The organism is Nisaea sp. (assembly GCF_039990255.1).
Classification (GTDB): Bacteria; Pseudomonadota; Alphaproteobacteria; order Thalassobaculales; family Thalassobaculaceae; genus Nisaea.
Genome location: NZ_JBDXGG010000007.1, coordinates 574,792 through 618,045, shown reverse-complemented (window position 1 = coordinate 618,045; position 43,254 = coordinate 574,792). Strand labels below are relative to the sequence as shown.

At 58.2% G+C, this 43,254-nt stretch carries 47 protein-coding genes, 2 tRNA genes and 1 riboswitch (1 of these 50 only partly in view); of the genes, 20 read left to right on the top strand and 29 right to left on the bottom strand.

Annotated elements, in window-relative coordinates:
- The 3 genes from ABJ076_RS07610 to ABJ076_RS07600 form a co-directional block, all read right to left on the bottom strand.
- A partial coding sequence (locus ABJ076_RS07610) for a GTP-binding protein (RefSeq protein WP_348187836.1) occupies positions 1–139 on the bottom strand: 139 nt, incomplete at its 3' end.
- A gap of 100 nt (positions 140–239) precedes the next feature.
- Positions 240–313: transfer RNA gene (locus ABJ076_RS07605), tRNA-Gly, on the bottom strand.
- Positions 314–421: 108 nt separating this feature from the next.
- Positions 422–506 (bottom strand) — tRNA-Tyr (locus ABJ076_RS07600).
- A 199-nt stretch (positions 507–705) separates the two neighbouring features.
- Between ABJ076_RS07600 and rlmB the strand changes: the two genes are divergently transcribed.
- Positions 706–1,515, top strand: a complete 810-nt coding sequence (gene rlmB / locus ABJ076_RS07595; RefSeq protein WP_348194724.1) for a 23S rRNA (guanosine(2251)-2'-O)-methyltransferase RlmB — start codon at positions 706–708, stop codon at positions 1,513–1,515.
- 150 nt (positions 1,516–1,665) lie between these two features.
- Positions 1,666–3,135, top strand: coding sequence for a hypothetical protein (locus tag ABJ076_RS07590; protein WP_348194722.1), 1,470 nt, complete (start codon positions 1,666–1,668; stop codon positions 3,133–3,135).
- Positions 3,136–3,150: 15 nt separating this feature from the next.
- On the opposite strand, the gene ABJ076_RS07585 is transcribed toward ABJ076_RS07590, so the two are convergent.
- Positions 3,151–3,801: a c-type cytochrome gene (locus ABJ076_RS07585; RefSeq protein ID WP_348194720.1), complete on the bottom strand. Its 651-nt coding sequence runs from the start codon at positions 3,799–3,801 to the stop codon at positions 3,151–3,153.
- A gap of 145 nt (positions 3,802–3,946) precedes the next feature.
- The gene (locus ABJ076_RS07580; RefSeq protein WP_348194718.1) at positions 3,947–5,083 is read right to left on the bottom strand and encodes a zinc-dependent alcohol dehydrogenase family protein; all 1,137 of its coding nucleotides are present in this window, start codon (positions 5,081–5,083) and stop codon (positions 3,947–3,949) included.
- A gap of 244 nt (positions 5,084–5,327) precedes the next feature.
- Between ABJ076_RS07580 and ABJ076_RS07575 the strand changes: the two genes are divergently transcribed.
- Positions 5,328–5,783, top strand: a complete 456-nt coding sequence (locus tag ABJ076_RS07575) for a GNAT family N-acetyltransferase (RefSeq protein ID WP_348194716.1) — start codon at positions 5,328–5,330, stop codon at positions 5,781–5,783.
- A 146-nt stretch (positions 5,784–5,929) separates the two neighbouring features.
- Positions 5,930–6,138: riboswitch (cobalamin riboswitch) on the top strand.
- A gap of 57 nt (positions 6,139–6,195) precedes the next feature.
- Positions 6,196–6,876, top strand: coding sequence for an energy-coupling factor ABC transporter permease (locus ABJ076_RS07570; protein ID WP_348194714.1), 681 nt, complete (start codon positions 6,196–6,198; stop codon positions 6,874–6,876).
- 67 nt (positions 6,877–6,943) lie between these two features.
- Here ABJ076_RS07570 and ABJ076_RS07565 read toward each other — a convergent pair whose 3' ends face one another.
- Both ABJ076_RS07565 and ABJ076_RS07560 read right to left on the bottom strand, forming a co-directional pair.
- The gene (locus ABJ076_RS07565) at positions 6,944–7,711 is read right to left on the bottom strand and encodes a short-chain dehydrogenase/reductase (protein WP_348194712.1); all 768 of its coding nucleotides are present in this window, start codon (positions 7,709–7,711) and stop codon (positions 6,944–6,946) included.
- 61 nt (positions 7,712–7,772) lie between these two features.
- Positions 7,773–9,296: an ankyrin repeat domain-containing protein gene (locus ABJ076_RS07560; RefSeq protein ID WP_348194710.1), complete on the bottom strand. Its 1,524-nt coding sequence runs from the start codon at positions 9,294–9,296 to the stop codon at positions 7,773–7,775.
- 543 nt (positions 9,297–9,839) lie between these two features.
- Between ABJ076_RS07560 and ABJ076_RS07555 the strand changes: the two genes are divergently transcribed.
- Positions 9,840–10,427: a 3'-5' exonuclease gene (locus tag ABJ076_RS07555; RefSeq protein ID WP_348194708.1), complete on the top strand. Its 588-nt coding sequence runs from the start codon at positions 9,840–9,842 to the stop codon at positions 10,425–10,427.
- Between the two features lie 10 nt (positions 10,428–10,437).
- Here the strand turns inward: ABJ076_RS07555 and ABJ076_RS07550 are convergent, their stop codons facing one another.
- From ABJ076_RS07550 to ABJ076_RS07520, 7 genes are all read right to left on the bottom strand, one after another.
- Positions 10,438–10,923: a gamma-glutamylcyclotransferase family protein gene (locus ABJ076_RS07550; protein ID WP_348194706.1), complete on the bottom strand. Its 486-nt coding sequence runs from the start codon at positions 10,921–10,923 to the stop codon at positions 10,438–10,440.
- A gap of 487 nt (positions 10,924–11,410) precedes the next feature.
- Positions 11,411–12,367 carry an acetamidase/formamidase family protein gene (locus ABJ076_RS07545; RefSeq protein WP_348194704.1) on the bottom strand — a complete coding sequence of 319 codons (957 nt, stop codon included), beginning with the start codon at positions 12,365–12,367 and terminating at the stop codon, positions 11,411–11,413.
- Positions 12,368–12,389: 22 nt separating this feature from the next.
- Complete coding sequence (locus ABJ076_RS07540) at positions 12,390–12,992, bottom strand: DUF2062 domain-containing protein (RefSeq protein ID WP_348194702.1); 603 nt, start codon at positions 12,990–12,992, stop codon at positions 12,390–12,392.
- 155 nt (positions 12,993–13,147) lie between these two features.
- The gene (phnX, locus tag ABJ076_RS07535) at positions 13,148–13,963 is read right to left on the bottom strand and encodes a phosphonoacetaldehyde hydrolase (RefSeq protein ID WP_348194700.1); all 816 of its coding nucleotides are present in this window, start codon (positions 13,961–13,963) and stop codon (positions 13,148–13,150) included.
- A gap of 17 nt (positions 13,964–13,980) precedes the next feature.
- Positions 13,981–15,117: a TIGR03364 family FAD-dependent oxidoreductase gene (locus ABJ076_RS07530; RefSeq protein WP_348194698.1), complete on the bottom strand. Its 1,137-nt coding sequence runs from the start codon at positions 15,115–15,117 to the stop codon at positions 13,981–13,983.
- A gap of 77 nt (positions 15,118–15,194) precedes the next feature.
- Positions 15,195–15,743 (bottom strand): PAS domain-containing protein, encoded by a 549-nt coding sequence (locus tag ABJ076_RS07525; protein ID WP_348194696.1) that lies wholly within the window; start codon positions 15,741–15,743, stop codon positions 15,195–15,197.
- A gap of 212 nt (positions 15,744–15,955) precedes the next feature.
- Positions 15,956–16,396 (bottom strand): TIGR01244 family sulfur transferase, encoded by a 441-nt coding sequence (locus ABJ076_RS07520; RefSeq protein WP_348194694.1) that lies wholly within the window; start codon positions 16,394–16,396, stop codon positions 15,956–15,958.
- Between the two features lie 234 nt (positions 16,397–16,630).
- Between ABJ076_RS07520 and ABJ076_RS07515 the strand changes: the two genes are divergently transcribed.
- Positions 16,631–17,836, top strand: a complete 1,206-nt coding sequence (locus ABJ076_RS07515; protein WP_348194692.1) for a pentapeptide repeat-containing protein — start codon at positions 16,631–16,633, stop codon at positions 17,834–17,836.
- An 18-nt stretch (positions 17,837–17,854) separates the two neighbouring features.
- Here ABJ076_RS07515 and ABJ076_RS07510 read toward each other — a convergent pair whose 3' ends face one another.
- Positions 17,855–18,970 (bottom strand): hypothetical protein, encoded by a 1,116-nt coding sequence (locus ABJ076_RS07510; protein ID WP_348194690.1) that lies wholly within the window; start codon positions 18,968–18,970, stop codon positions 17,855–17,857.
- Between the two features lie 189 nt (positions 18,971–19,159).
- Between ABJ076_RS07510 and ABJ076_RS07505 the strand changes: the two genes are divergently transcribed.
- The 7 genes from ABJ076_RS07505 (at position 19,160) to ABJ076_RS07475 (ending at position 26,606) form a co-directional block, all read left to right on the top strand.
- Entirely contained in the window at positions 19,160–20,401 is a 1,242-nt protein-coding gene (locus ABJ076_RS07505) for a pentapeptide repeat-containing protein (protein WP_348194688.1), read from the top strand.
- A 10-nt stretch (positions 20,402–20,411) separates the two neighbouring features.
- Entirely contained in the window at positions 20,412–20,789 is a 378-nt protein-coding gene (locus ABJ076_RS07500) for a hypothetical protein (RefSeq protein WP_348194686.1), read from the top strand.
- 194 nt (positions 20,790–20,983) lie between these two features.
- Positions 20,984–22,252 (top strand): imelysin family protein, encoded by a 1,269-nt coding sequence (locus ABJ076_RS07495; RefSeq protein WP_348194684.1) that lies wholly within the window; start codon positions 20,984–20,986, stop codon positions 22,250–22,252.
- 111 nt (positions 22,253–22,363) lie between these two features.
- On the top strand, positions 22,364–23,863 hold the full coding sequence (locus ABJ076_RS07490; protein WP_348194682.1) for a di-heme oxidoredictase family protein: 1,500 nt from the start codon (positions 22,364–22,366) through the stop codon (positions 23,861–23,863).
- 10 nt (positions 23,864–23,873) lie between these two features.
- Entirely contained in the window at positions 23,874–24,968 is a 1,095-nt protein-coding gene (locus ABJ076_RS07485; RefSeq protein WP_348194680.1) for an imelysin family protein, read from the top strand.
- 5 nt (positions 24,969–24,973) lie between these two features.
- Entirely contained in the window at positions 24,974–26,116 is a 1,143-nt protein-coding gene (locus ABJ076_RS07480) for a DUF1513 domain-containing protein (RefSeq protein WP_348194678.1), read from the top strand.
- A gap of 106 nt (positions 26,117–26,222) precedes the next feature.
- Positions 26,223–26,606, top strand: a complete 384-nt coding sequence (locus ABJ076_RS07475; RefSeq protein WP_348194676.1) for a cytochrome c family protein — start codon at positions 26,223–26,225, stop codon at positions 26,604–26,606.
- Positions 26,607–26,653: 47 nt separating this feature from the next.
- On the opposite strand, the gene ABJ076_RS07470 is transcribed toward ABJ076_RS07475, so the two are convergent.
- The 4 genes from ABJ076_RS07470 to ABJ076_RS07455 all read right to left on the bottom strand — a co-directional run bounded on the left by ABJ076_RS07470 (position 26,654) and on the right by ABJ076_RS07455 (position 29,712).
- Positions 26,654–27,628: a ChaN family lipoprotein gene (locus tag ABJ076_RS07470; RefSeq protein WP_348194674.1), complete on the bottom strand. Its 975-nt coding sequence runs from the start codon at positions 27,626–27,628 to the stop codon at positions 26,654–26,656.
- Entirely contained in the window at positions 27,628–28,152 is a 525-nt protein-coding gene (locus tag ABJ076_RS07465; protein ID WP_348194672.1) for a hypothetical protein, read from the bottom strand. Before ABJ076_RS07465 ends, ABJ076_RS07470 begins: the two co-directional genes overlap by 1 nt.
- 244 nt (positions 28,153–28,396) lie before the next feature.
- Positions 28,397–29,281, bottom strand: a complete 885-nt coding sequence (gene sigJ, locus ABJ076_RS07460) for an RNA polymerase sigma factor SigJ (protein WP_348194670.1) — start codon at positions 29,279–29,281, stop codon at positions 28,397–28,399.
- Positions 29,281–29,712 carry a carboxymuconolactone decarboxylase family protein gene (locus ABJ076_RS07455; protein WP_348194668.1) on the bottom strand — a complete coding sequence of 144 codons (432 nt, stop codon included), beginning with the start codon at positions 29,710–29,712 and terminating at the stop codon, positions 29,281–29,283. Before ABJ076_RS07455 ends, sigJ begins: the two co-directional genes overlap by 1 nt.
- Positions 29,713–29,860: 148 nt before the next feature.
- Between ABJ076_RS07455 and ABJ076_RS07450 the strand changes: the two genes are divergently transcribed.
- From ABJ076_RS07450 to ABJ076_RS07430, 5 genes are read left to right on the top strand one after another with little or no spacing between them, the layout of a single operon-like run.
- The gene (locus ABJ076_RS07450) at positions 29,861–30,595 is read left to right on the top strand and encodes a DUF1538 domain-containing protein (protein ID WP_348194666.1); all 735 of its coding nucleotides are present in this window, start codon (positions 29,861–29,863) and stop codon (positions 30,593–30,595) included.
- A gap of 2 nt (positions 30,596–30,597) precedes the next feature.
- Positions 30,598–31,428 (top strand): DUF1538 domain-containing protein, encoded by an 831-nt coding sequence (locus ABJ076_RS07445; protein WP_348194664.1) that lies wholly within the window; start codon positions 30,598–30,600, stop codon positions 31,426–31,428.
- Positions 31,425–31,775 (top strand): P-II family nitrogen regulator, encoded by a 351-nt coding sequence (locus ABJ076_RS07440; RefSeq protein ID WP_348194663.1) that lies wholly within the window; start codon positions 31,425–31,427, stop codon positions 31,773–31,775. The genes ABJ076_RS07445 and ABJ076_RS07440 overlap by 4 nt, the downstream gene beginning before the upstream one ends.
- Entirely contained in the window at positions 31,772–32,173 is a 402-nt protein-coding gene (locus ABJ076_RS07435) for a CBS domain-containing protein (protein ID WP_348194661.1), read from the top strand. The genes ABJ076_RS07440 and ABJ076_RS07435 overlap by 4 nt, the downstream gene beginning before the upstream one ends.
- Positions 32,174–32,194: 21 nt before the next feature.
- Positions 32,195–33,562 (top strand): MFS transporter, encoded by a 1,368-nt coding sequence (locus tag ABJ076_RS07430; protein WP_348194659.1) that lies wholly within the window; start codon positions 32,195–32,197, stop codon positions 33,560–33,562.
- 58 nt (positions 33,563–33,620) lie between these two features.
- Here ABJ076_RS07430 and gloA read toward each other — a convergent pair whose 3' ends face one another.
- The 8 genes from gloA to ABJ076_RS07390 form a co-directional block, all read right to left on the bottom strand.
- Positions 33,621–34,064, bottom strand: coding sequence for a lactoylglutathione lyase (gene gloA, locus ABJ076_RS07425; RefSeq protein WP_348194657.1), 444 nt, complete (start codon positions 34,062–34,064; stop codon positions 33,621–33,623).
- Positions 34,065–34,195: 131 nt separating this feature from the next.
- Complete coding sequence (locus ABJ076_RS07420) at positions 34,196–34,828, bottom strand: 2-dehydro-3-deoxy-6-phosphogalactonate aldolase (protein WP_348194655.1); 633 nt, start codon at positions 34,826–34,828, stop codon at positions 34,196–34,198.
- Between the two features lie 39 nt (positions 34,829–34,867).
- Positions 34,868–35,866 (bottom strand): zinc ABC transporter substrate-binding protein, encoded by a 999-nt coding sequence (locus ABJ076_RS07415; RefSeq protein WP_348194653.1) that lies wholly within the window; start codon positions 35,864–35,866, stop codon positions 34,868–34,870.
- An 80-nt stretch (positions 35,867–35,946) separates the two neighbouring features.
- Positions 35,947–36,750 carry a metal ABC transporter permease gene (locus ABJ076_RS07410; protein ID WP_348194651.1) on the bottom strand — a complete coding sequence of 268 codons (804 nt, stop codon included), beginning with the start codon at positions 36,748–36,750 and terminating at the stop codon, positions 35,947–35,949.
- A gap of 27 nt (positions 36,751–36,777) precedes the next feature.
- Positions 36,778–37,161 (bottom strand): Rid family hydrolase, encoded by a 384-nt coding sequence (locus tag ABJ076_RS07405; protein WP_348194649.1) that lies wholly within the window; start codon positions 37,159–37,161, stop codon positions 36,778–36,780.
- A gap of 114 nt (positions 37,162–37,275) precedes the next feature.
- Positions 37,276–38,217, bottom strand: a complete 942-nt coding sequence (locus ABJ076_RS07400) for a diguanylate cyclase (protein WP_348194647.1) — start codon at positions 38,215–38,217, stop codon at positions 37,276–37,278.
- Positions 38,218–38,369: 152 nt separating this feature from the next.
- Positions 38,370–38,798 carry a thioesterase family protein gene (locus ABJ076_RS07395; RefSeq protein ID WP_348194645.1) on the bottom strand — a complete coding sequence of 143 codons (429 nt, stop codon included), beginning with the start codon at positions 38,796–38,798 and terminating at the stop codon, positions 38,370–38,372.
- A 27-nt stretch (positions 38,799–38,825) separates the two neighbouring features.
- Positions 38,826–39,635: an alpha/beta hydrolase gene (locus ABJ076_RS07390; RefSeq protein WP_348194644.1), complete on the bottom strand. Its 810-nt coding sequence runs from the start codon at positions 39,633–39,635 to the stop codon at positions 38,826–38,828.
- A 131-nt stretch (positions 39,636–39,766) separates the two neighbouring features.
- Here ABJ076_RS07390 and ABJ076_RS07385 point away from each other — a divergent pair, with 131 nt between their 5' ends.
- On the top strand, positions 39,767–40,243 hold the full coding sequence (locus ABJ076_RS07385) for a MarR family transcriptional regulator (RefSeq protein ID WP_348194642.1): 477 nt from the start codon (positions 39,767–39,769) through the stop codon (positions 40,241–40,243).
- Between the two features lie 24 nt (positions 40,244–40,267).
- On the opposite strand, the gene ABJ076_RS07380 is transcribed toward ABJ076_RS07385, so the two are convergent.
- Positions 40,268–40,936 carry a UTRA domain-containing protein gene (locus ABJ076_RS07380; protein WP_348194730.1) on the bottom strand — a complete coding sequence of 223 codons (669 nt, stop codon included), beginning with the start codon at positions 40,934–40,936 and terminating at the stop codon, positions 40,268–40,270.
- A gap of 29 nt (positions 40,937–40,965) precedes the next feature.
- The gene (locus ABJ076_RS07375) at positions 40,966–42,342 is read right to left on the bottom strand and encodes a formimidoylglutamate deiminase (RefSeq protein ID WP_348194640.1); all 1,377 of its coding nucleotides are present in this window, start codon (positions 42,340–42,342) and stop codon (positions 40,966–40,968) included.
- A 91-nt stretch (positions 42,343–42,433) separates the two neighbouring features.
- Between ABJ076_RS07375 and hutI the strand changes: the two genes are divergently transcribed.
- Positions 42,434–43,254 carry the 5' portion of an imidazolonepropionase gene (gene hutI, locus ABJ076_RS07370; RefSeq protein ID WP_348194638.1) on the top strand. It continues 379 nt past the right edge of the window, so the window shows 821 of its 1,200 coding nt (coding positions 1–821); its start codon is at positions 42,434–42,436; its stop codon lies beyond the right edge, outside the window.

Below are 43,254 nucleotides of genomic sequence, written 5' to 3'. Positions count from 1 at the left end.
AAGCCGTGAAGCTCGCGCCACCAGCCTCAGCAAGCACCTTCGTGATCGCTGCCGTCAAAGACGTCTTGCCGTGATCAACGTGGCCAATTGTGCCAATGTTGCAGTGCGGCTTATTCCGCTCAAACTTTTCCTTCGCCATCGCGCACGTGTTCCTGCTTGATTAGGCGGTCACGCCGACATTATGCCGGGCATGACCAGAATTGATCCCTGTGCTTGGCCTGTCCGTGGCGTCCGCGCGATGGAGCGGGTGATGGGAATCGAACCCACGTATTCAGCTTGGAAGGCTGCTGCTCTACCATTGAGCTACACCCGCCCAGCACATCGCACACCACGGCGGTGCCCGCGACTTTCATCCCGAACACCAACCAACCTCTATATCTCTACCCTGCCCCAGCACCGGAAACCGACACCGAAAGCAGGATGGTGGTGGGGGTTGGATTCGAACCAACGTAGGCATAGCCAACGGGTTTACAGCCCGTCCCCTTTAGCCACTCGGGCACCCCACCAGGTTCCCCAAACGCCGTTTCCTGAAGACACCGAAATGGCTAAACAGGCTTCCGCGTTGGAAGGGAGTGCGAAATATGAGAAATAGACTCTGTTTGTCAACGTGAAAAACGTGGCAAAAGCGGCAACGAGGGCAATTGGTCGATCCCCCTCGTTTCCTCCCGCAACTTTCCGGAGCAATCCGGGCATCAGGTAATCACCATGGCAAAACCTCAGTCGCGCAAGCCCAGCAACGCCAGACGGCATGGCAAGCCTGCGCCAAAACCCAAGGGACGCGATATATTATGGGGCTGGCATGCCGTTGCCATGGCTCTGCTGAATGACAAGCGCCGGATTACCGGACTGCTATGTACGTCCCGAAACATGGAGGAACTCGGCCAGCGCCTGGACAGTTTGACCGACTCGCGCCGCGAGGAAATCCCCGAGCCGAAGATTGTGGAGAAGGATACACTCGATTCACTTGCCGGACCGGACGCCGTACATCAGGGAATAGCAGCAGAAGTTCTGCCGCTACCCGACGTCGCGATCGAGGACATTCTTGAGAATGTGGGCGAGCGGTGCCTCCTGGTTTTGCTCGATCAGGTTACAGATCCGCATAATGTAGGAGCGATACTGCGCTCAGCGTCCGCCTTCGGGGCCCGCGCTGTGATCGCTCCGGATCGCAATGCCGCACCGACAACCGGTGTTCTTGCAAAATCGGCTTCCGGTGCGCTGGACGCGATTGATCTGGTGCACGTTACGAATCTGAGCCGCACCATGGAGCAGCTGCGAGATGCCGGGTTCTGGTGCATCGGGCTCGACGGCGAGACGGACGGCACACTGGATAAAGCGGACCTGAAGGGCCGGATAGCCATCGTCATGGGTGCGGAGGGTAGCGGGCTGAGGCGTCTCACCCGCGAAAACTGCGATCTGCTCGCGCGCCTGCCGACCTCGGGTCCCGTAGCGACTCTGAACGTATCGGCCGCGACTGCCGTCGCTCTATACGAGTACGCCCGACAAAACCGGGATTGAAACGAGTTATGGCTGTGAGTGAACTATGTCACATGCATATCCTGTTGCGCGTTATAGAACACACCCGCTATTCATGTTTTAATTCCATGGTTAACTGCAACAAAATCAATGGAATTACGCGTTTTTTTATAAAAGCATGCTGAAAGACTGATGGACCCGCAAAAAGCAGAAGCGCAAAGTTTCAAAGATGCCGTCTGTGAAGACGTGTCCGACTTCTATTCGCGGAAGTCACGTGATGCTATCGGCCGGGCTGCCGGTCGGTATCTTCAATCCGTGCGCCTTACCCCAACGGAACTATTGCATTCAAGCCGGCATCAGCGCGCTTTCAGCGATGCTGGGACCACGCTCATGCAGGCGGTTCAGAAGGCTGCAATCGCGCAGGTCAAGGGAACCCAAATCCCGGTCAGTGAACGGGTACGCCGCCTGTACGAGATTACGGACAAGCTGCATAAAGACGCATTGGAAAGCCTCGAAAAAGAGCCGCCGGAGAAGCTTGAGAAAAGCATGATTCCGGATCTCATCATATTGCGCGGCGCTGAGAGCCCGGACGAGCAGGCCTTTCGGATTCGCGCAACGCTTACGGCCACGCTTGACGGCATCAATGACTGGGTTAAGAAATTCGAGACACTCTATGAACTCGGCCATGATATTGCCGGGCTCGAAGCATTCGGGCATTTCGATGCCTTCATCGCCGAGATCCTGCGTGCGCCGAATATCTGCAAGGAGATTTTCGGTGAGTTGCCAACGGCAGGCGAAGAAATAGAGCGGCTTCTCGCTCTCTACGAAGGCGACATCGAGCCGTCCCACGCCCCCAGCAAACCGGCGAATGCGAAGAACTTCTATGCCATCGCGAAGACCGGCTACATCCCTGAAACGCGAGATGTCCTGCTGCGAATGCTGACCCTGGCACTGAACTCGGGCGGTAAGCTAACGCGCGGGGATCTTCGCACGGAGCTGGAACGGATACGTGCGATCTACAAACGCCTGTCCACGCCGAACGGCTTCCTTGGCGGCGAGGATTGCGAGATTGGCCTGCAGAAACGCGAAGCGTCCCTGCTAAGCGACGAAACAATCGATCTTCTGCTCGGAGGCCGCATTGATGTCAGCCAGAAGGTTCTTCTGGCTCTCCAGATACGCCAGAAAGCGATCAGCGAGAAAGGTTCCGACTATCTTTCCAAATACGTCACCTCAATCGTCGGCCAACCGGATTTCTCGCGCGCCGTAGCAAGCAAAGACGGACCGCTGGAGGAAAAGCTCAGCTTTCTTGCCTCGGTTCACAAGGAAACCAAAGCCAATGATCTTCCCCCTCGGATCGAAGAGCGGATCTGCCGGACTTTGGAAGAGCTTCAGGCTGAGATACTGGAGACCAACAATTACTTCAAGAAGCTGGAAACACGCACGGGATCAACAGCTACAAAAGCCCTTATTGTGATTGACCTGATCGGCGAAGGCACTCTGGTCGGAGCAGAAACCCTGAAAAAGGCACGCAAATCGGCGCACGATTTCATGAAGAAGGCCGATTTTCTGGAGAGCTACCTCGCGGACAGCGATGCCGCCCAGAGCAAGAGAGCCCGCATGCAGGACCTGGAACGCCGCCTGAAGTCAGCCGGGCTCGCCTAACCTCACCCCGTTAACCTATCCGCCGCTGGCGCGTTCCCGTTCAAGCTCTGCCTGCCGCTGCCTGATATCCTCAGGCCAGCGGCTCTTAAGAAACGCCACGAGGGCCCATATCCCCGGGTCGGCGAGCTGAATTTCGAATCCCGGCATGTTGTTCTTGTAGCTGCGCGGCGAAAATGGCTGACCGCCATATTTAACCACATCGAAAATATCATCATCGCTGAGGCGCCATATCGGCGCGCTTCCATCCAGCGGTAATGCCGGGCGGTTGCCGGAGGGAAAATCGCCATCCCAGCCTGCCTGTCCTTCGAGACTATCGCCGTGGCAGAACGCGCAATTATCCCGGTAAAGCAGATGACCTTGCGCGACCAGTGTCTCGTCCTGCCAATCCGCGTGGACCGCCGTATCAACCATCCTGCGCTCATAATAAATAGAGGCGGCCGTCATAAGCGCGCCGATCAGAGTTGCCGCCGCAAGAAACCGTCCCTTCGGGCCGAGTTTCCGCGAAACCCGGTCGGCCAGCCCCATTCCGATCGCGGCCTCGTCCTCCTCCGCGGCATCGACCATCTGTCGGAGCAGTCTGTCGCTGCGCCTTTCTCCGCCGGCAAACGCCTTGGCACGTATCCGTGCCTGGCGGCGCGCACGGCGTTCGTTATCGATACGGCTCACGATCCATCTCCGGTGCGGTCGGACAAGACACCAAGGAGAAGATCATACGCGAATGTATAAATGGCTGTCATCTCAAGCCCTGAAGCCCGTCTTCTTTGACCTGTTCTTCCAGCGTCCCACCGGAGCAAAGGCAGATCGCCCTCACTCAGGCCGCGTGCGGCGTCAGGATCTGACGAATCGCCGAGCCGTCGGCAAGACGGTCAAAGCCCTCGTTGATATCCTCGAAGCCGACCGAGCGACTGATCAGCGCATCGATCGGCAAACGGCCCTGCTGGTAAAGGTCGATATAACGTGGGATATCCCGAACCGGCACGCACCCACCCATGTAACTGCCGCGGATCGCTTTCTCGTCGCTCACCAGAGCCGGCGGCGTGAAGGAGAAGGTACTATCGGCCGGCGCCAGCCCCGCAACCACCAGCTCCCCCCCGGGACGGAGCAGCCCATAACCAGTTTCCATGGCCTTTACCGCCCCGGCAAAGTCGAATGCGAAATCGACCCCCCCTCCTGTGAGGTCCAGAACCTGTTCAGCCAGATTTGGGTCGGCGGCGTTGAACGTGTTTGTCGCGCCAAGCTGACGGGCGAGACCTAGACGATCATCATTCAGATCGATGGCAATGATAGTGCCCGCACCGGCAACCTTAGCGCCCAGCAATCCATTAAGCCCGACGCCGCCGAGACCGATCACAGCAACGCTGTCCCCCGGCCGAATACGGGCCGTGTTCAGCACTGCACCGACGCCGGTCATCACCGCGCAGCCGAAGATCGCTGCTTTCTCCAGTGGAATGCTGTCGTCGACCTTGACGCAACTGCCCCGGTCGATCACCGCGTACTCGGCAAAACAGGAAACACCGGAATGGTGCGCGAGGGATTCGCCCGAGGGAGATTTCAGGCGGCGCCCTCCCCCCATCAGATCGCCCTTTGCCCGAGCCACAGCATTGACTTCACAAATCTGCGGGCGGCCTTCAAGGCACCGGCGGCAACGACCGCAATTGGCACTGAACTGGAAGACCACTGGATCGCCGGCTTTCAGATCGCGTATGCCGGCGCCAACCTCGACCACCTCGCCTGCGCCTTCATGGCCGAGGACCAGAGGCACCGGGCGCGGCCGGTTACCGTTGATCACGGAAAGGTCGGAGTGGCACAATCCGGCGCCGATAACCCGGACAAGAAGCTCGCCCGCTTCCGGTTTCGAGAGCTCAACATCTTCGACGGAAATCGGCCGCGACTCTTCAAAAGGCGCCGAGGCCCCAGACTGCCGCAATACGGCCGCGCGCATCTTCATGACTGTTTCCCATCCCCGCTTTTTGCTTTTTTTGCCACCGGTCGGCGGCGCGTCCCGGCATTGATCGCACCGGTCCTTAAAGGATTTACAGCAACAGTTTACGCCGCCCTAGCCGTTGCGACAATTATATGGATTGGCGGGCCGTTTTGGAGAGCAAAACAACCGTTGGCACAGAGTTTAAAACTCGCACCCCGCATGACCGGGGGGTATAGAAAACGCACCTAGGACCAACCGGACCAACTCCATGCCCCTCATCTTCCGACGCGCCATAGAGGCCGATCTTCCCGCCATCATCGCCATGCTTGCCGACGACGAACTGGGACGTCAGCGCGAGGATACCAGCGTTTCCGTCGCCGATTGCTATCGGGACGCTTTCAAAGTCATCTCAGCGGACAAGAACCAGTACCTCGCGGTCGCGGAACAAGAGGAAACGGTGATCGGCACACTGCAACTCACATTCCTGCCCGGCCTCTCGCACCAAGGCCAGTGGCGCGGCCAGATCGAATCCGTGAGGATTTCCTCAGCAGCACGTGGCGGGGGGATCGGACGACAATTCCTGGGGTGGGCCATCGCTACCTGCAAGGAGCACGGCTGCTCGATAATCCAGCTGAACAGCGATAAAAGCCGCTCAGATGCCATTCGGTTCTATGAGAGCCTCGGCTTCGCGGCGAGTCATGAGGGTTTCAAGCTGAAGGTATGAGTACAATGGGGCACTTCTTGACCCAATCATGAGGCAGCCTCAGACGACCGCCTTGTTCCCATCACACATCTGTATCAGAGCCAACGGCCGTTCCGAGAGATCCTGCGGCAACAAAAAATCTGTTGCTCAAGCCGCACGCTTTCTAGATTTTCGATGGCGATACTGGTTCCGTATCAGGCAAAGCCTGTGGACTAAGAGGGAACACGGAAGGGACGACCCAAGAGGGGCCCGCGCCGTGACTGCCCCCGCAACTGTAAGCGTGAGCTCTTCCAAGATGCCACTGGCCAACGGCCGGGAAGGCGGAAGCCGGCGAAGAACGCAAGTCAGGAGACCTGCCCGTATCGCGAACGTAACCTGGCCGGCATTTGCCCGGCAAAACCCGCACGGTGGGTGCGGTAAATGGAGTACTGACATGCATATCGAACCCGGCGTCGTGAACGGCGCGAAACTTCTGCTCAGCTATGGCACTGCTGCCGGTTGCCTCGGCTTTGCCGCCAAGGTGGCTTACTCATCTGCCCGCAAACACGGCGTTGCCCCGCTCGCGCTGCGTACGGTTCTGACAACCACGCTGGTCTTCTTCTTTTTTGAGGTCCTGCCGCACTATCCGGTGGGCGTCTCCGAAGTTCACTTCATTCTCGGCTCGACCCTGTTCCTGATGTTCGGCGCCGCTCCAGCCGCCATCGGCCTCGCGCTCGGCCTGCTGGCTCAGGGGCTGTTGTTCGCACCTTTCGATCTTCCTCAGTACGGCATGAACGTCACCACATTGCTGGTGCCATTGCTCGCAATCAGCGCGCTTGCTGACCGCATCATTCCGAAGACAGTCGCCTACAAGGACGTGAAATATAGCCAAGCACTGGCGCTCTCCGCCGCCTTCCAGGGCGGTGTGGTTACCTGGGTCGCCTTCTGGGCTTTCTACGGTCACGGCTTCAGCATGAGCACCCTCTCCGAGGTATCCCTCTTCGGCGGCGCCTACATGACCGTCGTGCTGATCGAGCCGATTGCCGACCTGGCGGTCCTCGCGGCAGCCAAGACATTCCATCAGATGAAGGACAGCCCGCTGTTCACCAGCCGGCTCTATCGCGCCGGCGTCTGACGCATCGGAAACTGAACGAAAAAACGGCCTCTTCGGAGGCCGTTTTTGTTTGTAGCCGGACCGCAGCTCAGCGGTAGGTCTGTCCGCCATCTAGATCGACCACGATTCCCGTCGCCCATCCCGCACGCGGTGAGCAGAGGAATGTCACTACGTCGGCGATCTCCTCCACCTTGGCGGCCCGGCCCAGAGGCTGGCCAGCCAGAAAATCCTGCCACCGGTCCGCATCACCCTTCTCGTCAGCAGCCTTGGTCTTCAGCAGAGTAACGAGGCGATCAGTCGCCACCAGTCCCGGATTGACGCCGAGCACCCGCATGCCGTCGGCCAGCGCGTTCGAGCCCATCGCCTTTGTGAACGCATTGAGCGAGGCATTGCCCGCGGTGCCGGCGATGTATTTCGGATCCAGCTTCACGCCCGCGAGGCCGATGACATTGAAGATGACTCCGCCGCCTTTCTCTTTCATCAGCGCATAGAAGGCGCGGGTCATATTGATATAGCCGAATACCTTGAGATCCCAGGCTTCGCGCCAGGCCGCTTCGTCAATCGCCTGCAAATCACCGCCGGGAATAGCGCCCGCATTATTGACGACGATATCCGGCACCGGCAGAGCGCCGCTGAGCGATTCCACCGCACCTGGCGCGGACAAATCCACCGGATGAATGGTGCAGCTCGCACCGGCCGAGACCAATTCGTCCCTTGCCTGCTCCAGCCGCTCTCCATCGCGGGCAACCAGATGAACAGTGCAGCCTTCTGCCGCGAACGCTTTGGCACAGCCGAGGCCAATGCCTTTCGACGCACCGGTGATCAGAACGCGCTTACCTTCAAGTCCAAGTTCCATCACGATCCTCCCGGTCGCGGACTGGAGCGAATAGCCGCTCCAGTCCAGCCTGTAGGCAGTATCAGGAGGATAGAGGCGCGGCGCTATGACCCTCTCGCCATTCGGAAAGGAAAGCGGCCATTTCCTCGTTCCCAGTGCCATCGGCTGCACCTTCCGGGAACACAGCGCCTGCCTCAAGCAGCAACCGGGCACATGTTACATGCGCAGCACCGGCCGTATGCGGCGCGAATTCAGCGCCATGGATCACCGTTCCCATTACATCGCCGCCATACATGTTTCGGTGCGACAGATCGGGGTCAAGAGATAGTAAGAACGCGACTTGATCAGCCAGTCCCGCCCAAGCTGCGGCTTGCAGCGCCGTCACCCCCATCTCGTTCGCAGCTGCCGGATCGAGACCGGCAGCCATCAGTGCTTTCAAGTAGGACAACTCCCCAGGCCTGCCGGCAATATCTATGGCCAGCCGTCGAACCTCGTCGGAAAGCGCCATGCCGCGTACGCTAGCTGAAGGCGTACCTCCTCCGGCGTACTCCGCCAGCACAGCAACCGCCGGGCTAAGCGACGTGGCATGACCTCTTGCGGCAAGTACCCGGGCAAAATCCGTATTGCCGTAAAGACACGCCATCTCGTAAGCACTGTGTCCGCTCCAGAGCCTGCTCGCGTCGGCGCCGAAATCGAGCAGCAGTTCAGCAAACATGCCAGATCGGCCACGACGGGCGGCCTGGTGCAAGGAGGTAAAGGTCAGGGGCAGCTGGCCACCCGGATGATGCTCGATTCCCTCATTCGGGTCGGCCCCATGCTCGAGCAAAATCCGCACGGCCTCGATCCGGTCAAAGTCGAGTGCCCGATGCAATGCATTGGTCCCGGACGGCGACACTCCATACCGACAGAGCAAGCGAAGCCCGTCCAGATGGTCCAGTTCAACTGAGTGGTAGAGGCTTTCATTGTCGTCCGGATGGGCACCATGCTCCAAAAGCCATTCGGCAAGCGGCATGTTACCAGCATGCCCAAGGGCACCGTAGAGAACCGACACCCGGTGCCCACTTCCGGCCGGCTCAGGATAGCTCTCGTTCGCGTCCGCACCGTTATTCCGAAGCAACTCTGCGATTGCCAGAATACGGTCCGGCGGGACGTCCCCGAACTTGTGATACTTCGAAAAACAGAGGTGGACGAGCGGTGTCCGGCCGTGGATCTCGGTGGTTGCAAGAGACGGGTCCGCCGCAATTCGGCCTTCTACTGCTTCCAGGTCGCACAGCGCCGATTCAACCGCTAAATCAAAATGAGCAAGTCCCGGGTCCGCAGCCAGCAACTTCTTGATGACCCATGCCTGACCATTATAGAGCGCCGCCCGGAGGCGTTTCGCCCGGTCGGCGCGGGTCATGCCGGCCGTCTCCAGGGCGAGCTTCAACTTTGGCCAGCTTTCGTGGCCCTGCTCGACGGCAACAACATGCAGGAAGTCTGCGTGCAGAAGCTCTTTCAATTCCGGCACGACAGTTTTTACGCGGCGCAACGTGTCAGCATCGCCACGCGCATAAGACTTCTTCAGTAATTTCGCCGAACGGCGAAGTCTTTCGAGATCGGAGGACATCCGTTTTCTCCCGTTTGCGCGCCCATGGATCCGCTACATCGGGCGCCGGAGGAAAACCGGAAATATCAGGTTTGTATCAAGGTGCGTCACGCTTTCCGCGGATCCGGATGCTGCCTCGTCAGCCCCTTCCAGATATCACCGGCATGCATTGACCGCAAGGCTCGGTGCCGACCTATGCAACCGAAAAACAGGCTATCCATTGACCTCCACCCGATTCGGGAGCACTCTTTTCAAGTCCCATCCGGACACACGGAACCCACAACAGGGAGGTCGTATATCGCGATGGAGCCACCGAATCAGGTAACGCGTTCCTGAGAACGGAACGCGACGGCAGAAAGCGGCAGCTGACGCTTCAAGTCCGCAGACATATATCAAATTTTGAGAGCTAAACGCTCGATAGTCTGTCTTATGCAACAGACGTGAAATCATGCTATGCCCCACTCGACGCTGACGCGCGGTGGGGCTTTGCATTTCAGTCCTTTTTTCCCGCGCAACTGAGCTTGAGCCCGGCAATCATGGCCAGGAAAGACGGATAACCTTTGCATGCACAAAAACCTGCGCCATGACCGGGTGCTGGTCATCGATCTTGAGCTGACCTGCTGGGACGGCCCACCACCCGACGGCGAGCGCCCGGAGATTATCGAGATCGGTGTTGCCGAGATCGATCTGAAACGGGACGAGATCAGCCGCACAATCTCCATGCTGACCAAACCTTCAGCCTCCCGCATCTCTCCCTTCTGCAGTGACTTCACAGGCATTACGGACGAGATGATCGCGGCCGCCGGCATTCCGTTCGAAGATGCCTGCCATCAGCTGCGTAAGACTTATGGATCAACGTCAAAACTCTGGGCCGGCTGGGGCAGTGACGATGCTTTGTTCGCGACCGAGGTCCAGGCAAAGGGCGCCGTCGATCCCGCCTCGCACCGCTATCTTGATCTCTGCCAGATACAGGAATATGTGCTGGCAGGCGGGCGCCGTATATCGCTCGACGAAGCATTGAAAGCGATGAAGTTGGAAAGGGCAGGAACGGCGCACCGGGCGCTCGGCGACGCCATCGACACGGCTCGCCTGCTGCTGGCCTGGCGAGAAAGGTTCGGTCTGGGGGATCTTCAGCACGAGCATTTCGACTGAGATCAGCCGCTCAGTTCCCGAAGATTTCCCGGATCGTGTCGAGCCACAGTTCGTCGGCTGCCGCACCGTCCAGCGTGCCGTAGCAAGCCATATATATCCCGGTTGCCTTCAGAAACCGTGCTTTCTCCAAACGCGTCCATTCATCGTAGGACCAAGGAATGTCTGTCGGCTTAATGTTCCGCACCGCGCCGCAATAAAGAGCCTTCTCCGGACCCGATGCGGTCACAACCGAACACTGCTCGATGGCGAAGTCAAAATCCTCGAAGAACCGGATGCGCTGATCATCCTCCGGCACGTAGTCTCCCAGGAGAAGCCCCTCCACCTGTCCGCCAGCCTCTTCGACCAACGCGGGGTAAGGCTCATTTTCGACCCGAACACGTGAGAATCCGGATAATGTCGCTGCCTTCGAGAGCGCACCCGGGTCGCGGCCGAGAACAATGGTGAGAACATCCGGATCCATCAAGGTTCCGAAGAAGAAATATGGCAGCACCGGCATATTTATCAGCGGTTCCCCGCGAGATAAACGGTACAGCGGGTCGACCCTTCACGCTTGAAGACATATACCCCAGCGCGTAAACGGGTCCCACTTGGGCGCAATATATCCTGTGACCGGGCGGCGCGATAGACCTCACCCCCGGCCCTCACGAACCCGCCGCCGTAACGCCGGAAATTACCAGCCCGGCATGCTTGGGTCGCGCCTCTATCGACAGAGGATATATCTCCCAGAGATCGATCATCCTTAAACATCAAGCCACGTCTCGCCGGGTTTTCGTATATTGTTCTCTTCGGCAAAGAGACGCGTTTGAGACGCCAACGGTGCTGTTCCGCTGACCGTTCCATATGACGCGGGTTCGTCTTGGCCGGCGACACGCGTCCGGCATCGGCAGGAGGGGCAAACACACTCAAAGCGGCGACGAGAATGATAAAGACACCGAAGAGCGGAAAAGCTCTTGGAAAAGAGTGCATGCAAAGCCCATCGAAAGTTAACCTTTCGTCACTTTGCCTTCCAAAAGTAAATTCTTAGCTAACATAACATGTATCCCCTTGTTGCCGTTGACCATCTGGGTAACCCGTAGATCCGCCGCCAGGCTGCACAACATGTAAGCTTCAGCCCGGGTGCGGTTGGTACGGGCCGTGATCAGATCGAGCATCTGGCGCAACGCGTCCCGGCCGGCCTCGTCCAGATCCTCGTTGAAAGCCATCGTGATAAAATGCTCCGGCGTTTCGGCGCGCGGCAGGGTAAGGCTCATGTCATCCCGCACCGTCAGGCGGAAACGGCCCTCGAGAGCCGTTTCGATGGCCGTCACACAAACCTCGCCGTCTCCCTGGGCCCCATGCCCGTCACCGGCAGAGAACAGAGCACCGTCGACGAACACAGGCAGGTACAGCGTGGTACCCGCCACCAACTCCTTGTTGTCCAGATTGCCGCCATTGGCGCGCGGCTGAATGGTGCTGACCCTGCCCCAGACAGGCGGCGGCGCAACGCCCATCACGCCGAAAAACGGATGCAGCGGCAGCTCAAGCCCCCACGGAAGGCGACCAATATTGCGCTCGGTATCGATGGCGATGATGGAAAGGGTAACTTCGTCAAAATCATCCGGCAGCGCGCCCTTGAGCGGCGCACTGTAATTGAAGCCCCAGTCCTGACGTACCTTCACGTCGAGAATGTCGACCTGCAACACATGGCCGGGCTTTGCGCCCTCGACATAAACCGGGCCGGTCAGAATATGGCCCGGCAGCCCCGGACGGATCTGGTCGATCACAGCCTGATGTTCGGGCAGTACAGTGTAACCCTCTCCTGGCAGGACCGGCGTGTCACCGGAGATCGACTGGATTCTAACTTCCTCGCCCGAAGCAATGGTCAGCGCCGGCTCTAGACCAGCATCAAAAAATCCCCAGTGAACCGTTTCCGGACTGCTCTTGAGCACATGCCCCCGCATAGCTGCTCCTTCCGTCTATATATCAGTGATGGTTGTCAGTGGCCGGTTGGCCTGTCTCGAGCGCAGTCGCCTGCTTACGCTCAGCCTTCCGAGCCTGTCTTTTGCGCCGCGCGGTCTTGAAACGCTCGATATAGATATGACTCCAACGATACCCGAGCCAACCGCCAAAGACCATCCATGGCACGCAACCGACGAACAGAGGCACCCCCCATTCGTCCAGCATCGCGACCAAATAGACCCAGACAGCCGCAATCCCTGAAACGTCCTGACCAAGTATCGTATCCAGTCGATCCGAGAAATGTCCGAAAGCCGTCAGGTTTTCCCAGCGGCCCAGCATCAGATTCCCTGTCTGCAGGAAGATGTAATAGACGATCGGGACCGTGAAGACGTTGGTCGCCCAGGTCCAAGCCAAAGCCACGACCAGATTGAAGCTCCAAGACGGCCGCAGCACGCGGAGCAAAGACCAGATGCCCGCCACGATCGGCATTTGTACGCCGACCAGCGGTGTCAAGGACACCGCAACACCAATCCCAACCCCGCGCGCCGTGTAGTCCGGCAAACCAGTCCCGCGGAGGATCGGAATGACGAGCCGGTAACGTAAAAGGCGGCTTAGTGGGTTGAGCATCGGTCAGGTCAATTCGGAAAGAGAGCGCCAGGCAAGGCGGCAGGCCAGCCATAACAAGCAAACAACGGCACCGTCACGCCACAAAAGGAAGATTTCATGAATCTCTTTATATTTGGTGACCGGGCCCGCAATTGCACGTCCCGCCCTTGGGTGCTCTACGGCCGCTCCCCTTTGGCAAGACGCGCCTCGATATCGTCCACCACGTCGAGAAGCGATGCGACACTGTCGATCAGGTAGTGTGGGTTGCAGCTGCGCAGGGTCTTTTCGGCCTGGCGTTTTTTCTCCGCAAATGTGGCTTCGTCCAGTGCTTCGGTTTCTTCCAGCGAAAGCCCGAACGCGTTGCCGGACACCGTCACACCCACCGTCCAGCAACCAGCCGCCCTGCCCTCGGCAATCCCAGGCTCGGTGTCATCCACCTTGATGCAAGCAGAGGCCGGCCAGACATCAAGATCCAGGAAGCATTTGTACATCATCAGCGGCGTCGGCCGGCCATGCGACAGATCGCCGGCACAAACCAAGTTGTCCGGCGCATAGCCGCGATCCCGCGCTATCGGTACCAGCCGCTCCATGATCTCCATGTTGTACCCGGTCGTGGAGCCAATCTTCATGCCCCTGCCGCGGAGAGCCGCAACTGTGTCCAGCGCACCTGGAATGATATCTGCGAAGTCCGGCACGACATCGACATTCATTGGCACGAAAATCTCGTAGATCCGATCGACATCGCTGTCGGAAAATGCAGATCCATGCGCTTGTTGCCATGCTTCCGCGATCCGGGGCTGGGTGCCGACAGCCTTAATGTGATCCCATTTCGGCAGGCCCATCGGGGCGCGCGCTTCGTCGATGCTGATCTCGACATCGAACGCGGCGAAAGCCCGCTGAAAAACGCCCATGGGCGCTCGGCTGCCATGATCAACGATGGTTCCGGCCCAGTCGAAAATGATGGCTTTGACGTGATTATCGGCGGTGGACATCTGAATTTCCTTTTCGATTAGGCTGCAGCCCCATAGAGCGAGGCAATAGTCTCCTCACCGAGGGCAAAGGCGGTGCTCATGCCGGTTCCGCTGGAGACGACCAGCAGCCGGACTCCATCTTCCGGCGTGTCGATGAAAGAGGTGCGGTCCGACGCGGACGGGTAAATGCCGGTCCAGCGCTCGATCACCTTGCGGTTCGCAAGCTGCAGCATGCGGCCGGCTTCCTCCATGATCAGATCCTCCACCACGGCAGGCGCGAAGGGATCCGGGGTCGTTGCGTAATGGTGGGAATCACCGACGACGAGTGAGCCATCCGCACCTTGCACCACGATCAGATGGATACCGTGCGCCAGCCATTGCGGTTGTTCCTGTTCCAGCCGTGCGCGCAACACCTTCGACGCCGCGCAACCTGTATAGCCTTCGTAGCGCACCAGACTGAGATCCGACATAACCGCGCCCGGCAGTTTCCATTCCGGCGGCTGCGGCGCGACCCGCAGCATCTGCAACTTGCAGAGCCGGAGATCGTAGGCTGCCAGCCGCTCCGGATAGAGCGTCGCAATGTCGGGACCCGGGCAGACAATCACCGATTCTGCCTTGATCGTTCCGGTAGTGGTCTCGACCGTTTCCGCCGAAACACCAGTCACAGCCGTAGACCAACGGAATTCCACACCGCAGCAGGCTTCGAGATAGTGCGCCAGCCGCGGCAAGGCCTGACGCGGCTCGACCCGCACCTCATGCGGGCTCCACAATCCGCCAAGCACAGACTTCTGCCCGAGCACAGGCGCCTTCGCTCTTGTTTGTTCGGCGGTCAGAAGAGTGCAGTCTCGCCCCATCTCGGTGTCGGCGAATTCTTCAAGAACGGCAACGGCTTCTGGCCTCTGGGCTGTTACCAGCAACCCGTCATGCGAAGCCGGTATGCCGGCCTTGGGAGCGATATCGCGCCAGACAGAAGCCGATTTATAGGCCCGTTCCCAAGTCTCGCCCTGTTTCTGCCCGGTGACCGTGACGAAGCCGAAATTGCGGACGGACGCTCCATTCGATTGTGCGTCCCGATCAATGATAACGACGCTTTTGCCGCGCTTTGAGGCCGCGAGCGCACTCGCCAGACCACAAATCCCCCCGCCGACGATCGCCAGATCGTAGCTGTGTCCCATTTCATCCATCCGAATTGATCAATTCCCTGCCGATAGCACAACGGTATGACAAAGAAGTTGTTTACGCGAGTGCGGGGTCAGACTGGATCGACGCCTAAATGCGAAAACCTGCCGGAAACGTCTTCCCAGCCATCAACGGCGGCGACGAAAACCTGAGGTACATCTGGCCCTGCACCTGCCTCGAAGACCTGACACGTGTAGCACATATCCGTGCGCGATCCGTCTTTCGAGAGCGGCACCATAAGTCGTGACGCTTTCAGCAAGCGACCCTGGTCCCATCGAAATTTACTGTGCGACGCGACCGGCGACCGGCGCTCACAGGCGAGTATATGAAGACCAAGAATGAACTCCAGATAGCTCCCGGTGAGAACACAGGAAAGATCCTTGCCCGTGATGTCGCTGCCGAAGTAATCCGTGAAAATGGTGCCGACCACGCGATGCCGCACCATCCTGAGGCGCGTGTCCACATCTGTCAGCAAGCTGTGAGGTAACAGCTTCGGACCGATCTCTGCTGGATCAAGATCGCGCCGAAGCGGCACTTCATTCCCGCCCTTTATGCTGGTCCAATAGGCATACATCGCAACAAGCGTTGCATCGCCAAGAACCTCTTCTGTCTCTAATTGCAACGCCTCTAGCCCCAAATTCGAAGCGTACCAAGCCTGCGATGGAATCAGGTTGGTGAAGGCAATAACCTATCATTCAATTCGATTTTGTCTAAAATTTTTATCAGATTGAGCGCCCAATAAATATTTAACTTTATTCTTGTAAATTCATAATTGGAGAATGGATTTATTAACCAGCCTCACATGCAACCCCTACGCAACCGTCGACGCGTCCTCTATCCGGCGAGCGCTTCCCTGTACCCTTCCAGTAACGGCGCCATACCGGACAAATCATACCCTTCTCGTGCAGCTGCAGATGTCACCTCGGAAATGGATGCTCCGTGAAAACAGACCTGCGTCAAAGCCCAAAGGATTGTCGATCGGGTCCCGCTGCGGCAAAACGCGAAAACTGGCCCATCCGACGCTTCGATTGCTGCATGGTGCTGCGAGACCAACGCCGGGGACAAAGTCGGCAGCGTTATCGGTATGAAGACATAAGACAGGCCCGCAGCTTCCGCGGCAGCCTTGAGATCTTCATTGACCGGCTGCCCCATTTCCTCGCCGTCAGGACGATTGTTTATGACAGTCTTGAACCCCAGCCCAGCAATCTCACTCATTTCCTGCGATAAAATCTGACCTTTTGCGGCATAGCTTTCACTGATCTGCTTAAAATCCATCGGGCTCAACCCTTCTGCTTTCACTCATCTTTGGGATCCCTACCAGAGGATCACCCAGCGGCATTATTCGGTTTCTGCTTGAACAGAGGAACTCACGTCAAAAATCCCACAAACCTGACTCAGTAGGCTAGTTCAAAACAAAACCCGATCTGGTATATAAAACGCATAAGCAAACAACCATACTGTTTGCTTAGTACCCGGTCAGCATCAGGTCGTTCGGGTTGGGGGGACTTAATGACCTCAGGGTCACTAGACCAGCACCTTATGCAGGAGGATGCCCAGAAATTCATGGGCGCCTTTCTCGCAGAACACAAAAAATGGCTCCAGCGTAAGCCTGGAGGTCAGCAATGCGACCTGTCGCGCCTGGATTTACAGAACATCAACCTCACGAATGCTCTGCTCACCCGCGCCATTCTGGTTGGAATTCAGCTGCAGAATGCCACGCTTGAAGGCGCCGACCTCAGCGAATCAGACATGTTCGGTGCAAAGCTTCAGGGTGCCAACCTCAAGCGTGCGAAGCTGAAGCGCACCATTCTGCGTGGGGTCAACCTGAAGAATGCCGACCTGTCTCATGCCGACCTGGAAGACGCGGACTTCCGCGGCGGCCTGGTGCTAGGGGAGTCCCCGGACCAATCGCTCGGTATGGAGCAGAGCGACCTCAGTGAGTGCCTGATGGATTTTGCCCGCGGGCAACGCGCCAAATTCTCCAATGTAGACCTGAGCGGCGCGAGCCTCCGGGAAGCGAACCTGAAAGGCGCGGAGTTGTTCGGCTCGGACCTGTCAAATGTCGATCTGACAGGCGCCAATCTCGAAGATGCGGATCTCTCCGATACCCGGCTGACTAACGCCAAACTTGAGCGAACCATCCTGAAAGGTGCCCGCCTGGCAAACAGCATGATCAGCGAAGACGCGCTGGCAAGAGCGGAGTTCGATTCCGATGCGCTGGGAGAGATCAACAATCCAGAGCTCAGCATCGATCTGGACACCACTGGCGACTTCAAGTCCCTGCCACCGGAATTGCGCACAGCACTCGCACAGCATTTCGAATGGCTGCAATCGAACGGTGTCCGCGGAAGCAGGGCGATCATCAAGTCAATGTCACTGCGAAAACTGAAGCTGCGCCGGCAGAACCTGACCGGGGTGGCATTGTACTCCTGCGATCTGAGCGATGCGGACCTATCTTTTGCCAATCTGGTGCTGGCCGATCTTGAGAAATGCAACCTGATGAATGCAAATCTTGCAGGCGCGCTGATGTTCGGCACCAGCTTCAAAGGCGCGTTTATGAGTGGCGCAGACCTGTCGAACGCTCATGTCGGCGCGATGCCAATTTTCGGAGCCGACGGCAAGCGGACCGGAAAGGTGCGCAAAACCGATATGAGCACGGCGAACCTCAATAATGTGACGTTCGAAGGCGTCGATATGGACGGTATCGTTAAGTAACTCCTCCGCAGAGCTACCTCAGAGCTTCGAAGCGCCGCTTAAGTCGCTGTGCTGCAGGCCTGCGAATACAGCACTCCCGTCCTTCATATGCGTATTCACCTTGGCATTGTAGCAAATGTGCTCAAAGCCGTGCTTGTCGACGATCTTGATCTTCTGGTTGCGGAAGCGCGCTTCGTCGCGTGGCCCCGTCAGGTAGAATCGGCTCTCTCCGACTTCATTGCCAAAGACTTTCAGGCTTCTGAACCCGTCCAGGACCTTGTTAGCCGCCAGCACATAGCGCTGCGGGGTCCAAGGCTCCAAGCCTTCGCTCATATTAAGACAATCTCCGACCAAAATCTGGTTCGTCCGTGCTTTGCCGATCAGGCGCGCGGCGTTGATGGTCGCGTCGCCAACGATATATTCATGCCTGGCGACGTATTTCGGGCTCGGCTCATAGAAGACGTAATGGCTTCCGCCACTCAGAGCCATACGGAGTTCCGGAAGAGGCATTTTCTCCGACATTTCGCGCTGCAAGCTCTTGTAGTAGAGCGAGAACAGCGTCATCAGCACAAACAAGCTGACATCCTGGTTCAGCCCCATTTCCAGGTTCCAGACATAATATCCGTCACCCGTTGTGGATCGCCCCATCTCCATCGGCAGTCCGGCACGGTGCAACGTCGCCTCGGCGAGGGAGAGACTGAACTTCAATGTCGAAAGGTGGCTAGCCTGCTCTTCGGGGGTATGTTTCGAAAACCCGACCATATCGATCAGGAAAACCATACGAAACGGCGCGAAACCAATCGAGTAACGCGACATGACCGACTCGACATCCTCATGAGACAACCCGGTCGCCCCACCGCCAATCGAGAAATCCAACCTGATCTCGGTCGGCTGGGCGCCGATGAATTGCGTGACCTGCTTGAATTCTTCATCGCTCAGATGGCGCGGCCCTTCAAAGACCCGTTTTATCGGGTCCTTCAGTTCAAACAGGCGGGTTTTCGGCAACAAGATGAGCTCAAGGCCCTTACCTGAAGGACGCCAGGCAACAATCGCGTTCGAACCGAACTGGGACAAACCGAACAGCAACTGGTTCAGTGACAGACGAAGATCGTCACGCCGCCCTGACGAATGATGTCCCTGAGTATCGCCATACATGGGTGTTCACCTTGCGTAAAGGAATCACAAATATACTAACCCATGGATTACCGAGCAGGAACAACGGCGCACTCAAACGACCCAACGCTCCTCTAATGAGACCTAAACTTTCTATCCGAGGTTTTCGGCACCGAACCAAGAACATATTCCGGGGAACACTCGGAAGCGATCTAGGACCTCTGACAAGTCATGACCATGGCATTTGAAAACACTGAATTCAAAACAGTTCCAGAAGAGCTTATGGCGGCGATCAAGTCCCACCATACCTTTCTCACGGGACGTCCTGGTGGACTGCGCCTGAAGAACGACGATCTCGACGCGTCTCATTGCCGCTTCGACTATATGTCCCTGACGCAAACGATCCTGCCATGCGCCGAGTTTTCCGAGAGCTCATGCATAGGAACCGACTTCAGCGCAGCCGACCTATACGGGTCGAATTTTGCTTGGGCAAATCTGCAGGGCGCCATTTTTTCCAAAACGGATATCCGCGGCGGCAATTTCGTCATGGCTGATCTTACTGGTGCCACGATGGTGAATGCAGATCTTCGCCCCGGCCAGATCGTGCGTTGGTCCAACAAAAGCGGCGATGGTCCTGTCAGTACAAACCTCGACAGTGCCAACTTGGACGATGCAAACCTTAAGGGCGCAGACCTTGAGGATGCGAACCTGAAAAATACCCGCGCGATCGGTACCATGTTTGCCGATGACGACATGCATGCAACCAATCTGGCCGGCGCAGTCCTGGACGGTGCAGACCTTTCCGGCTCCAAGCTGCGTGGCGCCGTACTCGCCGGAGCATCCGTCAACGGAACCAACCTGAGCAACTGCGATCTCTCCGGTGCCAACCTGCGCAACGTGGATCTGTCGAAGGCGACTTTGCACAATACCAATCTGGACGGCGCCATTACTTTGGAAAACGCCGCCGATTTACCGGATGACATCGCTGAAATCATCCGGCAGCACAGCCAATGGATCATCTCGGACGGCGAAATCGGCGAAAGGGCTGATTTCGAAGGCAAGGATTTGAAGAACCTCGCATTGACCGGCTGCGATCTGCGCGGCGCGATGTTCGCTAACGCGCAGCTTGAAGGTACGCAATTCAATCAATGTGAATTGATGCTGGTGAATTTCGCCGGGGCGGAACTGAGCCGGGCCAGCTTCGTCGGCGCTACTTTGCGGGGGACGAATTTTGCCAAAGCCAAGTTGGTCGAAGCCAAGTTCCACGGCGCCCGGCTTGACGTCGCTGAGATCTACAATGCACAGCAACAGCGCACCGGCAAATCTATCCCCGTGATATTCAACGGCGCGGTCTTGCAAGGCACCGATTTCTCCCGTGCCAAGATAAGTGGCGCTAACTTTACCGATTCGATACAATTCGGGACAATTTGGAACCATGCGAAAATCGAGAATTGTACCGGCATTCTCGGTTAGGCCGGGATTAATGACCGCAAACACAAACGGACCTGTTACCCTTGTGCCCAGCAATCGGCGAGAATTTTTACGCCGGGATGCGTCCCTGCTCGGCCAGGTTTCAACGTCACCCGATTTTTCGCAATGCTGGGCAGTTACGATCACCAACATATCTCTGACCGGCATGCGCCTTATCGGAGACTTTCCGAATTTTTCGCCGGGCGCGCTCTATGTTCGGCTCGACGGCATCGACGTGACTATTAGCGGTCTGTTCGTTTCACAGAATCAGGAAAGTCTACGGATTCAAATCAGCCTCGACGATCTTCAATTGAGCGAATTGGTCGAACGCTCCGATGTTTATACATCTCTGGTTCTTCAGGCTGTTCCGGATTTTCTTTCTTCGCGATAACACCTACATAAAGAGACAAATTTCCACACAACCCATTGATTCTCTTCTTTTTTAAAGAAGACCAATTTAGTCACTTATTTGCTGTTGCAATTGCGAATGACTTTCAATAGTGTCCCTTCATCGACATCGGAACCAGCGGGGCCAAGACCTCGCAGGCGACATCTTAAGGATGAAATATGCGAGCGAAATCATTAGTGAGACTAACTGCTGCCTTCGCAATCGCTGGGAGTCTTTCCGCCGCACCGGTCTTGGCAGACGACGTGAACGCGAAGAAAGACATCATCAAGACCTATTCGAACATCGCCGCCGCCGCCTACGGAGACTCCCTGGCTAGCGCCAAGAAACTCCAGAGCGCTATCGCGGCGCTCGTCGCCAAGCCGACTGACGCAACCTTGAACGGTGCCCGCAGCGCATGGATTGAAGCCCGCGAGCCTTATCAACAGACCGAGGCCTATCGCTTCGGCAACGCCATCGTCGACGATTGGGAAGGCAAAGTGAATGCCTGGCCGCTGGACGAAGGCCTGATCGACTACGTGCAGACCGACATCTACGGCGCCGAGTCGGATGGTAATCCATATTACACCGCCAATGTGATCGCCAATACGAAGCCAACCATTGCCGGAAAGGTACTGGACGCCACCAATATCGACCGTACGCTCGTCCAGTCGCTGCATGAGATCGATGAAATCGAGTCCAATGTCGCGACCGGCTATCATGCCATCGAATTCCTGCTCTGGGGCCAGGATCTGAACGGTACCGGCCCAGGCGCCGGAGCCCGACCGGCTTCCGACTTTGATACGAATAATTGCACTAACGGGAATTGCGCGCGACGCGCTGCCTACCTCACCACTGCGACAGACATGCTCGTCGATGAACTGGCATGGATGACGGAGCAGTGGGCCGATGGCGGCGCCGCGCGCACCGGCCTTGTCGATGGAGATGCAGACAAGGGCATTGCGACCATCCTTACCGGCATGGGCAGCCTCTCTTATGGCGAGCTAGCCGGCGAGCGGATGAAGCTTGGCCTGATGCTGCACGACCCCGAGGAAGAGCATGACTGCTTCAGCGATAACACCCATCGCTCGCACTACAACGATGCCCTCGGTATCCGGAATGTCTATCTCGGCGAATACAAGCGGACCGATGGGTCTGTCGTGAAAGGCGCAAGCCTCTCCGCTTTCGTCTCCAACAAGGACAGCAGCGCGGATCAGGAACTGCGCGCCGCCCTGGATGCCACCATGAATAAAATGACCACCCTCTCCGACACAGCGGAAAAAGGGGAGCGTTATGACCAAATGCTTGCGGAAGGAAACACACGGGGGAACGAGATCGTTCAAGCCGCCGTGGATGCCCTCTCCGTGCAAACCAGGTCGATCGAGCGTGTCGTCGCAGCGCTCGGTCTGTCAGCCCTCGAGTTCGAAGGTTCCGACAGTCTAGACAATCCGGGGGCTGTTTTTCAGTAACCGGTGCGACACCAGCATATCTCTCCCACTCAAAGGGGACGGCTCACGCCGTCCCCTCTTTTCTGTTCGCGCTTCTATTCGAGCCGGACCACTTTGCGCTAGAATCGAATGATGCCGAACCGATCACGATTGCTGTCCTGCGCGCTGATTATCTACGCTGCCTGCTTGTCCATCGCTTTCGCGGAGACTGACCAGGACCGTATTGCCCAGATCACGGCGCCAACGTCAGATTTCTCCAAGCCGGAAAAATACGAAATCATGCAGGCCGGCGCTGCGACCCATCGGAAACGGATCAACCGCGACGCTTTCTCCCATCCCTCCGCGAACATGGCCTTCGACCGTCGGCTCGCCTTTGAGATCGGAGACGGTGTCTTCAAGAAAATGTGGGTCAGCTCCCCCGCCAGCACCAAATCATCGGACGGGCTCGGACCACTTTACAATGCCCGCTCTTGCCAGCGCTGCCACTTGAAGGACGGGCGCGGCGCAGCGCCCGATGGCAGGCAGTCCGAAAACAGCTCGGTTGCCCTGTTGCTGCGCCTCAGTATCCCACCGCAGAGCGACGAGGATCACGCCAAGTTACAATCAGGCGCGGCGCCCTCCATTCCCGATCCTGTTTATGGTGGCCAGTTGCAGAACTTCGCCACCCCGGGGCAAATCGCTGAAGCGGCCGTCACTATTGATTATGAAGAAAGTCCAGTGTCCCTCTTTGATGGGACAATTGTGTCTCTGCGAAGACCGGTAATAGCCTTGAGCCAACTCGGCTATGGCCCATTTCGGGGCGATATGATGATCTCCCCCCGGATTGCCTCGCCAATGATCGGTCTCGGCATGCTCGAAGCGCTTTCGGAGAAGGATATCCTGAGCTGGGCAGACCCGGATGACAGGAACGGCGACGGCATTTCAGGACGCGGCAATCGTATCAGGAGCAAGCTTACCCAGGAAATGATGCTGGGCCGGTTCGGCTGGAAAGCCAATCAGGCCACCTTGAAGGATCAGGTCACAGACGCATTCTCCGGCGACCTCGGTATTTCCTCCAGCCTACACCCCGCGAATGCCGGTGATTGCACATCTGCACAGGCAAACTGCATCAACGCCCCGAATGGCGGGGATGCAAAGAGCGGCGACGTGGAAATCAACGATCACCTGCTGGACTTGGTGACCTTTTACAGCCGCAATCTGGCCGTTCCGGCCCGGCGCGATGTCAGCGCCCCGGACGTGCTGGGCGGCAAGAAGGTATTCTACGAGGCCGGTTGCATTGCTTGTCACCGTCCAAAATACGTCACCCAGCGGGACCCTCTGCGCCCGGAGCAATCCTTCCAACTTATCTGGCCATATACCGACATGTTGCTGCATGACATGGGCGACGGTCTCGCCGACAATCGACCGGACGGTTTTGCAGATGGCCGGGAATGGCGCACGCCTCCACTCTGGGGTATCGGACTGACAAAAACCGTCAGCGGACATACGAATTTTCTGCACGATGGCCGCGCTCGCAGCCTGCTCGAAGCAATTCTTTGGCATGGCGGCGAAGCAGCTGCGGCGCGTGACCGGGTCATCGCCCTCCCGACCAGGGATCGCGAGGACCTTATCCGTTTTCTCAACTCGCTATAGGCCGCACGCTATGCAACGCATCCTGATCCTGTTGGTCTCAAGTCTAGTCATCTCGGCCGTCTGGGCGACCGGCCCGGCTCGTGCAGCGGATACTGATGGCCTCTTCAGGACCATCTCACAAGCGAGCGTCTCCGCTCATATCGTCCCGAGATACAAAAAACTGGCGGCGTCTGGCGCCGGGCTTAGCGCTGCCGCAAAAACCTACTGCCAGGACCGCAACGCGGATTCCTTCACGGCCCTGGACAACGCATTCCGGAACTACTGGACCGCGTGGGCCAGTATCCGGCACATCCAGTTCGGCCCGGTGCACCTCGAGAACCGGGGATTTCGGATCCAGTTCTGGCCGGATTTCAGAAACAAGACCAGCAAGCAGCTCGCCCGCGTCCTCGCAGCGGAAGACATCACCGCACTTGAGAAAACCACCTTCGCTAAAACCAGTATCGCGGTTCAAGGCCTTCCGGCGCTCGAACGGTTGCTGACTAAAGGACATGAGGGATTTGACGGGCCAAAGGGCGCTTTCGAATGTGCGCTCACTGTCACCATCACGGATAATCTTTTCGATATCGCGCGCGGCATTAGCGAGGACTGGAACCCGACCGACGGTTACGCCCATGTAATTGCCCTTGCCGGCTCTAAAGGCAGCCCCTATTCGGACGCCTCGGAGGTGACGGTAGAATTGTTGCAAAGCCTGCTCGGCGAATTGGAAGCAAGTCGAGACGTGCGGATCGGGCGTCCCCTCGGTTCTTCAACAGATAGAGCCCACCCGAAACAAGCCGAAGCCTGGCGCAGCGGCCTGTCGAGAACTCTTCTTCTCGAGGCTTTGAAAGGCGCTGAGGATTTGTATCTCAGCGGCGGATTCGATCACGCACTGCGAGATGTCGGGAAAGCTGCGCTTGCCGACAGAATCTCGGGCGGTTTCCAGAAAGCAATCATCGACGTCTCCGCTCTGGATACCTCTCTTTACGTTGCTTTCAAAGCCCCGGACGGTCGCATAAAACTGCAAGCCGTACGGGCCGATCTGAAAAGCCTTACCGGTCTGATTGCCACAGACCTCGCGGTCGCACTCGACATCTCGCCTGGTTTCAACAGCCGCGACGGGGACTGAATGCTGTGATCACGCGCAGGATCCTGCTTACGGGCCTCATCGCCTCCGGAGCGACGGCCCTGATCTCCTCACCGCTCACCGCCGGTCAGGCCGATGATCGCCTACTGATATCCTGCGCACGGAAATCCGATGGCAGCTTCGTTCTGGCCGGGTTCACAGAGAACGGCTCGGTACCGTTCGAGCTGCCGCTGCCAGGGCGAGGACACGCCACAAGCGTCTCGCCGAACGGCAGAACGGCAGTCCATATGGCCCGTCGACCCGGTCGCTTCATGCTGATAGCGGACCTTGAAACAGGCACGTTAAGAGATCTGGTAAACGCACCGGAAGGCCGCCATTTCTATGGCCATGCCGAATTCTCCCCGGACGGCCGCCTGCTGTTCACGACCGAGAACGATTACGACAATGCCAAGGGAACCATTGGGGTCTGGTCAGTCGGCGAACGCTATGAGCGAGTTAGCGAATGGGATAGTCACGATATCGGCCCGCACGATATCAGCGTGATGCCGGACGGCGTGACGCTGGTTGTCGCCAATGGCGGCATCCTGACCCATCCGGACAGTGGCCGCACCAAGCTGAATATCGCCGACATGAAACCGAGTCTGGTCTTCATCGATGCCCGCGACGGCAGCTTTATCCGCAAGATCGAACTACCGGCGGAGCTGCACAAGAACAGCATCCGTCACCTCGACACCGGGCCGGACGGCACCGTTCTGTTTGGCATGCAATATCAGGGCGATGTCTCTGATGCGCCACCGCTTGTCGGTATGGTCGGGCGCGACGGGAAGAGCGTGTTGTTCGATCCGCCTGAAACCCAGTCGGCCGGTCTCAAGGGATACTGCGCCGACGTCGCCATAGATCCGAGCGGGAAGTTCGGCGCCAGCACTTTCCCGCGCGGCGGCCGGATCGCCATCTGGTCAATACCGGACGGCACATTGGTGTCCTTCAATGACGCACGCGACAGCGCCGGCGTGGCGGCCGGAGCTCATCCCGGCGGTTTCCGGTTCTCCACCGGTTTCGGTAAACTTCTCTCCCGCATCGCCGATCCTACCGGTCTTGTTACCACAGGTGATTCACGGCGTTTTCCCGGACTGGCGTTTGATAACCATATGAGTGCGCTTGAGCGACCCCACGAACTCCCGTCACGCTAAATCAGCCGGTGCGACAGTTCGGCGACTGTGTCTGATCTTCGCAACGCTATATTAATAAAAACAATAGATCGTCGACCTAGAACGACTGACTAATTTGGAGAGAACAATGCTGCGTAAAGTCGCTTTGACTGCTGTCCTTCTCGCTCTGACCATTGGCCCGGCATTGGCCGAAGGCGATGCTGCGAAGGGCAAGAAGGTCTTCCGGAAATGCAAGGCCTGTCACGTTGTCGACAAGGAAAAGAACCGGGTCGGCCCGCATCTTGTCGGCATCATTGGCCGTTCTGCGGGCAGCGTCGAGAAATTCAAATATTCCAAGGCGCTGAAAGCCAAGGCCGCTGAAGGCCTAGTGTGGGATGAAGCGAACATCGCAGAGTTTCTGAAAGCCCCGAAAAAATATCTCAAGGGAACGAAAATGGCATTTGTCGGCCTGAAGAAGCAGAACGATATCGATAATGTCATTGCCTACATAAAAGCCGAAAGCGGCAAGTAAGGGGCCCGACCACAATACCTGCGCCGCGCACCAAATCAGGTGCGCGGTCAGTTTTTGGTGAAGGCTTTGAACCGGGCTTCCAGATCGGCGCAGTAATCCTTATCGGGCTGAGCCGGATCCGTGTACCAGACATAATCGAACCTGCTGGCCGGCACCGCATCCTCCTCCCCGGCCCAGACGATCTCCAGATCGCCTTCCATCAGGCCAATTGAGGCAATGTTTTCGCCGTCGAAGCGCCGTTCAAGATGAAAACCCACACCAATATCCCGTCGCGCATGCTGGCCTCCGGCAATCAGCACAGCCCCATCGGCTATCCCGGCAGACCGCACCATCGCCTCAGCCAGACTGGCATCCCGGGCGATCTGCACAGCGACCACCGGTGAAAGCTTCGTTCTGGGAACCAGCCCGCAATGGCCGCGATAAACCTCATCCAAAAGCATTTCCATGACCCGCTCCGGAACCGGCTCGTCCAGTCGAAGCGTCTTGCCCAGATCGGTTTCCGCAAGATCTTCATTGCTCATGGCCCGGACAGTGTCCGAATCCAGATTACCGGCAATTATCGGCAGACCGGCCGTCAGTGCCTCCTCCGCGATAGGCCGGTAGAATTTCCAGTCTGGCCAACCGGTTTCAGCCCAACCGATAGCATCTGCAAATGCGTCAGCATCGGTTCCTCCCGCCGCTAGAAACTCATTAATCGCGGGCTGTTTACCGCGCTCGATCATCTCCCAGACCAGAGCCGGCTTGCGACCGGTCGCAATCATCCGCCGCAGAATCTCCGCCTGGATCTGGTGATGCTCCGGATTATCGTGCTTCTCGCCAAGCAACACAAAGCGACGCTCTGCCAGATCTGTCGACAGACGCTCTATTGAAAGCGGCTCGCCAGTCTCCGTCTCGAACAAGGCGGGTGGAGGAGAGGCGCAAGCAGAACCTCCAGCCGAAAGAGCTGCCACACCGACGATCAGAGCGACACCCAAAATGCCACCCCATCGCCCAACAACATGTGAGATGTGGGGTATGGTCATCAATCAAACAGGCTATCGATCGCGTCCTGGTCCATGATGTTGTCGATCTCTGCCTGATCGAACCGCGGCACAGTTCCGTTGATCACGCCGGAGATCTGCTCAAGCGTCAGTCTGACCTCGCGAACCTTGGCCATGGTCTGATTTCGGAACTCATCCTCGGGCACTGACCCGTTCAATTCCTTCAGAAGATCCCGTGTCGCAAAGATCTGCTGATTGGCCGAAGCCACCAGATCCTCGAAGGCATGGATGTATTCGTGCGGAGCGTTTTCATAGGCCCAGATCGCCAACTCTTTGTCGGAGAATCCGCTGGCCGCAAAATGCTCGATATAGGTCGCCGGTTCCCATTCATCGACATCCTCGAGCATATCCGGCATGTCCGGAACAAGCTCAAGCAACATCACCACTTCGTTGAAATGGTTCAGATAATCGGTCGCCAGCAGGGAGGTCTCATTGATATTGGTTCCCCGGACCAGCAACCTGTAAGTCTTGGTAAGGCGAGGCTGTGTCTCCATCGCGACAACCATACCGCATTCCCCAACCGTTTTAGACGTAATTTTACGACATATACCCGCAACTCATTAAGGTTGCGTATATTTTTAGACAATTGATGATGTTTTCACACTCCACCGACTTGGCGTGAGGAGTTCAACCCACCGATCAGAGTGCCTGTAACGCGCACCATAATTTCCGGATTATGCATAAGACACCCCCGACCAGGGGACGGACGGAGAAACGGCGGTACGCATTGCCAATTACGGCTGACTGCCTTCAGTCCATGAGGTCAAAACTGCGCAGCTTGTCAGGATTGCGCATGATCATGATTTCAGCGATCCGCAGGTCCGCATTCACGATGAAAGACACCACGGCATGCGCGGACGGGCCGTCCCTCACGATCATGGCAAGCTGCGCGTTGATTTCGGCGACCTCGATGGAGAAGGAAGACCAAAACTTGGGCAGGGCTCTGGTAACGAAGGTGATGATTCTATCCGGGCCTTTCACGGGCCCAATAATGGATGCAGCCTTGCCGCCACTGTCGGCCGACAGAACTGCGTCGTTCGCCAACAATCTTGCAAGCCCCTCAGGCGCCCCGGACTGCAACGCTGTCCGGAAGGCATCGACCAGGTTTTGCTGCAGGTCCCTCGGAGCAGGCTTGGTATTGCCCGCCTGCCTGACATTCACCCGCGCCCGCGAGACCAGCTTGCGGCAAGCAGTCTCGGCGATCCCGAGTTGCGCAGCGATTTCCGCATATTCCATCGCGAACACGTCATGCAGCACGAATGCGGCCCGCTCTTTCGGTGCCAACCGCTCCAACACCAGAAGAAAGGCCATGGTCACGCTCTCGCTGACCATAAGGTCCGTTTCCGGTGTCGTGATTTCAGCAGTTGCCATCGGCTCCGGCAACCAGTGGCCGACATAGTCTGTCCGGCTGCGTCGTGCCGATTTCAACACATCGAGAGACCGCCGGGTACAAACTGAGGTCAGCCATGCGCGAGGCTGCGCGATCACGGCACGATCCGTTGCGCTCCAGGCCAGAAAGGAATCCTGCACGACGTCTTCAGCCTCAGCACGAGAACCAAGGAGCCGGTAGGCAAGGCCGATCAACATCGGCCGCGCCTGCTCGAATTCCCGAATGTAATCCGGAGTCTGTGTCATCAGTGTTGCGATACCTGAATGCGGTTCCAGAGATTGATCATGGCCACAATCGCCGTCAGCGTTGAGATTTCCTGATCTGAGAAATGCTTCCGGAGTTCAGCTCTCTGTGGACCAAGGTCAGCGTTTGGATCAACCACGGTCAAAGCTTCGGTCCATGCCAAAGCCGCTTTCTCCGCATCGGAAAAAATCCGGACGTGCCGCCAGACGATCAGTCTGTCAATGCGGTCCTGGGTCTCTCCATCCTGCCGGGCTTCGTCGATATGCATCTTCACGCAGAAGGCGCATTGATTGATCTGCGAGGCGCGCAACTTCACCAGATGATGAAGCAGTTTGTCGAATCCGGTTTCGGCGATGCTTGCCTCTACCGCTTCCAGCTTGCCGAGGATGGCCTCCGCGTTGGCGTAAAAATTCACGGGTCCGTTGCCAGCCATGGTTTTCTCCTTCGTGGCATTGCAATGTGGTTTCACAGACATGTCGAGTCAGCCTTCCCCGCTGTGACATAGGCCATGAAAGAACTGTCTTTCGTCGCCTCGACAGCAGAGATGGAAGTGCGGAGATCAACAGGTTAGCTTACGCTTCATGGTCAATAGACTCCTCGCGTTCGGCTCTCTCCTGCTCGGCACCGCCCGCGATGTGTTACCGATCGTGCTGGTCGTCGCCTTCTTCCAGTTGGTGGTCCTGCAGCAGCCCTTCCCCAATCTCGGACACGCGCTGGCCGGTCTGGTTTTCGTGGTGATCGGCCTGACATTATTTCTGCAAGGCCTAGAGATGGCCTTGTTCCCAATTGGGGAATTTCTTGCGGGCGCCCTCGCGCGTAAGGGCAGCCTTACCTGGCTATTGCTGTTTTCCTTTGGTCTCGGCTTCGGGACGACCGTGGCCGAACCCGCCCTGATCGCGGTCGGCGACGAGGCGGCCCGGGTGATGGCGGAAGGCGGTTTCATTGCCAATGCGCCGGACGCAATGGCCTCCTATGCGCGCGCACTCCGCTACACAGTTGCAGCATCTGTCGGCCTGGCCATCGTCGTTGGCGTGTTCCGTATCCTGAAAGGATGGCCGCTGCACTGGATCATGATCGGCGGTTATGTGGTCGTGCAGACGCTGACTGTGGTTGCACCTGAACAGATCATCGGAATCGCATACGATTCCGGTGGCGTCACCACATCTACGGTAACCGTTCCGCTGGTCACGGCGCTTGGCGTTGGACTGGCGACGGTCATCAAGGGCCGCAACCCGGCAATCGACGGTTTCGGGCTCATCGCCTTCGCGTCACTGTCGCCGATGATCTTCGTCCTCATTTTCGGGATGGTGTACTAGGCATGGCGATGGAATGGACCGCGGCGCTCTATGAAGCTTTTGTCGGCACGCTCATTGATGTGTTTCCGATTGCCGCCATTCTCGTCTTTTTCCAATTGGTCGTGCTGCGCCAGAGCATCCCGCACCTAGGCCGGGTACTGCTCGGCTTCGTCTATGTGATTTTCGGTCTCTCGCTATTCCTGGTCGGGTTGCAGGAAGCGCTGTTCCCGATCGGTGAGTTGATGGCGACGCAGCTGACCGACCCGGATTTCATCGCACCCGGCCGGGATATCACGAGCCTCGACTGGACGGATTACTACTGGGTCTATCTGTTCGCGGCAGCCATCGGCTTCTCTACCACCATAGCAGAGCCATCGCTGATCGCTGTCGCCAACAAGGCCAGTGTCCTCACAGGCGGCACCATCAATGGCAGAGGTCTGCGAATAGCCGTTGCTATAGGCGTCGCCCTCAGCATTGCAGTCGGCGCCTTCCGGATCGTAACCGGCACGCCACTCTATCTCTATATGATCGTCGGCTATGCGTTCGTCGTCCTGCAAACGATCTATGCGCCGCGCATGATTATTCCACTGGCCTACGATTCCGGCGGCGTCACCACATCGACGGTCACTGTGCCTTTGGTCACCGCTCTCGGTCTCGGCCTTGCCTCGACCGTCCCCGGTCGAGACGCTGTGCTGGACGGGTTCGGGTTGATCGCACTCGCCAGTCTTTTTCCAATGCTCAGCGTGATGAGTTACGCCCAGGCAGGCGCCTGGATGGCCGCTCGGCGCAGTAAGCGCGCAACCGGCAATCCCAATTCCAAAACCGCACCCACACAGCCAGGGAGCCAGCAATGAAGTTCAAGCTGATAGTTGCAGTGGTCAGCGATGCCAAGACTGACATCGTGGTCGATACCGCACGAAAATGCGGTGGCACCGGCAGCACCGTCATTACCAATGTTCGGGGCGAGGGCCTCAAGCCCTCCTCAACCTTCCTCGGCCTGACCCTTGAGGGCCAGCGCGATGTCGTCCTGCTGGTGGTCGAGGAACATATGTCACGTCATATCCTGGAAGAAATCAGCCGTGCTGCACGGTTCGACGAGGATCTCGGCAGCGGCGTCGCTTTTCAGATCGATATCGAGGATGCCGTTGGCCTGACCTCGCAAATCAAAGAAATCGAAAAAGAGATCGAGGAAGAAATATGAACCACCATCCTTATGTGAAGGTCGAGGACGTGATGAGCGGCAATCCGCATGTCATTGACGGCCTCGCGACAGTGCGGAACGCCATCGACCTGATGCGGGAGCACAATGTCAGCTCGCTGGTGATCGAACGGCGGGACGACAGGGACGAGTACGGCGTCGTCTCGGTCGGCGACATCGCGGCACATGTAGCCAGCAAGGACCGCTCACCGGAACGGACCAACGTATACGAAATCATGTCGAAGCCGGTGCTGTCCGTGGATATCGGCATGGACATCAAATATGCGATCCGCATGCTGAACCGCTTCAAACTGACCCGCGCACTGGTCACTCGGCAGGGCGAGATGGTTGGTATCGTGACACTGCGTGACATGGTTGTGCGCTATACTGCCTCTGACTGACACCTATTCGAGCGTGGGAAAATGATCGGTATTCTGAGTCATTCCGCCTACAGGCATCTTTTCTTCGCGCAGGCGCTGTCGCTGCTCGGCAGCGGCCTGACAACGGTTGCCCTCGGATTGCTCGCCTACCAGATCGCCGGACCGCATGCCGGGCTTGTGCTCGGCACCGCCCTCGCCATCAAGATGATCGCCTATGTCGTGTTGGGCCCGATCGGCGCGGCCCTCTCCACCCGGTTTCGCAGGGGCCCCTTTCTTGTCGCACTGGATCTGATCCGGGCTGGATTCGTGATCCTGCTGCCGTTCGTGACCGAAATCTGGCAGATCTATCTGCTGATCTTTCTATTTCAGGCCTGTTCAGCCGCCTTTACGCCGACTTTCCAGGCCACCATTCCCGATCTTCTGCCAGAGGAACGCGATTACACACGGGCGCTGTCCCTGTCTCGGCTGCTCTATGATCTTGAGCAACTGGCCAGCCCACTTCTGGCAGGACTGCTTCTCTCGGTCATGACATTTCACGGCCTCTTTACCGGCAATGCGCTCGGCTTCCTCGCCTCCGCCGCCCTGATCCTTACGGCATCGATACCCGCGCAGAAACCTGACGCGACGCGGCGCAGTTTCGGTGCCCGGGTGTCCCGCGGCAGCTGGATCTATCTCAAGACCCCCCGTTTGCGCGGTCTCCTCGCGCTGAGCTTCGCAGTTTCCGCGGCGGGGTCCATGGTGATCGTCAATACTGTTGTGTTTGTGCGGGATGTGCTCGGCGGCACCGAGACGGACGTCACGCTGTTCTATGCGGCGGCTGGCCTTGGCTCGATGATCGTCGCCCTAACCCTACCGAAGCTGCTAGCGCACCGTCCCGCACGTCCCCTAATGCTTATAGGCGGTGTGCTTCTGTTGCTCGCGCTCTGCGCCGGCATTGCGGCGGAAACTTATCTTCAGGCGCTGATGGTATGGTGCGCAATCGGTATCGGTACATCCATGGTGATGACACCGTCGGGCCTCTTGCTCAGGCAATCATGCCATGCCGAAGACAGAACCGACCTGTTCGCCGCCCAGTTCGCGCTTTCGCATGCCTGCTGGCTCGCCGCTTATCCTCTGGCCGGATGGGTTGCGACATCCTTCGGTATGGATGTGGCCTTCGCAGCACTCGCTGTCGGCGCAGCGGTTGGTCTTGCAACAGCGCTGCATTTCTGGCCGGCGCTTGACCCGGCCGAACTCGCGCACGAGCATGAGGAGTTAATTCACGAGCACGCGGTTTCAGACGATGGGCATCATGAGGCTGCGCACCGCGTGCCGATCGACCCATCCGGGCAAAAGCACCGGCATCGCAAGTACAGCCACAGCCATACCTTTATCATCGACGATCACCACACGGCGTGGCCGCGCGGATAGAAAAGCCTTTTGATAAAGGTACTGCCGAAGAGATCGCGATCCCGGTGCGAGTGCAATCTTACCAGCTACCGGTATTTTCCATCGAAGCCCAGGGCTCGGCCATCGCCAGCGCCTCGCCTTCCTGAAGAATTTCGATGGAAATACCGTCCGGAGACTTCACGAAAGCCATGTTGCCGTCACGCGGCGGGCGATTGATGGTGACACCGGCATCCATGATCTTCTGGCAAGTCTCGTAAATATTCTCGACCCGGAAGGCGAGATGCCCCCAGGCCCGACCGGTCGTGTACTCTTCCGGGTCCCAGTTATAAGTGAGCTCAATCACCGGTGCGCGTTTTTCAGAGGCGGCAGTCGCCTCGTCACCCGGTGCGTAGAGGAAAATATTGGTAAAACGGCCCTTCTCGCTGTCATAGCGATGGACTTCCTTGAGGCCGAGTATTTCGCAGTAGAATTTCAGGCTCTCGTCGATGTCGCTGATTCGAACCATCGTGTGCAGATACCGCATGTGCTCGCTCCCGCTTGGCATACTTGTGAAATTGCGTTGAGGTTATGACATTGCTCAAGCGTCTCCGGGATACAAGCCCGCTTTCCAAAATGTGGTGGTACCGTCCTTGCGGGAATTGACCCGCCGGGCCGTCAACTCCGCATGCCCTCACGCCACGCGGCGATCAGGGCTGCGGCATCGGCGCCGATCCGGTCCACTGGCTTGCCCGGTTTGAAGATCGAGGAGCCAACGGCAACCGCCCTCGCCCCTGCCGCAAAAAAGTCCGCAATATTTTCCAGCCCTACCCCGCCGGTGACGACGATCCCTCGATCCGGCGGCAGTACTGCGCGCAACGCGCCGACAATCTTCGGCTGGATCGCATCACCGGGGAACAGCTTCAGATAATCCGCACCCGCCGTCAGCGCCTGAAAGGCTTCTGTAGGGGTAAAGAAACCCGGCATGGAGACGAGGCCGCACCTTTTCGTCTCATCGATCACACGCGTATCCGTGTTGGGAGAGACAACAAGGCGGCCGCCCGCAGCTGCGACGGCACGCACATCCTCGTCCGTCAATACGGTCCCGGCGCCGATAACCGCGCGGTCTCCAAGGCCCCGTGCAAGGCTTTCAATACTCTCGTAAGGTTGCGGTGAGTTTAGCGGCACCTCAATCACACGAATTCCGCAATCGAACAGCGCCTGCCCGATCGCACCCGCGCGCTCAGGTTCCAGACCGCGCAGAATGGCAACAAGGGGACAGGCGCCAAGCGCCTCTTCAATACTGATCACAGCCGGCCCTCTCGAACGAGTATCAACCGGTGCAGTATGTCATCTCAGGCAGGATTCGAAACCGTCCGCTAATCCAAGCATCAAACCGTTATAGGCATCCGGTCCGAACGGGACTGTACTGCCAACCGGATCAAGAGTGCCTAGCTTCGCCCCGGACCCCTCGGCCACGACCTCCGCAAGCCGGGGTCTGAACTGCACTTCCCTGAAGATACAACGGATACCGCCATCAGCGACCCGTTGCCGGAGGGCCCGCAGCCGGGCTGCCCCCGGAGCCGCTCCAGTTACAAGGCTGATCGCGCCGGCAGCCTTCAAATCGAACGCGGATTCGAAATACTGATAAGCATCGTGGAAGACCAGAAACGGCCGCTCATGCACCCGTGCTAGCTTCTGCCGGATGGTTTCGGAGAGCTGATCTAGATCCTGCACAGCCGCCGCCGCATTGGCGTTATAGAGCGCAGCATGATCGGGATCTCTGGCGGCCAAAGATGCTGCGATCGCGGCGACAAAAGCTTTCGCATTAGATGGGCTCAACCAGACATGTGGATCGTCCGGGCCATGGTCGTGCCCGGCATGTTCGTCATGACCGTCTTTGTCATGATCTTCGTGCCCGGCGTGCTCGTCATGACCTTCCTTGTCATGATCGTCGTGCCCGGCATGCTCGGGAGAGTCCCAGAGCGCGCCCTCTCGAACAGGCAGATGCGTTACGCCTTTGACCTCAAACAACTCGATAACGCGACCGCCATTATCGACATCCCGGTCAACCGTCGCCTCAAGGAAGCTCTCGACGTTGTGCGACACCAGGAAAATCAGGTCGGCGTTCTCAAGGGCCCGAGCATCGGATGGGCGCAGCGCGTAACCATGCGGCGACTGACCATTCCGCAACAGGAGATGCGGCTCACCAGCCCCAGCCATGACTTTGGCAACCAGGCTGTGCACCGGCGGGATCGACGTCACGACCGACAGCTCGGCGCGCGCAGGAACGGTGCCAAGCAGAATAACGGCCAGGAAGCCGCCTATCTGTAGAAACGGATATCTCATTGGGGGATCTCAATGCTTGAATTCGAAAAAACGTTATAACATTACAAAATCCGAATTCAAGCTCGATCTGACTGAGCCACCTAGTTCCGCGACGACAACCTGCCCGGCCAGCGCGGCAGGCCGATCAGGAAGACGGCAAAGGCAACGAGCACGATGGATGGCCCCGCCGGCGTATCGAACTCCAGCGAGCCAAGCATGCCCAACATCACGGAAAACACACCTATGGCGACGGCACCTGCGACCATCGCCTCAGGGCTCCTGGCCCAGCGCCGCGCCCCGGCGGCAGGCAGGATCAGCAGCGATGTGATCAGCAGAACACCGACGACCTTGATTGCCACGGCAATGACCAGGGCAAGCAGCAGTGTAAAAATCAGGTTCGCCCTGCGGCCGCCAAGCCCTTCTGCCCGCGCCAGATCGCTGCTGACCGTCGTCGCCAACAGAGGTTCCCAGATCCGCCAGAGGCAGACGAGAACCACTGCGACGACAGCGTAGATCAGCATGATGTCCTGCATGGATACCGACAGTACGTCGCCGAAGAGCACACCCATCAGATCGACCCTGAGCCAGCTCATCAACCCGATGGCCACAAGGCCCATTGCCAAAGCCCCGTGCGAGAGGATGCCCAGCAATGTGTCCGTCGGCACGGAGCTCCAACGCTCAAGCGACAGCAGGAGTGCGGCCGCGGCGACCGTCACGGCGAAGATCCCCAGCACCGGCTCGATATTCAGCAGGAAGCCCAAGGCCAGCCCGAGCAAAGCGGAATGGGCCATGGTATCGCCGAAATAGGCAAGCCGACGCCAGACCACGAAACAGCCCAGCGGCCCGGCAGCGAGTGCCGCTCCGATCCCCGCCGCCAGTGCCCGCAGCAAAAAATCGTCAATCACAGAGCCGTCCCCCGATCATCGCGTCCGTCAGAGCGCGACGGCCTCGCCCTCCACCTCGCACAGGAAGTCGGGCGTCGCCAGAGCGGAGATTTCCAGATAGGTGCAGGCAGGCGCATGTCCGTCAAACATACGGTCTCGAATCTCCCGGAAAGAAGCTACCGAGCCGGGAACAGTGGAATAGAAGACGATCTTCACAATGTCGTTCTTGGTCATTCCAGCACCCTCAATCACCTTGAAAAGGTTCTCGAATGCCTGGACAGTCTGGGCTTCCAGCCCTTCGCATACGCTTCCATCGGGAGCGATCCCGATCTGGCCCGAGGCAATTGCCCGCCGGGCGTTCGCCGGGATGGTCACAAGCTGGGAATAATGCGAGGCGGGCGCCACAACGCCTTTAGGATTGGAGAATTCCATCGGGTGACTTCCTTTCGGTTCAGACAGGTCGTCCGCACGCACCGCGAAAAACCGCACTATCATTTAAAGATCACTTAGAGAGAATGTCAGGCGAGGGCAATTGCGTGATGCAACTCACACCAATTCAGCGGTGTCCCCAACGACAACCCGGTCCCGACCACTTTCCTTCGCTTCGTATAAAGCAAGGTCCGCCGCTTTCAGAATACTCTCTATTTTGGGACAATCAGCGCCAAACTCGGTGCAACCAATACTTATCGTGAACTGAAGGCTATTCCCCGCTGCCTCGATGCTCGCAGCGCGCACGATGCGAAGCAGGCGTTCAGCAGAAACCAGGGCTTCTTCTTTGCCTGTCTCGGGTAGCAGAATTGCGAACTCCTCGCCGCCGATACGAGCCATTGTGTCAAGCTGCCGGATCTGTTCTTCCAGAAGCTTAACCAGATTCACCAGTACGATGTCTCCGACATCATGGCCAAAGCTATCGTTGATACGTTTAAAATGATCGACGTCGATCATGAGCAGAGATGATGGATGTTCATACCGGCGGACACGCTCGACTTCATTCTCCAGCCTGGACATGAAGTAGCGCCTGTTAAAAGCCGATGTCAGCGCATCGGTCGTCGCCAGCCGTTCCAATTCCTCATTCATAAGCTCAAGGCGTACAGCATATTCTCGCAGCCTGAGATGGTTTCGAACACGGGCCGTTACTACTGTCGGTTTGTACGGCTTGGTAATGTAATCAATCGCTCCAAGCTTCAGACCCTTCTCCTCGTCACCATCATCGGAGAGACCGGTCACGAAAATCACCGGTACGTTTTCCGTCCGCGGGTCGTCCTTCAAGGCCTTGATCACGTCATAACCGTCCAGCTCCGGCATCTGGATATCGAGCAAGATCAGGTCAGGCGGGTTTTCGAGGGCCTTGTCGATCGCCTCGCGCCCACTCAGGGCCGAGGTGACCGTGCCGAGATCTTTCAGGATGAGACTGAGCAACATCACGTTCTCTGGAGCGTCATCGACCACGAGGATCGCGAACTCCTGACTATCCATAACGTTGCTCATCACACTCTCCGTCACGCCCCACAATGATTTTTATATGGAACTTAATTGCTTGTCTCAGCATCCATCCGGAATGATTAACCGCACGTAAAGAACTGACGTTCTTCAAGCGTATCCTATAGTCGGCATCCTAGCAAAGAAGCTCCCCCAAGAAACTATTGATCGGCAGTACCCTGCTCTTCAAACGCCCGTATCCGATCCCGAATCAGCCCGTCCCAGGCGACCGGCCGTCCTGTACTCTTCACGAACTGGACGAGTGTTGACCGGCAGGTAAGCCGCACCTCACCCTCACAGCTCGCAATGATCTCGACATCAAGGCTCGACGTTCCGACCCGCTTGACTTCGAGGCTCCAGTCCAGCACGTCGCCCAGCCGGCTGGGTGCACTGAAATCGACGGCGATTTTGGCTGTTGGAATGCCCCGGTCGTCAATTTCGTGCATCTGATGAAACCCCCAATCGAGGCCGATGCGAAACCACTCCTCGACGGTGAGATTGATCATCTCGAAATAGCGCGGATAGAAAACCATCGCCGCCGGGTCGCAATGCTGGAAGCGCACATGCTGCTGCATCTCAAAAGCGGCCATATTTCAGTATTCTCCGTTGGTGAAGTCCTAGGGGGTGAAGCACCGGGCAAGATTCGAGGCGGCATCCTCCAGATCCCCGATTACATCGAAATGATGTTTGCCATCAGCATGAACTGTCGCCGTATCGACGCCAAGCCCGCCCCAGATAGAGGCAAGCAGGTCGTTTTGCCGCAAAAATTCGGGACGCTCGTTGGAGCCGGCCCAGCAGGTCATCCGGGCATTTAGAACTGGATACTGCAAAACAGGACTTTCCTGCGCAGCCTCGGCCACGTCAAGTTTCAGGTCGGCATTCATTTCAAGGTTCAGCAGGGGCCGCAGATCGTGCAAGCCGCTGATCGAGACGACATGCGCAATTCGTTTCCGCAGCGCATCGGACAGTGGCGCATTACGGCACAGCATACGGCTGACCAGATGACCGCCGGCGGAATGGCCGGCAAGATGAACGGGACCGTCGACACGCTCTGCTACCACTGAAATAGCCTGACCAATCTCAGCCGTGATATCGGCAATGCGCGCTTCCGGTGCCAGGGTATAGCTCGGGATGGCAACGGCCCAGCCACGGTCAACCGCGCCGCGCGCCAGATGCGACCAGGTGCTTTTATCGAAAGCCCGCCAGTATCCGCCATGAACGAACAGCGCAAGCCCCGTTGCCGGACCAGCAGGCCGGAACAGGTCGTAGCGGTTTCGCGCCCCCTCTCCATAAGGCATGTCGAGCTCAGCTCTCTCCGCCAATTCATGTCGAAATGCAGCGGCCCGCTGTTGCCACATCGGCGGGTAAGTCTCCGCACCGTCAATGTGCGGACCGTTCGCGTATGCATCATCCCAATCTGCAATCATGCGCTGCCCTGTAGTCCAGTGAATGGCCTAATGCCCCAAACACGATCCTAAATGACGCAAGAGCTGTCGGTCATTCCAATTAAGGCCCAATTTTTTGCTGCGAAATTAATTCAAAAGCCTAAGATTTACACATGGCGCAAGCACCAAGCACACGTCTCGCGGAAAATGCAGAGACACGCAAAACCCGGCTCCGGCTCTGGCTGAACATTCTGAGGACCGCGCGGACGGTCGAGAATGCGCTGCGAGAGGAAATGCGGGTCTCCTACGATCAAACCCTGCCACGGTTCGAAATACTGGCAATGCTGGAGCGTAGCGAAAGCGGCCTCCGAATGAGTGCCCTATCCGAACAATTGCTGGTCTCGAACGGTAATGTCACCGGTATTGTCGAACGGCTGGTCCAGGACGGGCTGGTGGAGCGATTGCCGGTCCCTGGCGACAAACGGGCCACTCTGGTCAGATTGACCCACAAAGGCGAAGCCGTATTCGCCGAGATGGCGGATGTCCATGAGCGCTGGGTGAATGATTTGCTCCGCGCCGTCCCACCGGAAACCGCGCAGCCCTTGATCGATGCGCTGACAACCGTTCGCAGACAGATACAGCAGGATTGAGCAGGCCGGAGGCCCAGACGGTGGTTAAATTTCCGTCGTCATTCGGTAACCCGGGCGATATGCCAGACGAACAAAGGTAATCGGCTCCGCATCGTTCCATGTTATCCGCTCGATGGCGAACAGCGCCATGCCTTCGTCTGTCTCGAGAGCCTTTGCCTGGGTCGCGGATGCATTTTCCGCGAGAAAACTGATATCCCCGCTAGTGAAAGGCTGGTTCCGGACCAGCCATTCGTTCGGGCTGATGGTGGCGAAATCCGCTTCGCCGAATTCCGGCACAGCCTCCAGATTGACCCAGCGATCTTCATAGAGAAACGGCTGGCCATCTGCGCGGTGCACCCCCCTGATATGAAGCGAATCGAAAGCCCCCTTCAGTTGCATCGCCTTGGCGACCGACACGGGCAGGCGAGTCCGCCGCAGTTCCAGAATATCGAACCTGTAAGCACAGCCCGCCGCCTCGACCTCAATGCGGGTGATCGGAATTTCCAACGTAGCCTTGCGCACCGGATCGAGCGCGACACGGGTTCCGGCCTTGCGTCGGCGTTCCAGCAGGCCGCTATCGGCCAGTCCCTGCAAGGCCCGGTTGACCGTCGCGCGGGCGCAGCCGAATTCCGCGGCAAGCTCGGTTTCGCCCGGAATAAGCTCACCCGGACGCCAGACGCGATCGGCTACACGGCGCTTAATTTCAGCCTGAATGCCTTGCCAGGATTTGAGTGCGGACTGCGTCAGAGTGCATTCTCCAGATCGCCAAGTGCTTCTCGGTAACGCGCCCGGATCTGGTCCCGGGCGATATGCCGCCCGTCTCTTACCACATGCCGCCCGGCGGACCAGACATCGCGAACCCAGCGGTCATCACCGGCGAAAATGAAGGTATCGAGAATACGGTCACCGGTGCGTCCGGCAATGTCGAGTGCGTCACCATCCAGCGCCACCAGATCAGCGATCCGGCCAGGTGCAATCGCCCCGCTGTCGCGTCCGGCTGCCTGGGCACCGCCGCGCACCGCTTCCTCGAACAATACACGCCCGGCGGAACGTTCCTGCTCTGCCAGGACGGCCCGGCCCTTGTCCCGCAACCGTTGGGAATATTCCAGCGTCCGCAGCTCCTCGCTCAGCGAGATCCGGATATTCGAGTCGGACCCGACACCGAAGGTTCCGCCTGCCGCGCGATAGCGCACACCGTCGAAGATCCCGTCACCGAGACTGGACTCGGTGATCGGGCAAAGCCCGGCGACCGCACCGCTCTTTGCCATCGCCTCGGTCTCGGACGGCTGCATCTGGGTGGCATGGATCAGGCACCAGCGCTGGTCGACTGCGTGGTTTTCCAGGAGCCAGGCCATCGGCCGGGCACCCCAGGCTGCCTCGACTTCCTCAACCTCGGCTACCTGTTCGGCGACATGGATATGGATCGGGCGGTCTGAACGGAGTGCCGCCGCCCCGGCAAGCGCCTCACGCGTCACAGCCCGGAGCGAATGCGGCGCGACACCGATGGCGCAATCCGACGTCAGCTTCGCCACCGCCTGCTCCGCCTCCTCGAGCAACCGGGCATAACGATCAGGATCATTGCCGAAACGGATCTGCCCCGGACCAAGGTCACGGCCGTCGCAACCGCCGACCTGATACAGAACCGGTGCCAGGGTGAGGCCGATGCCAGTTTCCGCTGCCGCCTCGACAACACGCTCACTCATCTCTCCGAGAGCAGCGTATGGGGCGCCGTCGACCTGATGATGCAGATAGTGGAACTCGACCGAGCCCGCATAGCCCGCTTCCAGCATTTCCATCTGCACAAGCGCCGTGATGGCGCTCACATGCGAAGGCGTCAGGGACTGTAGAAAACGGTACATCAACCGTCGCCAGGTCCAGAAACTGTCTTTCGGATCGGGTCCGCGGCCTTCGGTCAATCCCGCCATCGCCCGCTGGAATGCATGGGAATGCAGGTTCACCGGCGCGGGCAGCAACACGACAACGCGATGGTCCGCGCCAGCAGCGGCGGAAGCGTCGCCAGTCCGGACTGAGCCGATACGGCCATTGCCGTCAATCGTGACCAGTGCATCCCGGTGCCAGCCGTCTTCCATCAGAAGTGTCTCTGCGAAAACCGTCGTCACGGTGGCGTCTCCTTGTTGACAGCAATTATTATGTATAGACATAATATTCAAATCAGCCTTTCGGGCAAGCCTCTATTCGGACCATACGGCCATGCAGATTCTCGGCAACGCCACGCTCGCGACCATGCTTCAAGACACCAGTGCCTACGGTCTCGTGACCAACGGCGCCGTTGCTTTGCGGGACGGAAAAATCGCATGGGCGGGTCCGGAAGCCGATCTTCCAGCCCAGTTCGCGGAATGGCCGCGTGAGGATCTTGGCGGGCGACTTGCCACCCCCGCACTGGTTGATTGTCACACCCATATCGTCTTCGGCGGCAACCGCGCCCGCGAGTTCGAGCTGCGCCTTGAAGGCGCGAGTTACGAGGAAGTGGCCCGTGCAGGGGGCGGCATCGTCTCCACCGTGACCGCCACCCGGGCGGCGAGCGAGGACGATCTGGTCATGGATGCCCTGCCCCGCGTCGATGCGCTGCTGGCCGAAGGCATCTCCACAATCGAAATTAAATCCGGCTACGGTCTCGATATCGAGACCGAGCTGCGGATGCTCCGCGCTGCCCGGCGCATTGGCCGGGAAAGGCCTGTCCGGGTCCGCACATCCTTCCTCGGCGCCCATGCGGTTCCTGCGGAGTACAAGGACCGGGCAGATGCCTATATCGACGAGATCTGCCTGCCTGCCCTCACAAAGGCGGCGGAAGAAGGCCTTGTCGATGCCGTGGACGGGTTCTGCGAAGGCATCGCTTTCAGCCCGGCTCAGATCGAACGGGTTTTCAAACGGGCCAAAGCGCTCGGCCTGCCGGTAAAACTCCATGCGGAGCAGCTTTCCGATCTCGGCGGCACGGCCTTAGCCGCGCGATACGGTGCACTTTCAGCGGATCATCTGGAGTATCTCGGCGCAGACGGCATCGCCGCCATGGC

Bases quoted from the DNA above. Each gene is read 5' to 3' on its own strand.
- rlmB (WP_348194724.1), top strand. From the start codon at position 706: ATGGCAAAACCTCAGTCGCGCAAGCCCAGCAACGCCAGACGGCATGGC.
- ABJ076_RS07590 (WP_348194722.1), top strand. From the start codon at position 1,666: ATGGACCCGCAAAAAGCAGAAGCGCAAAGTTTCAAAGATGCCGTCTGT.
- ABJ076_RS07580 (WP_348194718.1), bottom strand. From the start codon at position 5,083: ATGAAGATGCGCGCGGCCGTATTGCGGCAGTCTGGGGCCTCGGCGCCT.
- ABJ076_RS07575 (WP_348194716.1), top strand. From the start codon at position 5,328: ATGCCCCTCATCTTCCGACGCGCCATAGAGGCCGATCTTCCCGCCATC.
- ABJ076_RS07570 (WP_348194714.1), top strand. From the start codon at position 6,196: ATGCATATCGAACCCGGCGTCGTGAACGGCGCGAAACTTCTGCTCAGC.
- ABJ076_RS07565 (WP_348194712.1), bottom strand. From the start codon at position 7,711: ATGGAACTTGGACTTGAAGGTAAGCGCGTTCTGATCACCGGTGCGTCG.
- ABJ076_RS07560 (WP_348194710.1), bottom strand. From the start codon at position 9,296: ATGTCCTCCGATCTCGAAAGACTTCGCCGTTCGGCGAAATTACTGAAG.
- ABJ076_RS07555 (WP_348194708.1), top strand. From the start codon at position 9,840: ATGCACAAAAACCTGCGCCATGACCGGGTGCTGGTCATCGATCTTGAG.
- ABJ076_RS07550 (WP_348194706.1), bottom strand. From the start codon at position 10,923: ATGCCGGTGCTGCCATATTTCTTCTTCGGAACCTTGATGGATCCGGAT.
- ABJ076_RS07545 (WP_348194704.1), bottom strand. From the start codon at position 12,367: ATGCGGGGGCATGTGCTCAAGAGCAGTCCGGAAACGGTTCACTGGGGA.
- ABJ076_RS07540 (WP_348194702.1), bottom strand. From the start codon at position 12,992: ATGCTCAACCCACTAAGCCGCCTTTTACGTTACCGGCTCGTCATTCCG.
- phnX (WP_348194700.1), bottom strand. From the start codon at position 13,963: ATGTCCACCGCCGATAATCACGTCAAAGCCATCATTTTCGACTGGGCC.
- ABJ076_RS07530 (WP_348194698.1), bottom strand. From the start codon at position 15,117: ATGGGACACAGCTACGATCTGGCGATCGTCGGCGGGGGGATTTGTGGT.
- ABJ076_RS07520 (WP_348194694.1), bottom strand. From the start codon at position 16,396: ATGGATTTTAAGCAGATCAGTGAAAGCTATGCCGCAAAAGGTCAGATT.
- ABJ076_RS07515 (WP_348194692.1), top strand. From the start codon at position 16,631: ATGACCTCAGGGTCACTAGACCAGCACCTTATGCAGGAGGATGCCCAG.
- ABJ076_RS07510 (WP_348194690.1), bottom strand. From the start codon at position 18,970: ATGTATGGCGATACTCAGGGACATCATTCGTCAGGGCGGCGTGACGAT.
- ABJ076_RS07505 (WP_348194688.1), top strand. From the start codon at position 19,160: ATGACCATGGCATTTGAAAACACTGAATTCAAAACAGTTCCAGAAGAG.
- ABJ076_RS07500 (WP_348194686.1), top strand. From the start codon at position 20,412: ATGACCGCAAACACAAACGGACCTGTTACCCTTGTGCCCAGCAATCGG.
- ABJ076_RS07490 (WP_348194682.1), top strand. From the start codon at position 22,364: ATGCCGAACCGATCACGATTGCTGTCCTGCGCGCTGATTATCTACGCT.
- ABJ076_RS07485 (WP_348194680.1), top strand. From the start codon at position 23,874: ATGCAACGCATCCTGATCCTGTTGGTCTCAAGTCTAGTCATCTCGGCC.
- ABJ076_RS07475 (WP_348194676.1), top strand. From the start codon at position 26,223: ATGCTGCGTAAAGTCGCTTTGACTGCTGTCCTTCTCGCTCTGACCATT.
- ABJ076_RS07470 (WP_348194674.1), bottom strand. From the start codon at position 27,628: ATGACCATACCCCACATCTCACATGTTGTTGGGCGATGGGGTGGCATT.
- ABJ076_RS07465 (WP_348194672.1), bottom strand. From the start codon at position 28,152: ATGGTTGTCGCGATGGAGACACAGCCTCGCCTTACCAAGACTTACAGG.
- sigJ (WP_348194670.1), bottom strand. From the start codon at position 29,281: ATGACACAGACTCCGGATTACATTCGGGAATTCGAGCAGGCGCGGCCG.
- ABJ076_RS07455 (WP_348194668.1), bottom strand. From the start codon at position 29,712: ATGGCTGGCAACGGACCCGTGAATTTTTACGCCAACGCGGAGGCCATC.
- ABJ076_RS07450 (WP_348194666.1), top strand. From the start codon at position 29,861: ATGGTCAATAGACTCCTCGCGTTCGGCTCTCTCCTGCTCGGCACCGCC.
- ABJ076_RS07445 (WP_348194664.1), top strand. From the start codon at position 30,598: ATGGCGATGGAATGGACCGCGGCGCTCTATGAAGCTTTTGTCGGCACG.
- ABJ076_RS07440 (WP_348194663.1), top strand. From the start codon at position 31,425: ATGAAGTTCAAGCTGATAGTTGCAGTGGTCAGCGATGCCAAGACTGAC.
- ABJ076_RS07435 (WP_348194661.1), top strand. From the start codon at position 31,772: ATGAACCACCATCCTTATGTGAAGGTCGAGGACGTGATGAGCGGCAAT.
- ABJ076_RS07430 (WP_348194659.1), top strand. From the start codon at position 32,195: ATGATCGGTATTCTGAGTCATTCCGCCTACAGGCATCTTTTCTTCGCG.
- gloA (WP_348194657.1), bottom strand. From the start codon at position 34,064: ATGCGGTATCTGCACACGATGGTTCGAATCAGCGACATCGACGAGAGC.
- ABJ076_RS07415 (WP_348194653.1), bottom strand. From the start codon at position 35,866: ATGAGATATCCGTTTCTACAGATAGGCGGCTTCCTGGCCGTTATTCTG.
- ABJ076_RS07405 (WP_348194649.1), bottom strand. From the start codon at position 37,161: ATGGAATTCTCCAATCCTAAAGGCGTTGTGGCGCCCGCCTCGCATTAT.
- ABJ076_RS07400 (WP_348194647.1), bottom strand. From the start codon at position 38,217: ATGAGCAACGTTATGGATAGTCAGGAGTTCGCGATCCTCGTGGTCGAT.
- ABJ076_RS07395 (WP_348194645.1), bottom strand. From the start codon at position 38,798: ATGGCCGCTTTTGAGATGCAGCAGCATGTGCGCTTCCAGCATTGCGAC.
- ABJ076_RS07390 (WP_348194644.1), bottom strand. From the start codon at position 39,635: ATGATTGCAGATTGGGATGATGCATACGCGAACGGTCCGCACATTGAC.
- ABJ076_RS07385 (WP_348194642.1), top strand. From the start codon at position 39,767: ATGGCGCAAGCACCAAGCACACGTCTCGCGGAAAATGCAGAGACACGC.